Source organism: Streptomyces sp. NPDC053541 (assembly GCF_044544705.1).
GTDB lineage: Bacteria > Actinomycetota > Actinomycetes > Streptomycetales > Streptomycetaceae > Streptomyces.
In genome coordinates, this window is sequence record NZ_JBITXM010000011.1 from 1 (window position 1) to 57,671 (window position 57,671).

A 57,671-nucleotide genomic window follows, 5' to 3' on the forward strand; every position below is an offset into this window, starting at 1 on the left:
GGGGAGCGGCTGGACGAGGCGGGCGACCGGGCCGCGGCCGAGCACCGCCACCTGGTGCACTACCGCGAACTCGCCCGCCGCACCGACCCCGAACTCCGCGGCCCGCGCCAGGCGTTCGCCCTCGCCCGGCTGGAGACCGAGCACGACAACATCCGCGGGGCGCTGCGGACCGCCGTACGGACCGGCGCCGAGCAGGAGGCCCTGTGCCTCGTGCACGCCATGAGCTGGTTCTGGCAGCTGCGCAACCACCACCACGACGCCCGGACCTGGACCGCGGCCGCCGTCACGCTCGGCCCCGACCCCTTCGCCCCGCCCGTCCGGGCCGCGTCGGCCCTCGACGGGCGGTGCGGGGACGTCCCGCCGCCGTGGACCGGGGAGCGCCTGTGGGAGGCCCGGCGCGGCGGACGGCTCCTCGCCCTCGCCACCGAGGGCGGCTCCGGCGCCACCGCCCTGGAACAGCCGGAGACCCGGGCGCGCCTCGACGCGGTGATCGCCGCCTACCGCCCCGGGCTGCCGCAGGTGGCCCGGCACCCCGGCACCATGTGGTTCTTCGCCCAGCTCATGACCGGCCGCTACGCCGGGCTCGACGCCACCCTGTCCGCCCTCGTCGCCGCCGCCCGCGCCCACGGCGACGCCTGGGACCTCGCCTACGCCCTGCTGCTGCGCGCCAAGCTGCTCGGCGAACAGGGCAGGGACGCGGCGGAGGCCCTCGCCCTGTTCGAGGCCGCCGAGGACTCCTGGGGCATCGCCGAGGCGCTCGCCGCGCGCGGCGAGACCCACGAGCGCGCCGGGCGGACCGCCGAGGCCGCCGCCGACTTCGCGCGCGCGATCGACGCCGTCGCCCGGCTCGGCGCCCGCTCGCAGATCCCCGTCTTCCGCGCCCTGCTCGCCGCCGTGCGGCTGCGCACCCCCGAGGTGGCCGGCGACCCGCGGGCCCGCGCCGACGCCGAGCGGATGCTCGTCGACGCCGCCGCCGAGTCCGGCGAGTCCGGCGTCGAAGCCGTCAGCACCGCCCGGCTGCTGCTCGCCCAGCACTACGGCAACACCGGCCGCACCGGCCAGGCGCGCGAACAACTCGACCTGATGCAGGCCGAGTTCAGCGACATCACGCCCGGACTCTTCCAGGGCATGCTGGACGGCCTCGGCGGCTGGCTGGACTGCGTGGACGGACGCCACGAGGAGGCCGTCGCCCGACTCGCCGGGGCCGTACGGGAGATGGAGGCGCTCGCCTACCTGGTGGCGCCCTACCTGGTCGTCACCCAGTTCGCCACCGCCGCCTGGGCCCTCGCCGGCACCGGCGCCGCCGAGGAGGGCGCCCGGCTCCTCGGCGCGTACGACGCCCACTGCGGCACCCCCGGCGGCGCCGGCATCCGCCCGCTCACCACCACCACCGAGGCCGGCGTCCGCGCCGAGGCCGAGCGGGCCCTGCGCGCCGCCCTCGCGCCCGATCTCCTCGCCGCGCGGTACGAGGAGGGCGCGGCGCTCACCGTGCGGGAGGCGGCGCGGCGGGTCCGGGAGTCCGCTCCGTGAGCAGCGCCAGACGCTCCCGGGCCTCCGCCAGGTCCTCCGGGGTCGGCGCGTCGTCCTGGGTGAGCCGGCGGCGCCAGTACCCCGCGAAGTCGATCGCCCGCCGGTCCGCCCCGCACTCCTCCACCAGGTGCCGCCGCAGCTCCCGTACGACCCCGGCCTCCCCGGCCAGCCACACGTACGGCACGCCCTCCGGCAGGGCCGCGGCCCGCACCGCCGGCACCACGAGCTCGGGCCGCTCCCCGTACACCCAGTGCACGGTCAGCTCACCGGCCGTCGGCAGCGGCTGCCGCTCCTCCGGGCCGGCGACCCGCACGAAGGCGACCGCCCGGTGCCCGGGCGGCAGCGCCCGGACGACGGTGGCCAGCGCGGGCAGCGCGCACGCGTCGGCGACGAGCAGCGCCCAGTCGCCGGCCCCGGGATCGACGGGCGCGGCGAACTCCTCGGACGGCCCGAACATCCCCAGCACGTCCCCGGCCCGCGCGCCCCGCGCCCAGCGCGTGGCCGGCCCCTCCGCGCCCGGGGCGCCGGCCGGGCCGCCGTGGAGATGGAAGTCGACGTCGACGGTCCCGGCCGCCGCGTCGTACGCCCGGACCGTGTAGCTCCGCATGACCGGGCGGCGCGCCTCAGGCATCGCCGCCCACGCTCCGTACCAGCGCATCACGTCCCCGTCCGGGTCCGGCGCCGGCAGCTCCGGCTCGCGCTGCCCGGGGCGCGGGAAGTACAGCTTCACCTGTGCGTCGGGCCGGTCGAACGGCGCGCCCGCCGGCGAGGGCACACCCAGGGTGACCCGGACCATGCGCGGGGTGAGCGCGCGGATCCCGGTGACGTGCACCCGGCACAGGGGGAAGGCACTGGTGGAGGGCTGGTTCGGCGGCTGTTCCGGCATGGCGGCTCCCGTGGTGGACCGGCGGACCCCGCGGGTTCGCGGGGGCGTGCCCCCACCCTCCCCGCCGGCTCCGACACGCCTCCGACGCGCCACCGACACGGCCCGCGCGGCCGGGCCGGGGCCGGGGCGCGGGCGGGCCCGGATGCGGGCCGGTGAGCGGCACACGAGAATGGCGAGTGCCTGCAGAATCTGCAGAACAGGAGGCTCGCGGCATGAACGGTGACACCGACAAGACGTCCCGGGGGGTCGGGGGGGACCAGCCCACGCCCGACCGGCTGCTCCACGCCGGGTCCGAGGGCGAGTACACGGCCGAGGACGTCGTCCTCGCCTCCGGCCGTGACGTGAATCCGAAGAACCTCGCCTGGGCCGAGCGGCGCATGGCGGAGAAGGGGCGCGCCTGCCTGGACGAGCTGCTCCCCTGACCGGCGCACGCGCGACGCGGCGCCCCCGCCCGCCGGGGGCGGCGCGAAGGCCCGTACGGGATCGGCACCCGCACGGGCCTTCCGCATGTGTGGAACACGTTCTACCGTGGCGCACCACCGCGCGGAGCCACCGGCCACGGGAGACGCCATGCACCTCGACTACACCCCCGCCCAGCACCGTCTGCGTGCCGAACTGCGCGCCTACTTCGCCGAGTTGGTGCCCGAGGACGTGCACGCCCGTTACGCCGACCCGGCCGCCCAGAAGCGCTTCTACCGCGAGACCGTGCGCCGCCTCGGTGCCGACGGCTGGCTGGGTGTGGGCTGGCCCGTCGAGTACGGCGGCCGCGGCCTGACCCCGATGGAGCAGTTCATCTTCTTCGACGAGGCCGCCCAGGCCGGCGTGCCGCTGCCGCTGATGGCCCTGAACACCGTCGGGCCGACGCTCATGCGGTTCGGCACGGAGGAACAGAAGGAGTACTTCCTGCCGGGGATCCTCTCCGGCGAGATCGACTTCGCGATCGGCTACAGCGAGCCGGACGCCGGCACCGACCTCGCCGCGCTGAAGACCCGGGCCGTCCGCGAGGGCGACGAGACCACCGGCCACTACACCGTCAACGGGCAGAAGATCTGGACCACCAACGGCGACACCGCCGACTGGGTCTGGCTCGCCGTCCGCACCGACCCGGCGGCCCCGCCGCACAAGGGCATCACCATGGTCCTCGTGCCGACCTCCGACCCCGGCTACTCGTGCACCGTGATCAACACCCTGGCCTCGCACGACACCACCGCGAGCTACTACGAGAACGTGCGCGTCCCCTGCTCGCGCCGGGTCGGCGAGGAGAACGCGGGCTGGCGCCTGATCACCAACCAGCTCAACCACGAGCGGGTCACCCTCGCCGCCCACGGCACCATGGCCATCCGCGCCCTCCACGACGTGCGCCGCTGGGCCGCCGACACCAAGCTCGCCGACGGGCGCCGGGTCCTCGACCTCGGCTGGGTCCGCCGCACCCTGGCCCGCACCCACGCCCGGCTCGACGCGATGAAGCTGCTCAACTGGCAGATGGTGAACGCCGTCCAGAACGGCACCCTCACCCCTCAGGACGCCTCCGCCGTCAAGGTCTACGGCTCCGAGGCCCGCCGCGACGCCTACGCCGCCCTCATGGAGGTCACCGGCGCGGCCGGCGCCCTCAAGGAGGGCTCGGCCGGCGCGGTCCTCCACGGCGAACTCGAACGCGGCTACCGCTCCGCCGTCATCTTCACCTTCGGCGGCGGCAACAACGAGATCCAGCGGGAGATCATCTCCTGGATCGGCCTGGGCATGCCGAGGGTCCGCCGCTGAGCGAGGACGTGCCGAGGCGTCTTGGTCGGCGTAAGGACGGGATGGTCGGCACTGACTGCCGCCGACGGCCCCGGAGGTCTTCCGAGGGCTCTGTACCAACGGCTCGTTGATGGTCAGGTCAACTGGGTGCGTGGGTCGACGACCCAGTGATGGGTGTCCAGAACGCGACCGGCGAATTCCAGGCTCTGTTCTCCGACGAACGTGAAGCCGACGGCGCGGCAGATACCGTTGGAAGGCAGGTTGCCGGTTGCGGGAAAGGCGTGGATGAGTCCCCAGCGGCCGTCCTCCGCGGCCATCTCCAGCAGGGCCCGCACGGCTCGCTTGCCGTAGCCCTGGCCTTGGAAGGCGGGCAGGACCATCCAGCCGATTTCGGATATGTACTGGCCGTCGACTTCGTGAGACCACAGGGAGACGGTTCCGGCGACCACCGAGGGGTCAGCCGCTTCGGGGATGATCATTTTGGTCCAGGCGGTGTCCTCGGCAGCCCGCCGGACATCGCGCCGCACCTTCTCGTCCATGCCTTCGCGCGGCAGTGGACCCCCGAGATCCTTCATCATGTCGGGATCGCATCGCATCCGGATGTAAGCATCGACGTCCTCAAGCACCACATTGCGCAACAGCACTTCGGTCCTCCTGGTTGGCGGCGACTGTCCCATGTGATCACGCAGCCCGCACTGCCGGGGTCCGCACTGCCGGTGTCGGGGTGGACAAGGCCTGGTCGTGCACTTAATCTCCGATGCACCTAATCAACTTATTGAATACAGGTGATTCTCGTGCATCCCTTCCGCCAGGCCGTCGAGAACCGCGACGCGACCGCCATCGAGGCCCTCCTCGCCGAGGACGTCGTCTTCACCAGCCCCATCGCCTTCAAGCCGTACCCCGGGAAGGCCGTCACCGCCGCCATCCTGCGCGGTGTGATGCGGGTCCTCGAGGACTTCACGTACGTCCGCGAGATCGCCGACCCCGCCGACCGCGACCACGCCCTCGTCTTCACCGCCACCGTGGGCGGGCGGCGGATCCAGGGCTGCGACTTCCTCCACTTCGACGAGGAGGGCAGGATCGACGACTTCACCGTCATGGTCCGGCCGCTCTCCGCCGCGCAGGCGCTCGCCGAGGCGATGGGCGCCCAGTTCGACCGGATCGCCGCCGAGGCCGCGGAGGCCTCCGGTGCGGCGAGTGCCGGCGCGGCGAGCGCCGGGAACGGGGCCGGGGCCTGACGTCCGCCCGCGCCCGAACGGCCCGGATGGCGGGGCCTGCGCGGCCGACTTAGTCTGCACGAAGGTGGAGGTCGGCCCCCGGGCCTCCGTGCGCCCCCGCCGGGAAGGGTTGAGTGTCGTGACCGTCGAGAAGGACGCGCCGGAAACCGCCCCCGAGACCGAGCCCAGGGTCGGCCCCGTCCCCCAGGGGGACCCCGAGTTCCACCCGTACCACCACCCCGCCGCGGGCTGGGGTGCGGCCAAGAGCGTCACCCGGTTCATGCTGCGCGAGCGCGCCCTGCCCGTGGACGGGCCGCGGGCGATCATGAAGATGAACCACGAGAACAGCGGCTTCGACTGCCCCGGCTGCGCCTGGCCCGACGACACCAAGGGCCTCCACCTGGACATCTGCGAGAACGGCATCAAGCACGTCACGTGGGAGATGACCGCCAAGCGGGTCGGCCGCGCGTTCTTCGCCGCGCACAGCGTGACCGAGCTGGAGGGGTGGACCGACTTCGACCTGGAGGACCAGGGCCGGCTCACCGAGCCCATGGTCTACGACCCGGACACCGACCACTACGTGCCGATCAGCTGGAAGGACGCCTTCGAGCTGGTCGGGCGCACCCTGCGCGGCCTCGCGGACCCGAACGAGGCCTCGTACTACACCTCCGGGCGGCTCGGCAACGAGGCCACCTTCCTCTACCAGCTGATGGCCCGGGAGCTGGGCACGAACAACCTGCCCGACTGCTCCAACATGTGCCACGAGGCCAGCGGCCGGGCCCTGCAGGCCGCGCTCGGCACCGGAAAGGGAACGGTCGACCTGAAGGACTGGGAGACCGCCGACGCCCTCTTCGTCTTCGGCGTCAACGCGGCCTCCAACGCGCCCCGGATGCTGACCGCGCTCGCCGAGGCGTACCACCGCGGCGCACAGATCGTGCACGTCAACCCGCTGATCGAGGCGGCCGCCACCCGCACCATCATCCCGCACGACTTCCGGGACATGGCCACCTTCCACTCCACGCGCACCAGCACCCTCAACCTCCAGCCGCGGATCGGCGGGGACATGGCGCTGCTGCGCGGCATGGCGAAGGCCATCATCGAACAGTCGGCCACCGACCCCAAGGCGCTGGACGAGCTGTTCGTCGAACGGCACACCCACGGCTTCGCCGAGTACCGCGCGCTGTGCGAGGCCACGCCGTGGGAGGAGATCGAGCGCCAGTCGGGACTGAGCCGCGAGGACGTCCTCAAGGCGGCCCGCGTCTACGGCGAGGCCGACCGCAGCATCATCAGCTGGTGCCTCGGGCTCACCCAGCACGAGCACGGCGTGGACACCGTCCGCGAGATCGTCAACCTGCTCCTGCTCCGCGGCAACCTCGGCCGCGAGGGCGCCGGCCCCTCCCCGGTGCGCGGCCACAGCAACGTCCAGGGCAACCGGACCTGCGGCATCGACCACCGGCCCACCCCCGAGTTCCTGGACCGGCTTGCGGAGGCCTGCGGCATCGACCCGCCGCGCGAGCACGGCCTGGACACCGTCGGCACCATCCAGGCCATGCTGGACGGGCGCGTCAAGGTCTTCGTCGCCATGGGCGGCAACTTCGCGCTGGCCGCGCCCGATTCCCCGCTCACCTACGAGGCGCTGCGCAGGTGCGAGCTCACCGTGCAGGTCAGCACCAAACTGAACCGCAGTCACATCGTGCACGGGCGGCAGGCGTTGATCCTGCCCTGCCTCGGCCGCACCGAGAAGGACCGCCAGCGCAAGGGCGTCCAGAGCACCTCCGTCGAGGACTCGATGAGCATGGTGCACCTGTCGCTCGGCATGAAGCGTCCCGCCTCCCCGCACCTGCTCTCCGAGCCCGCGATCGTCGCCGGCATGGCACGGGCCGCGCTGCCCGACAGCGAGACGCCCTGGGAGTGGTACGTCGAGGACTACGACCGCATCCGCGACACCATGGCCAAGGCCCTCGACGGCTTCGAGGACTTCAACCGCCGCGTCCGCCTCCCGCTGGGCTTCCGCATCAAGCAGCCGGCCCGCGAACTGGTCTTCCTCACGCCGTCCGGCAAGGCCGAGTTCTCCACCGCCCCGCTGCCCGACGTGGTGCCCGAGCCCGGCACCCTGGCCCTCGGCACCATGCGCTCGCACGACCAGTGGAACACCACGATCTACTCCGACAACGACCGCTACCGCGGCATCAGGAACCTGCGCACCCTGATCTTCATGAACCGCGCCGACATGCGCGAGCGCGGCATCGCGGACATGGCGCCGGTCGACATCACGAGCACCGCCCGCGACGGCAGCCGCCGCCACCTCAAGGGCTACCTCGCGATCCCGTACGACATCCCGCGCGGCTGCGCCGCCGGCTACATGCCGGAGATGAACGTGCTGTGCGCGCTCGCCGACTACAGCACCCAGAGCGACCAGCCGATCATGAAGCACCTGAAGGTGACGGTCAGCCCGGCGAGTTGAGCGGCGGGCGGGGACAGGCAGGCCGGGGGAGGGCAGGCGGGCCGGGGGACCTCGGGCGGGCCGGGGCAGGCGGGCCGGGCGCTCGTCGGCTCAGTGGCCGCGGACCAGCCGGTCCAGGAGGGCGTACGCGCGCTGTTCCGCGGCGGCCAGTTCGGTGGGGTCGAGTTCCGCGGGCCAGAGTTCGCCCGCCGCCGCGTCGTCCGCCTCGCGCAGCTCCACCACCGCGGCCGCGAGCCGCGACTGGACGTGCGGGAAGGAAGCCGGGTCGCCGGCCGCGAGGGACCGCTCCGCCGCGTCGGCGGCCTCGGCGCACGCCGCCAGCGCGCGCTCCGCGCGCCGCGCCGCGCGGTCGTGCACCACGAGCAGCGCGCAGACCAGCGCGACGCCGATGCCGAGGAGACTGCCCAGGGCCCGGTCCTGGACCAGGGCGTCGGCCGGGGCGGGTGCGGCGAGATCGCTGAGGAGCAGCGCCAGCGGGGTCAGGAAGACCACGCCGAGCCCGTAGTTGCGCGCGACCACGTACTCCATCAGGAACTCCAGGAGCACCACCAGCAGGACGAGCACCGGCGGATCCGGGCGCGCCGCCAGGATGCCGAGCGCGAGCACCAGGCCGGCGCCCGTGCCCAGGGTGCGCTGCACGGCCCGCTGGGCCGCCGTGCGCACGGTGACCGAGTGCAGCACGGCCGCCGCCGAGACCGACGCCCAGTACCCGTGGCCGAGCCCGAGGGCCAGGGCCGCCAGACCCGCCGCGCCCGTGCCGAGGACCATCCGCAGGGCGGGCACGAGGAGCACCGCCGTACGGGTGTGGGCGCGGCCCGCGAACAGCTCCCAGGTCCGCAGCTCGGCGGCGGGACGGGCGGGCGCCGGTCCGTCGTCGGATCCGCCGGGCGCCGCGCCCCGGAGCGCCGCGACCGCTCGCGCGAGGCCCGCCGGGTCCGGATCGCCGCCCCGGCGGCTCACCAGGACCCGCACCTGGACGCGCAGGTCTTCGGCGAGGCGGGCCGGGTCGGCCGGGACGCGGCGGGCCGAGCCGATGAGCAGGGACCAGGACAGGTCGGCGAGCCGGACGCAGACGTCGCCCCGGCCGTCGGCGTTGTCGCGGCGGCCGATGCCGCCGCCGTTCGGTCCGGTCGCCGTCGGAGGCAGCAGCCCCAGCGTCCGGTACGCCTGGAGCACCGTGGCGGTCGCCCGGTGCCGGGCGGTCCGGAGCCCCCGGCCCGTGGCCATCGCTCCGAGCAGGTCGGCGAGTTCGCGCAGCGCGGCGGCGACCGCGAGGCACCGTGGATGGTCCGGGTGCACGAGACGGCCGGACACCCCGAGCAGCCAGGCCACGGCCGCGCCCGCGGCGGCCAGGCCGGTGTGCGGCAGGACGTCCTCCCAGGCGGGCGCGCCGTTGGCCGTGACCGCGAAGGAGAACAGCAGCAGCACGGCGCCGAGGCCCCGCAGCCGGGCCGCGTCGCACGCGAACTTGGCCGCCCCGGCCACCAGCGCCGTCACGGTGACCACAAGGGCGGCGCCGGCCCCGCCGTCCTGGGGCCGGGCCCAGGCGCCGAGCGCGCCGCCGCCCGCCACGCAGGCCGTCATCGCCACGGCGACCAGCGCGAGCACCCGCGCCCGGGGCCCGTACGGCAGATTGCGGCCGAAGGTGGTGGTGAAGGCCCCGAGCATCGCGTACACGGCCTCGTCGGCCCGGCCCGCCATGGCGAGCGGCACCGCGGGGAGGGCCATCGCGGCCGCCGCGCGGAGCGCGAAGGCGAGGGCGCCGTCGACCCCCTGGAGGGCGAGTGCGCCCCGCGGTGACAGGGCGCGTCCCAGGCGGGCGGCGGGCCGACGGGTCACGGTGCTGCCCTTCCGCTCTTCCGGGAAATCCTCGCTCGATCACTCACGGAAAACCCTCGGACGATTTCTGGCGAAAGTCAAAGAGGGGCCGCCGATGACGGCATCGGTGACGCCTATCCGTCGCGCGTTCCCGCAGGTCACAGTCCTGTTTCGTCGAGTGATCGGTGCCGCCTATCTCGTCATCGGAGCCACCTCTTTGACAAGGCGAGGCCGACTCTCGTGAAATCCCATCCGGCGGTTTCGCCATTCCGTCGAACGATTCGGAAAAGAGGCAGGCGGACATGAGCAGCGGAGTCGAGGACCCCACCGACGATCTCAAGGTCACCCCGCCCAAGACCTGGGCGACCGGACTGCCGGCGGTGACACACGCCCTCGAGTACTCCCTCGGCCAGACCTCGCCCCGCCGCACCGCCCTGACGCTCCTCAACATCAACCAGGCCCGGGGCATCGACTGCCCCGGCTGCGCCTGGCCCGAGCCCGCGCCCGGCAAGCGACACAGGAACGAGTACTGCGAGAACGGCGCCAAGCACATCAACGACGAGGCCACCTCGCGCCGCGTCACCCGGGAGTTCTTCCGCGAGCACTCCGTCGCCGAGCTCGACGGCAAGTCCGACTACTGGCTCAACCAGCAGGGCCGGCTCACCGAACCCATGGTCAAGCGCCCCGGCGCCACCCACTACGAGCCGATCGGCTGGGACGAGGCCCTCGGTCTGCTGGCCGCCGAGCTCAAGGCGCTCGACTCGCCCGACGAGGCACTCTTCTACGTCTCCGGCCGCCTCAACAACGAGGCCGCCTTCCTCCTCCAGCTCTTCGCCCGCGCCTTCGGCACCAACAACCTGCCCGACTGCTCCAACATGTGCCACGAGTCCAGCGGCTCCGCGCTCGGTGAGACGCTCGGCATCGGCAAGGGGAGCGTCTCCCTCGACGACCTCCACCACGCCGACCTGGTCTTCGTCGTGGGCCAGAACCCCGGCACCAACCACCCGCGCATGCTGTCCGCGCTGGAGGAGACCAAGCGCAACGGCGGCCAGGTCGTCGCCGTCAACACGCTGCCCGAGGCCGGGCTCATGCGCTTCAAGCACCCGCAGAAGGCCCGCGGCATCCTCGGCCGCGGCACCCCCATCGCCGACCTCTTCCTGCACATCCGGGCCGGCGGCGACCTCGCCCTCTTCCAGGCCCTCAACCGGCTGCTCCTGGAGGCCGAGGACGAGGCGCCCGGCACCGTGCTCGACCACGCCTTCATCGAGCGCAGCACCACCGGCTTCCAGGAGTTCGCCGAGCACGCGCGCACGGTCTCCTGGGACGACATCCTGGCGGCCACCGGACTGGACCGCGCGGAGATTCACAGCGTGTTCGAGCGGGTCCTGCGCAGCCGCAGCGTCATCGTGTGCTGGGCCATGGGCGTCACCCAGCACAAGCACGGCGTGCCCACCATCCGGGAGATCGTCAACTTCCTCCTCGCCCGCGGCAACATCGGGCGCCCCGGCGCCGGCGTGTGCCCCGTCCGCGGCCACAGCAACGTCCAGGGCGACCGCACCATGGGCGTGTGGGAACGCATGCCGCAGTCCTTCCTCGACGCCCTCGGCCGCGAGTTCGGCTTCACCCCGCCCTCGCACCACGGCCTCGACGCCGTGAACGCGATCCGCGCCATGCACGAGGGCCGCGCCAAGGTCTTCCTCGGCGTCGCCGGCAACTTCGTCCGGGCCACCCCCGACAGCGCCGTCACCGAGGAGGCGATGCGCCGCTGCCGGCTCACCGCGCACGTCTCCACCAAGCTCAACCGCTCCCACACCGTCTGCGGCGAGACCGCCCTGATCCTGCCCACCCTCGGCCGCAGCGACCGGGACGTGCAGGACGGCGTCGAGCAGTTCGTCACCGTGGAGGACTCCATGAGCGACGTGCACGCCTCCCGGGGCAAGCTGCCGCCCGCCTCCCCGCACCTGCTCAGCGAGGTGGCCATCGTCAGCCGGCTCGCCCGCGCCGTCCTCGGCGACGAACCCGCGATCCCCTGGGAGGAGTTCGAGCGCGACTACGGCGCCATCCGCGACCGCGTCTCGCGCGTCGTGCCCGGCTTCGAGGACTTCAACGCCCGGGTCGCCGTGCCCGGCGGCTTCACCCTCCCCAACCCGGTGAACCAGGGCGTCTTCCCCACCCCCAGCGGCAAGGCCGTCTTCACCCGCAACGACTTCACCATGCCGGAGATCCCGCCCGGCACCCTGCTCCTCCAGACGCTGCGCTCGCACGACCAGTGGAACACCGTCTGGTACGCCCCCAACGACCGCTACCGGGGCATCCACAACGCCCGCCGGGTCGTCCTCGTCCACCCCGACGACCTGGCCGAACTCGGCCTCGCCGACCGGGACCTGGTCGACCTGGTCACCGTCTGGCACGACGGCCGGGAGCGCCGCGCCGAGGCCTTCCGCACCGTCGCCTACCCCACCAGCCGGGGCTCGGCCGCCGCGTACTACCCCGAGACCAATGTGCTCGTGCCGCTGGACAGCGTCGCCGACGTCAGCAACTGCCCGACCTCCAAGGGCGTCCTCGTCCGCCTGGAACCCTCCCGCGCCACCCCCTGAGCCCGGACCCGGCCCCGGCCCCGTCGAGGAGGCCAAGCCGAGGAAGCCAAGCCGAGGTAGCCAAACCGAGGAAGCGAAGAGGAGCGAACCATGGGACGGAAGACCGCACGCCGCCGCGTGCTGCGCGTGCGCGAGGGCACGTCCGCGTACCGCCCGGACACCCTGGCCGTCGAGGAACCGATGGAGATCCGGGTCGGCGGCCGGCCGCTGACCGTGACCATGCGCACCCCCGGCGACGACTTCGACCTGGCCGCCGGGTTCCTGGTCGGCGAGGGGGTCGCCCACACCACCCGGGACGTCGCCGGCATCCGGTACTGCGCCGGCGCCACCACCGACGGCGGCAACACCTACAACGTGGTGGACGTCCTGCTCGCCCCCGGCACGCCCGCCCCCGACGCCTCCCTGGAGCGCAACTTCTACACCACCTCCTCCTGCGGACTGTGCGGCAAGGCCAGCCTGGACGCGGTGCGCACCACGGCCGCCTGGCCGGTCGCCGACGACCCGGCGCGCGTCACGCCGGAGGTGCTCAGCGTGCTGCCGGACCGGCTGCGGGCGGCCCAGCGGGTCTTCGACACCACCGGCGGACTGCACGCCGCAGGACTGTTCACCAGCGACGGCGAACTGCTCTGCCTGCGCGAGGACGTCGGCCGGCACAACGCCGTGGACAAGGTCGTCGGACACGCCCTGCGGGAGGGACTGCTGCCGTTGCGCGGCACGGTCCTGATGGTGAGCGGCCGGGCCTCGTTCGAACTGGTGCAGAAGGCGGTGATGGCCGGCATCCCGGTGCTCGCCGCCGTCTCCGCGCCGTCCTCGCTCGCCGTGGACCTGGCCGCGGAGAGCGGCCTGACCCTGGTCGGCTTCCTGCGGGGCACCTCCATGAACGTGTACGCGGGCGACCGGCGGGTGCCGGCCCGGGGCACGCCGACCGCCCCGGACGCGCCGACTGGCGTTCCCACCGGAGCTCGGGTAGACCCGTGACGTGCTGTTCCGCCAACTCGAGTACCTGGTCGCGCTGTCCCGCGAGCGTCACTTCGCCCGCGCCGCACAGGCCTGCCACGTCTCCCAGCCCGCCCTGTCCGAGGCCATCCGCAAGCTGGAGGACGAACTCGACGTGCCGCTGGTCCGGCGCGGCCGCACCTACGAGGGCCTGACCCCGGAGGGCGAGCGCATCGTCCTGCGGGCACAGCGGATCCTCGCCGACCGCGACGCCCTGCGCACCGAGGTGACCGCCCTGCGCAGCGGGCTCAGCGGCCGGCTGCGGATCGGCGCGATCCCGACCGCGTCCGGCGCCGTCGCCCAGCTGACCGGCCCCTTCTGCGCCGAGCACCCGCTGGTCACCGTGGAGGTGGCGGCCGACCTGCAGGCGGAGGACATCCTGCGCCGGCTGCGCGACTTCGAGCTCGACGCCGGCATCACGTACCTGCGCGGGGATCTCCCGGCGGGCTTCCGCTCGGTGCCGCTGTACGAGGAGCGGTACGTGCTCCTCACCGACGCCTCCGACGGCCTCGCCCCCGCCGGCGCGGCGACCTGGGCGGAGGCCGCGCGGCTGCCGCTCTGTCTGCTGTCCGGGACCATGCAGGGGCGCCGGGTGCTCGACGAACTGTTCGCCGAGGCGGGCGTCAGCCCCTCGCCGCGGGTGGAGACGGACTCGGTGGCGGGCCTCTTCGCCCATGTCCGCACCGGCCGTTGGGCGAGCGTCGTGCCGCACACCTGGCTGCACGTCTTCGGCGTGCCGCGCGGCATGCGCGCGGTGCCCATGACGGAGCCCGCCCGCACGGTCCCGGTCGGCCTGGTCACCGCCGCCCGGGAACCCGACTCCGTGATGGCCCGCGCCCTGACGGAGGTCGCCCGCCGCACGGACGTGGCCGCGGCGACGGAGCGCCTCCCCGAGGAGTAGGGCCGGTCCGGCGGACCACGGCCGGGCCCGCGCCTCCCCCCGGAGCTTCGCCTGGGCGGGGGTGCCCTCGGCGGAGCCTGGGTGGGGCTGCCCCCGGCACGGCGCCTCGCCGCGTTGCGGACCTGCCCCGATGGCTCCGCTGCCGAGACGCTCCGGCACCTTGCGATGCCTCCCCTCGGCGCTGGTGGGCCTGGGGAGGCCCCATGCACCAGACGCCGTGGCCTGTGGGCCTGTGGGCCTGATCCGCCGGACAGCCCCAGGGCCGGTCCGGTGGATCAGGGCCGGTCCGGTGGATCAGGGTCGGGCCCGCTCAGACCGTGTGGCGCACCCGGAAGCGGCCGGGGGCCGCCGGGTCGCGGTCGGCGATTCGGACCGGCGGCCAGGCCCACTGCCAGACGCCGATGCCCGGTACCCGGGAGAAGCGGATCGGGCCCCGGGTGCCCTCGACGGACAGGTGTGGCCAGGCCCCGGCGAGCTTCTCGGGCGTCGTGCCGCGGGTGCGCAGCGCCTCGGCGAGCACGGTGAGCGTGTCGTACCCCTCGTGGGCGACGAAGGACGGCTCCTCGCCCAGCCGCTCGCGCAGCTCCGCCGCGACCCGCTCGCCGAGCGGGGTGAGGCGCTCGGGCAGATAGCTGAGGAAGGGCACGCCGGCGCCGTCCGTGCCCAGCAGGGCGCCCCAGGAAGGCAGTTCGGGCTGCCCGGCCGGGGCGCCGAGCAGGAGGCCGGAGAGCCGGGGGTCGCGGCGCACGGCCCGGACGAGGGGCACCACCGGCTCCGGGTGGCCGAGCAGGAGCAGCAGGGTCGTCGCCCCGGCGGCGGCCAGCGCGTCGCACGTGCCCTCGGGGCCGAGGGCGCGCGCGTCCAGGACGAGGACCTCGCCGCCGTGCGCGGTGACGTGCTCGCGCAGGATCCGGGTGCCGGACTCCCAGTAGAGGCCGGGGTCGGCCGCCACGGCGATCCGGTGGCTGCCCGGTCCGAGCCGGCCGAGCAGGAAGTCCGCGTAGCCGCGCCAGCCGAGGGACTGGGCCGGCGCGATCCGGGCGACCAGGTCGGTGGGGTGGTCGGTGAGCGCGTCCAGCACCGCCGAGGAGCAGAGGAAGGGCAGACCGAGGGCGTCGGCCCGGCCGGCCGCGGCCCGCGCGACGACGCTGTGGTACTCGCCGGCGAGCGCGGCGACCCCGAGCCCGGCCAGTTCGCCCACGGCCGCCTCGGCCCGCGCCGGGTCGCCCGCGGTGTCGCGGACGAGGAGCTCGACGGGGCGCCCGTCGATGCCGCCGGCCGCGTTGGTCTCGTGCACGGCGAGTTCGAGACCGGCCAGCAGGTGCCGGCCCGCCTCGGCCCAACCGGGCGGGGTCAGCGGGGCGAGGGCGCCGATCCGGACGGCGGGGGGCGTGGTCATGCGGTCTCTCCCGGAGGTGGTTTCAGGGGTCAGGGGCGCGTGGCCGGGGCGGCGAGCGGGGCCAGGGCGGCGCGTACGGAGTCGGTGAGCGCGGCGGCGTCGGCGCCGGCCCGCGAGCGCAGGTTGACGCCGTACGCGAGGAGGGCGAGCACCCCGGCGGCCGAGGCCGGATCGACGCCCGGCACGAGCTGTCCGCGCTCGGCGGCCCCGCGCAGGGCCGCTTCCAGTGCGGCGCGCAGCCACTCGTGGTGCGCGTCGAGCAGGGCCCGCACCTCCGGGTCGGCGTCCGCGGCGCCCGCTCCGGCGTGGGCGTTGGCGATCAGGCAGCCCCAGCCGGCGTACGGCCCCGAGCAGCGCGCCGCGATCAGCCCGTCGAAGAAGGCGGCGACCGCCGGCAGCCCCCGGCCGTCCTCGGCGAGGTTCCGGAAGGCGGGCCGGGAGTGCAGCTCCGTGTAGCGGAGTAGGGCGGCACGGTAGAGGGCCTGCTTGTCGCCGAAGGTGGCGTAGAGGCTGGAGCGGTTGACGCCGGTGGCGGTGACGATGTCCTGGACGCCGGTCGACGCCACGCCCCGCTGCCAGAAGAGCCGCACCACGGTCTCCAGGGCCGCGTCCGGATCGAAGTGCTTGACGTCCGCCATGCCCCGCCCTCCCGCGTCCCGCCGGTCCTCCGCCCGGCCCGGCCGGAGGGCGTCAACAAGGAATCCTGAAACAGAGGTTCCAAGATACAACCTGGCGCCGGACCCCCTCCGCGACTATCTTGAAACGGTCGTTCCAAGTTCCTGCCGCGACGCGGATGCTCCGTCAATCCCGCACACCCATCGAGGAGTTGCGCCCATGACCTCCCTCCATGCCGAACTGCGCGCCCTGCACGCCTCGCGCGGCGAGCGCATCCCCGCCGAACTGCTGGCCGTGATGGACCGGGCCGCCGCCGAGCTCGCCGCCTCCGGGCAGACCGACCGCGCCCTGGCCGTCGGCGAGCAGGCCCCCGCCTTCGCGCTCCCCTCCGCGACCGGCGCGACCGTCTCCCTGGACGTCCTGCTCGCGGCCGGCCCCGTCGTGCTCACCTTCTACCGCGGTGCCTGGTGCCCCTTCTGCAACCTCGCCCTGCGCGCCCTCCAGCAGCACCACGACGGGATCACCGCACGCGGCGCGCGCCTGGTCGCCGTCTCCCCGCAGGTGCCCGACGCCTCGCTGTCCCTCACCGAGAAGCACGCCCTCGCCTTCGACGTGCTCAGCGACCTCGGCTCGGACACCGCCAAGGCGTACGGCCTCGCCTTCGACCTCTCCGACGAACTCGCCGCCGTCTACGAGCGCCTCGGCTTCGACCTCCAGCACGTCAACGGCGGCCACCCGCGCACCCTCCCGCTGCCCGCCACCTACGTCCTCGACCCCGAGGGCACCGTCCGCTGGTCCTTCGTGCGCACCGACTACACGCTCCGAGCCGAACCCGCCGACATCCTCACCGCGCTCGACGCCCTGTCCTGAACCACCGTCAACTCGTGCGCCCGCACCGGGCATCGGCGGTCCGCCCACCCCGGCTCCCGACGGCGGGGGAAGCGTGCGGCACACTGACGCGGTTCGATCACGCACGCGCGCCACGACGGGCGTTCGCACGCCGTCACCCCAGCCCCAGCCCCCCCCCCGCACCCGAGGAGCCGCGCCCTTGAGCGTCACCGTCCCAGGACAGATCGACATCGCGGGCCCGGTGGGCAAACTGCTCCACCGGCGCCCGCTGCACAACGGCACCGTCATGCAGTCCTTCGGCATCGACCCGGTCTCCGGAGACGTCTTCGTCCTCCAGATCATGGACGGCGGCATCCGGCTCCCCGACGAGCCCGCCGCCCTCGACTACCCGACCCGCAAGGCCCGCGGCGACCTGTGCCTCACGCGGCTCCGCCCCACCGGCGCCCTCGCCGGCCACATGTACCTGCGCGGATTCGGCCACGGCGTCAACCTCGGCGTCGAGAACCGCGCCGGGCAGATCTGGCTGTGGACCGAGGCCGCCTCCATGCCCAACAGCAAGAACGAGGGCTACGGCACCGCCGTCGTCTCCTTCTCCTACGCCGACGGCGACGTCGTCGACTCCGGCACCGCCCGCCACACCCCGGCCCACACCCCCGACCCGGCCGCCCGGTTCCTCACCCCCACCATCGACCACGGCGCCGGCGAACTCGTCCTGCGCTACACCCTCGACGGCGCCACCGTCTTCGCCCGCTACGACCTCGCCCGGGCGACGGCCGGGGAGTGGCAGGAGCTCGGGCGGATCGTCCCGGCCGTGCCCGCCGACGGCACCGACTTCCAGGGCTACACCTCCCACGCCGGCGTGCTCTACACCCTCAAGGGCCAGAGCCTCGACACCGTGCCGCTGCCCGGCAACACCCACCTCACCGCCTTCGCCTGGGACACCGGCGCCCAGCTCGACCACCAGCACGTCACCGCCGGGCCGGGCCTCGTCTGGCGCGAGGCCGAGGGCATGGCCGTCTCCGTCCGCGACGGCGTCGCGCACCTGCACTTCGGCTTCGCCTGCGAGGACCCCGGCCCGCGCACCTGCACGATCATGTCGCTCTCCGGAGCCCCCGAGACCGACGGCGTCAAGGTCCTCACCGACTGGCAGCCGCTCGCCCTCGCCGCCGGCGTGAGCGCCGACCAGCAGCCGCCGCGGGCCCGCCTGATCAGCCTCGCCGGCACCACCACCCTGCAGTTCTCCGGCGGCGTCCGCGGCCCCTTCACCACCGACACCGTGCTCGGCACCCTGCCCGACGCGCTCGTCCCCAGCGTCACCGCCCGGGCGAACGTGCCCACCGGCGACACCCCCGCCGGCCCCGCCGTCGCCCGGGTCGAGGTGGGCAGCGACCGCGCCGTCCGCCTCTACGGCGCCCGCTCCACCGCCCCGATCGCCTGGGCCCAGCTCGACGCCTTCCAGGCCGTCTGGCGCTGACCCGCCCCCCACACCGCTTCCCTCGCAAGGAGTCCCGTGCCCCAGAGCCCCGTGTCCCGGAAGTCCGCGTCCCACAACCGCCGCAGCGTCCTCGGCGCCGCCCTCGCCCTGCCCGCCGCCCTCACCGCCGGCGGCCTCGCCACCGCCACCCCGGCCGCCGCCGAACCCGGCACCGTCGACGCCGGCGCCTGGACCCCGCTCGTCCTGGAACCCGGCATCACCCCCAACCCCGCCGCCGTCCCCGAGGTCCGGCTCGTCACCCTCGCCGGCACCGTCTTCCTCCAGGCCCGCGGTCTCGTCACCTGCAACCTCACCGCCGACACCCGCATCGGCCGGCTCCCCGACGGCTTCGCCCTCCCCACCGGGTACGTGCGCGCCACCGCGCCCCGCAACAACAGCCAGGGCGTCAACGCCTGCCGCTTCGAGATCAACCCGTCCGGCTCCGTCACGATCTTCGGCGCGAACACCGGAAACCCCGTCACCTGGGTGCAGTTCGACTCGGTCCAGACGATCTGGCGCTGACCCTGTCCGCCACGCCGGGCCCGTCCTAGCCTGGACGCATGGAACCCGGCCCGAGCACGCCGCCCGCGCCCGACCCGGCCCTCGACCCCGACCCGGCCCTCGACCCCGACCCCGACCCGGCTCCGGACCACCGACCGGACCCCGACCCCGGGCTCTTCGGACCCCGGTCCGTCACCTGGCAGATCCACGGCGACCCGGTCATGTGGATCGGCGGGGTGCGCGCCCTCTACCTCCAGGCGCTGCACCCCGCCGCCGTCCGCGGCGTCATGATCAACAGCGACTTCCGCAAGGACGCCTGGGGCCGCCTGCTGCGCACCGCGAGCTTCGTCGGCACGCTGACCTACGGCACCACCGCAGCCGCCGAGGCGGCCGGCGCCCGGGTGCGGAAGATCCACCGGCTGCTCGGCGTCGACGACCCCGAGCTGCTGCTCTGGGTGCACTGCGCCGAGATCGACTCGTACCTCCACGTCGTCCGCCGCTCCGGCATCCCGCTCACCGACGCCCTCGCCGACCGCTACGTCGACGAACAGCGCACCGCCGCCCGGCTCGTCGGCCTCGACCCCGAGCGGGTGCCCGACGGCACCGCCGCGCTCGACGCGTACTTCGCCGGGATCCGGCCACGGCTCGCCGCCGGCCGGGACGCCCGCACCGTGGACGCGTTCCTGCGCCGGCCCCCGGTCCCGGCCGCCCTCGCCCCCGCGCGCGAGGTGTTCTGGCGGCGCGTGTCCGCCCTCGCGTACGACACCCTGCCCCCGTACGCCCACGCCCTCTACGGCCGGCCCGCGCCGCCCGCCGGGACCGTCACCCGGCGGCTCACCGCCACGGCCAATCTGCTGCGCTGCGTCCCCGGCCGGCTCCGCTGGCGGCTCCCGCCCCGCCACATCCTGCGCGCGATGGAGCGGCTGGGACCGGAGACCCGACCCGCGCCGTACGCACTGTCCGAGGCGGCAGCCATACTGGACGGGCCGGGGAAGGGGCGGCATCACTGACGGGGACGACGGGGGCGGCGGCACGCGATGGCGGACACGGACACCAGGCTGGTCCAGGGCCGGTACCGGCTGCACGAGGTGATCGGCCGCGGCGGCATGGGCGAGGTCTGGCGCGCCACCGACGAGGCGCTCGGCCGGCACGTCGCCGTGAAGTGCCTGCGCCCGCTCGGCCAGCAGCGCGACCCGGCCAACCTCGCCGTGCTGCGCGAGCGCTTCCGCCGCGAGGCGCGGGTGGCCGCCGCCCTCCAGCACCGCGGCATCACCGTCGTGCACGACTTCGGCGAGCACGACGGCGTGCTCTTCCTCGTCATGGAGCTGCTGGAGGGGCGCAATCTCAGCCAACTGCTCAGCGACAACCGCAAGCGGCCGCTGCCCGTGCCGGAGGTCGTCGACATCGCCGAGCAGGTCGCCGAGGCCCTCGCCTACACCCACCGCCAGGGCGTGGTGCACCGCGACCTCAAGCCGGCGAACATCGTGCGCCTCGGCGACGGCGGCACCGTCAAGATCTGCGACTTCGGGATAGCGCGCCTCGGCGCCGACATCGGCTTCACCTCCCGCCTCACCGGCACCGGCATCGCCATGGGCACACCGCACTACATGAGCCCCGAGCAGATCGGCGGCGGCGAGGTCGACCACCGCAGCGACCTGTACTCGCTGGGCTGCGTGCTCTACGAGATCGCCACCGGCGCGCCGCCCTTCGACCTGGACGACACCTGGGCCATCCTCATCGGCCACCGCGACACCGTGCCCGCCCCGCTGCGCAGCCACCGCGCCGAACTGCCCGGCTATCTCGACACCCTCGTCCTCGACCTGCTCGCCAAGACGCCCGACGGCCGCCCCTCCGACGCCGCCGAGCTGCGCGACCGGCTCGCCTCCGGGCGCAGCAGCGGCGCCTGGACCCTGCCGCCGCCGGCGCCGCCCGCGCTGCCGCCGTGGGCCCGCGCGCTGGGCACCGGCCGCCCCGCCGCGTCCGCCCGCCCGGCCCGGGCCGCCGTCCCCGGCCAGGACGACGCCGCCGCGCTCACCCTCGCCTGGACCCGCCCTGCCGGGTCCGGCGGGCCCGACCGCACCGCCGGCGCGAGCCCCGAGCTGGTCGCGGTCCTCGCCGGCCGGCACCGCGCCGGTCTCGGCCTCGGGCGGCTCGGCCGCTGGCAGGAGGCCGCCGACCTGCTGCGCACCGTCGAGCACGACCGCGCCCACGTCCTGGGCGCCGACCACCCCGACACCCTCGCCAGCGGCTACGAGCTGGGCTTCGCGCTCGCCCGCCTCGGCCGCCCCGCCGAGGCGCTGCGCCGCTTCGAGGACGTCGCCGCGGGCCGCGCCCGCACGCTCGGCCCCGACCACGCCGACACCCTCGCCGCGCGCCAGGAGACCGCCTACGTGCTCGGCGGCCTCGGCCGGCACGCCGAGGCGCACGCGGTGTACGAGGCGGTGCTCGCCGTCCGCGAGCGCACCATGGGCCCCGAGCACCCCGACACCCTGCGCTGCCGGCACAACCTGGCCCACACCCTCGGCCGGATCGGCCGGGTGCCCGAGGCCTACGCGACGGCCCGCGAGGTCGCCGACGCCCGCGCCCGGCTGCTCGGCCCCGACCACCCCGACACCCTCGCCACCCGCTACGAGGTGGGGCACGCGCTCGGCGGGCTCGGCCGCTGGTCCGACGCCCTCGCGGAGTACCGGCAGGTGGCCGCGGCCCGGGCCGCCGTCCTCGGCCCGCTGCACCCCGACACCCTCAACGCCCGCTACGAGGCCGGGATCTGCCTCGGCCGGCTCGGCCGCGCCGCCGAGGCCGAGGAGCTGTACCGCGAGCTGGTCGCCGCCCGTGCGAGCACCGGCGGCCCCGAGCACCCGGAGACCCTGCGCGCCCGGCACGGCCTGGGGGTCAACCTGGGGCGCCTCGGGCGCTGGGCGGAGGCCCTGGACGAGGCCCGGGAGGTCGCCGCGGTCCGGGCCCGGGTGCTCGGCCCCGACCACGCCGACACCCTCGCCAGCCACCGGGAAGCCGCCATCGCGCTCGGCTGGCTGGGCCGCTGGGAGGAGGCCCTCGTCCTGCACCGCCGGGTGACGGAGGCCCGCACCCGCACGCTCGGCCCGGACCACCCCGCGACCCTCACGGCCCGGGCGGACGAGGCGCACTGCCAGGAGCACATCCCGCTGTAGGCCCCGGCAGGCCCCCTGGTGGGCGCGACGGGGAGGTGCTAGCAAGAGGCATGACAGCATCCGCTTCCGCACCCGCACCCGTACCCGCGTTCGCGTCCGGGCCCGCGCGGGCCTCGTACGACGTCGTCGTCGTGGGCGGCGGCCACAACGGCCTGGTCGCCGCCGCCTACCTCGCCCGCGCCGGGCGCAGCGTGCTCGTCCTGGAACGGCTCGGGCACACCGGCGGCGCCGCCGTCTCCACCCGGCCCTTCGCCGGCGTCGACGTCCGCCTGTCCCGCTACTCGTACCTGGTCTCGCTGCTGCCCCGGAAGATCGTGCGGGAGCTGGGACTGCGGTTCGCCGTGCGGAAGCGTTCCGTCTCCTCGTACACCCCCTACGGCGACTCCGGCCTCCTCGTCGGCGGCGACCGCGCGCGCACCCGCGCCTCCTTCGCCGCCCGCACCGGCTCCGACCGCGAGCACGAGGCCTGGGAGGCCTTCTACGGGCGCACCGCGCGCGCCGCCCGCCGGATCTTCCCCACCCTCACTGAACCGCTGCCGACCCGCGAGGCGCTGCGCGCCCTGGTCGACGACCCCGAGACCTGGGAGATGCTCTTCGAGGAGCCCCTCGGCGCCGCCGTCGAGCGGCACTTCGCCGACGACCTGGTGCGCGGAGTCGTCCTCACCGACGGACTCATCGGCACCTTCGCCGACGCCCACGACCCCTCCCTGGTGCAGAACCGCTGTTTCCTCTACCACGTGATCGGCGGCGGCACCGGAGACTGGGACGTCCCCGTCGGCGGCATGGGCGCCCTCACCGACGCCCTCGCGGACGCGGCCCGCGCCGCCGGCGCGACCCTGCTCACCGGTCACGAGGCCACCCGGATCGACACCGACGGCCGGCACGCCGAGATCCGCTTCCGCACCGCCGACGGCGAGGGCGTCGTGGCCGCCCGGCACGTCCTGGTCAACGCCTCCCCGCAGGCGCTCGCCGCCCTCCTCGGCGAACCGGCGCCCGCCCCCGCCGAGGGCGCCCAGCTCAAGGTCAACATGGTGCTCACCCGGCTGCCCCGGCTCCGCGACCGCTCCGTCGACCCCCGCGAGGCCTTCTCCGGCACCTTCCACATCGCCGAGGGGTACGAGGAGCTGGGCGCCGCGCACGCCGAGGCCGCCGCCGGCCGGCTGCCCGCCGCGCCGCCCTCGGAGATCTACTGCCACAGCCTCACCGACCCGAGCATCCTCGGCCCCGAGGCCGCCGCCCGCGGCTACCACACCCTCACCCTGTTCGGCCTGCACGCCCCCGCCCGGCTGTTCGCCGACGACCCCGACGGCTCCCGCGAGGCCCTCCTGAAGGCCACCCTCGACCAGCTGGACGCCCGCCTCGACGAGCCGATCGCCGACTGCCTGGCCCGGGACGCCGACGGCCGGCCCTGCGTCGAGGCCAAGACCCCGCTCGACCTCGAACGCGAACTCCGGCTGCCCGGCGGCCACATCTTCCACCGCGACCTGTCCTTCCCGTACGCGGAGTCCGGCGGCGGGCGCTGGGGCGTGGCGACCGGCCGGGCCAACGTCCTCCTGTGCGGCGCCGGCGCCGTCCGCGGCGGCGGAGTGAGCGGGCTGCCCGGCCACAACGCGGCCATGGCGGTGCTCGAAGAAGCGGCCGGTTGACGCCGGAACGGCCCGGGGCAGCGGCGTGAAGCTGATCTGCGCGTGCGCTTAAGAAAACCTCGATGGACCATGGCTCCCGACGGACGGAAGATTTCCTCCCAGGGATCTTGGGCGCTTCGCCGCGCCCGGACCCGGCACATCACAGGACACGCACGTCGGGAGCCGTGACATTGAAGGCACTGGTCAAGCAGAAGGCGGAGCCGGGACTCTGGCTCACGGACGTGCCCGAGCCGGAGTACGGCCCCGGTGACGTCCTCATCAAGGTCAAGCGGACCGGCATCTGCGGCACCGACCTGCACATCCGCTCCTGGGACGGCTGGGCGCAGAAGACCATCGCGACCCCGCTGACCCTCGGCCACGAGTTCGTCGGCGAGGTCGTCGACACCGGCCGCGACGTCGCCGACATCAACGTCGGCGACCTGGTCAGCGGCGAGGGCCACCTGGTCTGCGGCAAGTGCCGCAACTGTCTGGCCGGCCGCCGCCACCTGTGCCGCGCCACCGTCGGCCTCGGCGTCGGCCGCGACGGCGCCTTCGCCGAGTACGTCGTGCTGCCCGCCTCCAACGTCTGGGTGCACCGGGTCCCCGTCGACCTCGACGTCGCCGCGATCTTCGACCCCTTCGGCAACGCCGTGCACACCGCGCTGTCCTTCCCGCTCGTCGGCGAGGACGTCCTCGTCACCGGCGCCGGCCCGATCGGCATCATGGCCGCCGCCGTCGCCAAGCACGCCGGCGCCCGCAACGTCGTCATCACCGACGTCAGCGAGGAGCGCCTGGCCCTCGCCCGCAAGACCGGCGTCTCGCTCGCCCTCAACGTCGCCGAGCAGACCATCGCCGACGGCCAGCGCACCCTCGGCCTCAAGGAGGGCTTCGACGTCGGCCTGGAGATGTCCGGCAACCCGCGCGCGATGCGCGACATGGTCGCCAACATGACCCACGGCGGCAAGATCGCCATGCTCGGCCTGCCCAGCGAGGACTTCTCCGTCGACTGGGCGCGGATCGTCACCTCGATGATCACGATCAAGGGCATCTACGGCCGTGAGATGTTCGAGACCTGGTACGCCATGTCGGTGCTCCTGGAGGGCGGGCTCGACCTGTCCCCGGTGATCACCGGCCGCTACGACTACCGCGACTTCGAGGCCGCCTTCGACGACGCCGCGTCCGGCAAGGGCGGCAAGATCATCCTCGACTGGACCGTCTGATCCCCAGGAGCGCCTGAACCATGTTTGATTCCGTACGCGACGACGTCCGCGCCACCCTCGACGAGATCCGGCAGGCCGGTCTGCACAAGCCCGAGCGGGTCATCGGCACCCCCCAGTCCGCGACCGTCGAGGTCACGGCCGGCGGCCGCCCCGGCGAGGTGCTGAACTTCTGCGCCAACAACTACCTGGGCCTCGCCGACCACCCCGACGTGATCGCCGCCGCCCACGCCGCCCTGGACCGCTGGGGCTACGGCATGGCCTCCGTCCGCTTCATCTGCGGCACCCAGGAGGTCCACAAGGAGCTGGAGGCCCGCCTGTCGCGGTTCCTCGGCCAGGAGGACACGATCCTCTACTCCTCCTGTTTCGATGCCAATGGCGGCGTCTTCGAGACCCTGCTCGGGCCTGAGGACGCGGTCATCTCCGACGCCCTGAACCACGCCTCCATCATCGACGGCATCCGCCTCTCCAAGGCCCGCCGCTTCCGCTACGCCAACCGCGACATGGCCGACCTGGAGCAGCAGCTCAAGGAGGCGACCGAGGGCGGCGCCCGGCGCAAGCTGATCGTCACCGACGGCGTCTTCTCCATGGACGGCTACGTCGCCCCGCTCGACGAGATCTGCGACCTGGCCGAGCGCTACGACGCCATGGTCATGGTCGACGACTCGCACGCCGTCGGCTTCGTCGGCCCCGGCGGCCGCGGCACCCCCGAGCTGCACGGCGTCATGGACCGGGTCGACATCATCACCGGCACCCTCGGCAAGGCCCTCGGCGGTGCCTCCGGCGGCTACGTCGCCGCCCGCGCCGAGATCGTCGCCCTGCTGCGCCAGCGCTCGCGCCCGTACCTCTTCTCCAACACCCTCGCCCCGGTGATCGCCGCCGCCTCCCTGAAGGTCCTCGACCTGCTGGAGTCGGCCGGCGACCTGCGCGAGCGGCTCAACGCCAACACCGAGCTGTTCCGCCGCCGGATGACCGAGGAGGGCTTCGACATCCTCCCTGGCGACCACGCCATCGCCCCCGTCATGATCGGTGACGCCGCCGAGGCCGGCCGCATGGCCGAGCTGCTCCTGGAGCGCGGGGTGTACGTGATCGGCTTCTCGTACCCGGTCGTGCCGCAGGGCCAGGCGCGCATCCGCGTGCAGCTGTCCGCCGCGCACTCCACCGAGGACGTGAACCGGGCGGTGGACGCGTTCGTCGACGCCCGCGCCGCCCTGCGAGACTAGGGGCATGATCGAAGCGCGGCGGCTGCACATCCTCCGGGCGGTGGCCGACCACCGCACCGTCACCGCGGCGGCCGCCGCGCTCTACCTCACCCCCTCCGCGGTCTCCCAGCAGCTCGCCGCCCTGGAGCAGGAGACCGGCCACCGGCTGGTCGAGCGCGGCGCCCGGGGCGCCCGGCTGACCCCGGCGGGTGAGATCCTGCTGAGCCACGCCAACGCCGTCCTGGCCCAGCTGGAACGGGCCGAGGCCGAGCTGGCGGCGTACGGCTCGGGCGAGGCCGGCACCGTCACGGTGGCGGCCTTCGCCACCGGCATCGGCCTGGTCGTCGCCCCCGCCATCGGCTCCCTGGCCCGCACCGCGCCGGGCATCCGGGTGCGGGTCCAGGACGCCGAGGGCGACGAGAGCCTGCTCATGGTCCTGGACCGGCAGGTCGACGTCGCCGTCGCCGTCGAGTACCGGGGCGCCCCCGGCGAGGACGACGCCCGTCTCACCCGCGTCCCGCTGTACGCGGAGCCCTTCGACGCCGTCCTGCCCCCGGATCACGCCCTGGCCGACCGCGAGCGGGTCGCGCTCGCCGATCTCGCCAAGGACCCCTGGATCGGGCAGTCCGCCGGCAACCCCTGCCACGACGTCACCGTCCTGGCCTGCGAGTACGCGGGCTTCGCCCCGCGCCTGGAACACGTCTCCGACGACTTCCGGGCCGTCGTCGCCCTCGCCGCCGCCGGCGCGGGCGTCGCCCTGGTGCCCCGCTCCGCGCTGAGCGGCACAGACCTCAGCGGCGTCGTCGTCCGTCCGGTCGACGGCGTGGCCCCCACCCGCCGCGTCTTCGCCGCCGTCCGCCGCGGCGCCGCCGACCACCCCCTGATCCGCCCGGTCCTGGACGCCCTGCGCGAGGCCGCCGACACCCCCTAGGGGGTGTCTCGCCGATCGTGCCGGGCTCTCGACTCCCCCAGAGCTTCGCCTGGGTGGGGGTGCCCCCGGCGGAGCCTGGGGGAGTGCCCCCGGCACCGCGCCTCGCCGCGTTGTCGTCGGTCGCCGATGGCCCCCTGGGCTTCGCCCGGGTGGGGGCGCCCCCCCCGGCGGAGCCCAGGGGGAGTACCCCCACCGCATCGCTTCCGCCCCCACGGCCCGGCGCCCGGGGAGGTGCCCCCACCTCCGCCTTGCGGTCCTTCCCCTGGGCCCTGGCGGGCCCGGGGAGACCCCAACCCTCGGCCCTGACGGGCCTGGGGAGACTCCAACCCTCGGCCCTGACGGGCCTGGGGAGACCCCATGCACCGGACGCCGCTCTCCCCCGTAGCCCTCCGGGCACGGGAGGTGCCCCGAGATCCGGCCTGATCGACAGGACACCCCTAGGCGGTCGCCGCGTCCAGCCACTCCGCGTACCAGGCGCGGAAGTCCGCCGTGAGCGGCACGAAACCGGACCAGTCCGGGTCGAGCAGCCAGATCTCCCCGGCCCGGGGGCCGTTGAGGACCAGACGCACGTAGGTCCCGCAGCCCTCCTCGGCGAGCGTCAGCGTGCCGGGCACCAGCTCCTCGGCCCGCGCGGTGCCGATCCGGCCCGGGGCGGGGGCGTCGAGGACGAAGGGGGCGGCGAGCCGGCCAGGGCGGCGGTCCTCCCGCCACTCCTCGTCGACGGCCCAGTCGTCACAGGCCTCGGGCCGCGGGACGGTGAGCGGGAGCAGACCGTGGGCGGGACCGGCCGGACCGTCCCCGACCGTGGCGACGAACGAGCGGTACGGCTCGGGGAGCACGATGCCGTGCGTCTCCTCGAAGCGGCGGATCTCCGCCTCGGGCAGCGGCGGCCGGAGCGCGTACCGGTGCGTGGCAGCCCCGAACCGCTCGCGGTTCGCGTCCCGCTCCGCCATCCGCCCCAGGCGCCCGCGCACCGCCACCGCGTCCCACTCGTCCATCCGGCGACCGTAGCGCAGGGCCGCGCGCGCTCAGTCCGCCGAGGCCGTCCATCCCGCCGCCTCGATCCGGACCCGGTCCGCCGGGCGGGCCTCGTCGAAGAGGGGGCGGCCCTCGGGGTCCAGGAGGCGCAGCGCGTCCACGTAGACGCCGCGGCCCACGTAGCGGCGGTCCGTCGTGCACCGCCAGCGGAGGCGCGGGGGCGTCGCGGCCCAGGCGGTCAGGTCGGCGGTGAGGGCGTGCCAGCGGCGGCCGGACCAGCCGGTGAGGGCGCCGGTGGGGTGCTCCTCGGCGGGGGTCGTGGTGGTGAAGGGGACGGGGGCCCAGGTGGCGCCGCCGTCGGTGGAGGCCTCCAGGACGGCGAAGTCCGCGCCCGGTTCGGTGTCCCACCACACGGCGCACTCCAGGCGCGCCGCTCCGGGGACCTCGGGAAGCGTGAGGGTCGCCGTGGTGGCGCTCGCCATGCCGGAGAACCATGCGGTACGGCCCCGGGCCGGGCGGACCGGGACGGCGCGGGCGAGCGCGTCGGCGGCGGCCACCCGGGGCGCGGAGCCGGAGCGCCAGCTGCGCACCGGGTGGACCGAGTTGCCGAGGACGACGAGGAAGGAGTCGGTGGTCGGGTCCAGGACCAGGCTGGTGCCGGTGAACCCGGTGTGGCCGGCGGTGCGCGGCGTGGCCATCGCGCCCATGTACCAGTGCTGGTAGAGCTCGAAGCCGAGCCCGTGCTCGTCGCCGGGGAAGGCGGTGTTGAAGTCGGTGAACATCAGCTCGACGGAGGCGGGGGAGAGGATCCGGGCGTCGCCGTAGGCCCCGCCGTTGAGGAGGGTGCGGGCGAGGACGGCGAGGTCCCAGGCCGTGGAGAACACACCCGCGTGGCCCGCCACCCCGCCCATCGCGAAGGCGTTCTCGTCGTGCACCTCGCCCCGGACCATGCCCCGGTCGAGCCCCGACCAGGGCGTGCGGGCGTCCTCGGTCGCGGCGATGTCGGGCCGCCAGGAGAGCGGGGGATTGAACCGCGTGCGGTGCATCCCGAGCGGAGCGGTGATCTCGGTCCGGAGCAGCTGATCCAGAGGGCGACCGGTGATCTCCTCCAGGACCAGTTGCAGCGTGATCAGGTTCAGATCGGAGTAGAGGTAGACCGTGCCGGGCGGGTTGGCCGGCTTCTCGTTCCACAGCAGCCGCAGCCGCCCCTGGCGGGTCGGCTCCTTGTAGAGCGGGATCCAGGCCCGGAACCCCGAGGTGTGGGTGAGCAGCTGACGGACCGTGACGTCCTGCTTCCCGCCGCCCCCGAACTCGGGCAGGTACGCCGTCACCCGCTCCTCCAGGGCCAGCGCCCCGCGCTCGATCTGCTGCACCGCGAGCAGCGAGGTGAACAGCTTGGACACCGAGGCCAGGTCGAAGACGGTGTCCTCGCGCATCGGGACGCGCTCGGCCTCCGGCAGCTCGACGCCCGTGTCGGTCTTCTCGTCGTACGCCGCGTAGCGCACGGCGAAGCCGATCGGGCGGTGCAGGGCCACCGTCCCGCCGCGCCCGGCGAGCAGCACCGCGCCCGCGTACCACGGGTGGACGGGGGAGGGGCGCAGGAAGGCCTCCGCCTCGGTGACCAGCCGGTCGAGGTGCTCCGGCAGCAGCCCGGCCCGCTCGGCGGAGCCGTGCCGCAGCGTGGTGCGGCGCGCCCCGCCGCCCTCGCCGCCCGCACCGGCACCCGTCCCCGCCCCCGCCCCGGCGTCCGGATCGGGAGCCGCCGCGGCCCCCGGCACCGTACCGATCATCAGCGCACCTCCCAGGGCGAGGACCCCGCCGCCGAACGCGCGGCGGCTCGGACCCCGGTTCGCCCCGCTCGACTCGTCCCTCGTGCCGTCGGTCATGCCGTCCGTCATGCCCACCCTCTCCCACCGCTCCCTGAAAGAAAACTTCGGCCACTCCGGCAAGATCTGAAACTTTCCTACCGGAGTCGCCCGGACGGCGGAAGCGGGCGGCGCGGCAAAGAATCTGACACTGCATCAGAAAATCTCTTCCCTCGCCACGGGAGCTGCGGCATCCTGCCGCCCATGAAGACGGAGCTGAGTCGCACCCTGGGGATCGAGCACGCCATCTTCGGCTTCACGCCCTTCCCCGCGGTGGCCGCCGCCATCACCAGAGCGGGCGGGTTCGGCGTCCTGGGCGCCGTCCGCTACACCGCCCCCGACGAACTCGCCCGCGACCTCGACTGGATGCAGGAGCACACCGACGGGCTGCCCTACGGCCTCGACGTCGTCATGCCCGCCAAGAAGGTCGAGGGCGTCACCGAGGCCGACGTCGAGGCGATGATCCCCGAGGAGCACCGGGCCTTCGTCCGCGAGACCCTCGCCAAGCACGGCGTCCCCGAACTCGCCGAGGGCGAGGCCTCCGGCTGGCGCATCACCGGCTGGATGGAACAGGTCGCCCGCAGCCAGCTCGACGTCGCCTTCGACTACCCCATCAAGCTGCTCGCCAACGCCCTCGGCTCCCCGCCGCCCGACGTCGTCGCCCGCGCCCACGAGCACGGCGTCCTCGTCGCCGCCCTCGCCGGCAGCGCCCGGCACGCCCGCCACCACGCCGAGGCCGGCATCGACGTCGTCGTCGCCCAGGGCTACGAGGCCGGCGGCCACACCGGCGAGATCGCCTCCATGGTCCTCACCCCCGAGGTCGTCGACGCCGTCTCCCCGCTGCCCGTGCTCGCCGCCGGCGGCATCGGCAGCGGCGAGCAGATCGCCGCCGGTCTCGCCCTCGGCGCCCAGGGCGTCTGGCTCGGCTCGCTCTGGCTCACCACCACCGAGGCCGAACTCCACTCCCGCGCGCTGACCGAGAAGCTGCTCGCCGCCGGCTCCGGCGACACCGTCCGCTCCCGCGCCCTGACCGGCAAGCCCGCCCGGCAGCTGCGCACCGAGTGGACCGACGCCTGGGACGACCCGGCGGGCCCCGGCCCGCTGCCCATGCCGCTCCAGGGCCTGCTCGTCGCCGAGGCCGTCTCCCGCATCCAGAAGTACGAGGTCGCGCCGCTGCTCGGCACCCCGGTCGGCCAGATCGTCGGCCGGATGAACTCCGAGCGCAGCGTCCGGCAGGTCTTCGACGAGCTCACCCGAGGCTTCGAGAAGGCCGTCGACCGGATCAACCGCATCGCCGGAAGGAGCACGCCGTGACCGAGATCCCCAACGGCTTCTGGGCACAGGCCGGCGCCGACCCCGACCGGACCGTGATCACCGCTCCGGACGGAGAGCGGTGGTCCGCCGGCCGCCTCCACACGGCCGCCAACCAACTCGTCCACGGCCTGCGCGCGGCCGGCCTGGAGCGCGGCGACGCCTTCGCCGTCGTGCTCCCCAACGGCGTCGAGTTCTTCACCGCCTACCTCGCCGCCGCCCAGGCCGGCTTCTACCTCGTCCCCGTCAACCATCACCTCGTCGGCCCCGAGATCGCCTGGATCGTCGCCGACTCCGGCGCCAAGGTCCTCCTCGCCCACGAACGCTTCGCCGAGGCCGCCACCGCCGCCGCCGAGGAGGCGGGCCTCCCGGCCGGGCAGCGCTACGCCGTCGGCACCGTCCCCGGCTTCCGCCCGTACGCCGAACTCCTCGACGGCCGGCCCGGCCACCCGCCCGCCGACCGCACCCTCGGCTGGGTCATGAACTACACCTCCGGCACCACCGGCCGGCCCCGCGGCATCCGCCGCCCGCTGCCCGGCAGGACGCCCGAGGAGTCGCATCTCGGCGGCTTCCTCGGCATCTTCGGCATCAGGCCCTTCGACGGCAACGTGCACCTGGTCTGCTCGCCGCTCTACCACACGGCCGTGCTCCAGTTCGCCGCCGCGGCCCTGCACATCGGCCACCCGCTCGTCCTCATGGACAAGTGGACCCCCGAGGAGATGCTCCGGCTCATCGACACCCACCGCTGCACCCACACCCACATGGTGCCCACCCAGTTCCACCGGCTGCTCGCCCTGCCCGAGGAGATCCGCCGCCGCTACGACGTCTCCGCCATGCGCCACGCCATCCACGGCGCCGCGCCCTGCCCCGAGCACGTGAAGCGCGCCATGATCGACTGGTGGGGCAGCTGCGTCGAGGAGTACTACGCGGCCAGCGAGGGCGGCGGTGCCTTCGCCACCGCCGAGGACTGGCTGAAGAAGCCCGGCACCGTCGGCCGCGCCTGGCCGATCAGTGAACTCGCCGTCTTCGACGACGACGGCAGACGGCTCGGCCCCGGCGAACTCGGCACCGTCTACATGAAGATGAACACCGGCGGCTTCCGCTACCACAAGGACGAGGCCAAGACCGCGTCGAACCGCATCGGCGACTTCTTCACCGTCGGCGACCTCGGCCTCCTCGACGAGGACGGCTACCTCTTCCTCCGCGACCGCAAGATCGACATGATCATCTCCGGCGGGGTCAACATCTACCCCGCCGAGATCGAGGCCGCGCTGCTCGCCCACCCCGCCGTCGCCGACGCCGCGGCCTTCGGCATCCCGCACGCCGACTGGGGCGAGGAGGTCAAGGCCGTCGTCGAACCCGCCGAGGGCCACGAGCCCGGCCCGGCGCTCGCCGCCGCCCTCCTCGACCACTGCGCCGCACGGCTCGCCGGCTACAAACGCCCCAGGTCCGTGGACTTCACCGCCCACATGCCCCGCGACCCCAACGGCAAGCTCTACAAACGCCGCCTCCGCGACCCCTACTGGGAGGGCCGCGGACACATCTAGGGTCGTCCGCGGCCCCGCCCGCCGGCCGCGTCAGCCCTTCAGGGGCAGCACGATCAGGCGCATGGTGTCCGTACCGGCGTACGTGACGAACACGCCCGCACGCCCCGCCCCGCCGGGGTGCCTGCCCGCGGCGCGGAGCAGGCATATCAGCCCGTTGTGGCAGGATTCGGGGCATGAGTTCGAGCACCGCAGGACGGACAGCAGCGGCACGTCAGTGGACCACCTGGGGGCCGGTCGTCGCCGCCGTCGGCCTCGCCCTCGGCTGGGGGCGTCACGACCTACCCGGCTTCGCGGTGGTGCTCATCGTGATCTGCCTCTTCGCCGCCGTCCTCTCGGCGGTCCACCACGCCGAGGTCATCGCGCACCGGGTCGGCGAACCCTACGGCTCGCTCGTCCTCGCCGTCGCCGTCACCGTCATCGAGGTCGGACTCATCGTCATGCTGATGACCGGCGGCGGCGACAAGGCCTCCAGCTACGCCCGGGACACCGTCTTCGCCGCCGTGATGATCACCTGCAACGGCATCGTCGGACTGTCCCTGCTGGTCGGCGCGTTGCGCAACCGCACCGCCGTCTTCAACGCCGAGGGCTCCGGCGGCGGGCTCGCCCTCGTCTGCACCCTGGCCACCATGACCCTGGTGCTGCCGACCTTCACCACCAGCCACCCCGGGCCCGAGTTCTCCACCGCCCAGCTGGCCTTCGCGGCCGTCTCCTCGCTGCTCCTGTACGGCGTGTTCGTCGCCGTCCAGACCGTCCGGCACCGCGACTACTTCCTGCCCGTGCTCCGCCCCGGCCAGAGCGGCCACCAGTCCGAGGAGGAGCACGCCGAGCCGCCGACGGCCGGCGCCGCCTGGTTCAGCCTCGGCCTGCTGCTCGTCGCGCTCGTGGCCGTCGTCGGCAACGCCAAGCTCATCTCGCCCACCATCGAGGACGGCGTCGAGTCCGCGGGCCTCCCCAAGGCGGTCGTCGGCGTCGTCATCGCCCTCATGGTGCTGCTGCCCGAGACCCTCGCCGCGGTCCGCGCCGCCCGCCGGGACCGCGTGCAGACCAGCATGAACCTGGCCTACGGCTCCGCCATCGCCAGCATCGGCCTCACCATCCCGTCCATCGCGCTCGCCTCCGTCTGGCTCGACGGGCCGCTCGTCCTCGGCCTCGGCCCGCTCCACATGGTGCTGCTCGTGCTCACCGCCGTGGTGAGCGCCCTGACCGTGGTGCCAGGGCGCGCCACCCTCCTCCAGGGCAGCGTCCACCTCTCGATCTTCGCCGCCTTCGTGTTCCTGTCGTTCAGCCCCTGACCCGCACCACCCGCAGCGCGGGCGAGCGCAGCACGTCCTTCTCGCAGAACCGGGCGGTGACCCAGCGCTCGCCCGAGAACAGCCGGGTCTGGTCGCTGAAGTGGGCGGAACCCGGGTCGGAGGACTGGGAGTACGACAACAGGGTGCGGGCCACCGGACAGCCGCTGCCGTCCCAGCCGACCGCCTGCACATGGCTCGTGCCGTGCGCGACCTCCGTGTAGCCGCCGCCCGCCGGGTTCCACACCGGCTCGGTCTTGTTCCAGACGCCCAGCGACTCGGTGCCGCCGCTCACCGGGATCCGCTCCCCGTTCCGCACCACGAACTGGTGCGCGCCCAGCGGTGCGTCCAGCGCGATCCCCGCCGCGCGCAGCTCCGCCACCGCGCCCCGGAGCGCCTGCGCGAAGGCCGGGGAGCCGGTGTTGAGGGTGTGCGGGGTGCGCACCGGGTCGGCCGCCGAGAACGGCACCAGCCACTGGTCGGCCGGCTTCGCCGTCCCCGTGAACCGGCGCCAGAAGCGGTCGAAGAGCAGCGCGCCCCGGCTGTCGGTGTTCACCGTGCGGTCCCAGGCGCCGATCACCCGGCACGCCTCCGGGTCGTCCGCGAGCACGGCCGCGCAGGCCTTCGCGGCGTCCGCCGCCGCCAGGTCGCCGGCCGGCGCCCGGTTCGCGAACTGCTGCCGCTGGAGGTCCGCCACCGTGAGCCCGCCGCGGCCGGCCATCGCCGCCACGTCCTCGATCGCGCCCCGGGTGCGCAGCGAGCGCTGCGTCCCGACGGTGCCGAAGATCCGCTCGTACCCGGTGAGCGGCCGGTCGGCATGGGCCAGCCAGGCGCTGTCGTTGGAGTTCTCCACGTACGGGGCGTCCCGCAGCACCGGCATCCGGGCCGGCCCGAACACGCCCGGCTGCACCGCGTCCGGGTCCGCGCCGAGCGCGCAGTCACCGCGCGAGCCGTCGAGCACCGCGACGCCCGAGGCCGGATAGGTGACCCGGCCCAGCGGGGTCGAGCAGCGCCGCGCCAGCTCGTCGGTGATCCGGGGCAGCACCTGCGCCTGGGTGAAGAGGGTGTGCCCGCCCGCGTCGGCGGCGATCGTGTTCACCCACGGCAGGCCCTGGGTGCGGGCCAGGGCCCGCTCCACGTCCCGGGTCGAGCGGGACTTCGCGAAGCCGAGCGCGGTGTCGGAGGCGCGCAGGTTCGCCGCGTTGGGGTCGTTGAGCGCGTACGCGGTGCTCGTCGTCCACGGCAGCGGCAGCCCCGCACCGAGGTTCGCCAGCACCGGTCCGTAGCGCGTCCACCACTGGGTGCGGGTCACCGGCGCGCCGTCCCGGACCGGCACCGTGACCGTCCGCCGGGTCATCGGCTCGGACCTGCCGTCCACCAGGTAGGCGGTGGGGTCGGCCGGGTCGAGCGTCAGCTGGTGGAGGTTCAGCGGTACGCCCGTGGCGACCGTGTGGCTCCAGGCCACCTTGTCGGTGAAGCCGATGTTCACCACGGTGGTGCCCAGGAGCGAGGCGCCGGAGACGTTCAGCTCGCCGGGGATGGTCTGCTGCGACTGCCAGAAGCGGCGCCCGCCCTGCCACGGATAGTGGGGGTTCCCCAGCAGCAGCCCGCGCCCGCCGGCCGTGACCGAGCCCTGGAACGCGACGGCGTTGGAGCCCATCGTGGCGTTCTCGGCGGCGAACAGGGCACGGGCCGCCTCCGCCGTGCGCCCCGGGTCCGGCGCCGCTGCCGGTGCCGCCTCCGCCGTGCCCGGAGCGGGCGGCCGGGCGGCGGTGATGCCGTCGACGCCCCGGCCCTGGCCGCCGAGCACCGACACCGCCCAGCCGCGCCGCGCCACGTCGAGCGCGGTCACCGGCCGCACCCAGGCGGCCCCCGCGCACGCCGGGTCGGTGATCCGGTTCTGGCGCAGCCAGGCGTTGTAGCCCGCGGCCCAGCCGCGCATCAGCTCCTTCAGCTGCCGGCTCGGCCCGGCCGGGGCCGGAGCGGCGAGCAGCGCCTCCACGGTCCCGGCGTCCTTGACCCCGCGGAAGAACAGGTCGCTGGACAGGTTCCCGGTCGCCGAGGACAGCGAGCCGTCGGGCGCGCCGTCCGCGCCGAAGTGCCGGGACCGCTCGCCGTTCACCGTCACGAAGCCGTCGGCGAGCACGCACACCTGGTCGGCCGCCTGCGCCCAGCCGGTGCCGAAGCCCAGGCTCGCGTAGTCCTTGCCGACGATGTGCGGGATGCCGTACTCGGTGTACCGGATCACGGCCGACAGGCCCCGGTCCGAGGGATGCCGCTCCCGGCCGCCGCCGCCCGGGTCGGCGGCGGCCGGCGCGGGCAGCGAGGCGGTCACGGCTGCGAGCGCCGCGCCGAGCACGGCCAGCCGCCGCAGGCGGGCGGGGAAGAGGGTGCGGAGGTGCAAGGTGCCTCCCAACGGACGGACGTGAACTGCCGGTTGGGCCATCCAGGCAGCTAAGCGCTTGCTTTGTCAACAGTCCGTTCGGTACCCGTGGTCCGTGCCCCGCGGGCCGGTCCCGGTACTTGACCGGCCGTCACCGCCGCCGCAGGATCTCCAGCCATGGAACGAGAGCTGCTCACCCGCACCGTCGACGGCGTGCTGCGCGCGAGCGCCCGCCGCGTCCCCGGCCGGACCGCCGTCCGCTACGGCGACCGCGTCTGGACCTACGCCGTGCTGGACGCCGCCGTGTCGACCGCCGCGGCCCGGCTGCGGGAGGGCGCGCTCGGCGCCCGGCTCGCCCCGGGGGACCGGGTCGCGACCTACGGGCACAACTCCGACGCGTACCTCATCGCCTTCCTCGCCTGCGCCCGCGCCGGACTGGTGCACGTCCCGGTCAACCACCACCTCACCGGCGAGGACCTCGACTACCTGCTGCGCCAGTCGGGCAGTTCCCTCGTCCTCGCCGACCCGGCCCTGGCCGACCGGGTGCCGGCCGGCCCGCCGGTCCGCGCGCTGCGCGACACCGGGGACTCGCTCCTCGCGGCGCTCGCCGAGCCCGTGCCGTACGAGCCGGCGGACGACTCCGGCACCCTCGTCCAGCTGCTCTACACCTCCGGCACCACGGCCCTGCCCAAGGGCGCGATGATGACCCACCGGGCCCTGGTGCACGAGTACGCGAGCGCGATCGAGGCGCTCGACCTGCACGAGGACGACCGGCCGGTGCACTCGCTGCCGCTCTACCACTCGGCGCAGATGCACGTCTTCCTGCTGCCCTATCTCGCCGTCGGCGCCGAGAGCACCATCGTCGACGCCCCCGACCCGGCCGTCCTCTTCGACCTGGTCGAATCCGGCCGCTGCGACAGCCTCTTCGCGCCCCCGACCGTCTGGATCGGCCTCGCCCACCACCCGGAGTTCGCCACCCGCGACCTCTCCGCCCTCCGCAAGGCCTACTACGGCGCCTCGATCATGCCCGTCCCGGTCCTGGAGGGCCTGCGCGCCCGGCTGCCCGGCCTGCGCTTCCACAACTGCTTCGGGCAGTCCGAGATCGGCCCGCTCGCCACCGTCCTCGGCCCCGACGAGCACGAGGGCCGGATGGACTCCTGCGGCCGCCCGGTCCGCCACGTCGAGGCGCGGGTCGTGGACGAGCACGGGAAGGACGTCCCCGACGGCACCCCCGGCGAAGTCGTCTACCGCTCCCCGCAGTTGTGCACCGGCTACTGGGACAAGCCGGAGGAGACCGCGGCCGCCTTCCGCGACGGCTGGTTCCGCTCCGGCGACCTCGCGGTCCGCGACGCCGAGGGCTACTTCACGGTCGTCGACCGGGTCAAGGACGTCATCAACTCCGGCGGCGTCCTGGTCGCCTCCCGCCAGGTCGAGGACGCCCTCTACACCCACCCGGCCGTCGCAGAGACCGCCGTCGTCGGCCTCCCGGACCCCCGCTGGATCGAGGCCGTCACCGCCTTCGTCGTCCCCCGCGCCGAGGTCACCGAGGCCGAACTCCTCACCCACGCCCGCGAGAAGCTCGCACACTTCAAGGCCCCGAAGCGCATCGTCCTGGTCGACGCCCTGCCCCGCAACGCGAGCGGCAAGATCCTGAAGCGGGAGCTGCGGGACCGGTACGGGGAGGGGCGGGGCACCGTCGGGTCGTAGCCGCCCCGCCCGCCTCAGTGGTCCGGGCGGAGGTCCACGATGCGCTTGATCTTGCCCACCGAGCGTTCCAGGGTCTCCGGGTCGACCACCTCCACCGTCACCGTGACGCCGATGCCGGCCTTCACCGCCGCGGTGATCGCGCGGGCGGCCTCCGCGCGCTGGTCGGGGGAGGCGTCCGGGCGGGCCTCGGCGCGGATCGTGAGGGCGTCGAGGCGGCCCTCACGGGTGAGGCGGAGCTGGAAGTGCGGGGCCACGGCCGGGGTGCGCAGGACGATCTCCTCGATCTGGGTGGGGAAGAGGTTCACCCCGCGCAGGATGACCATGTCGTCGCTGCGCCCGGTGACCTTCTCCATGCGGCGGAAGACCCGCGCGGTGCCCGGCAGCAGCCGGGTGAGGTCCCGGGTGCGGTAGCGCACCACCGGCATGGCCTCCTTGGTGAGCGAGGTGAACACCAGCTCCCCCTCCGCGCCGTCCGGCAGCACCTCGCCGGTGACCGGGTCCACGATCTCCGGGTAGAAGTGGTCCTCCCAGACGTGCAGTCCGTCCTTGGTCTCCACGCACTCCTGGGCCACGCCCGGCCCCATCACCTCGGACAGGCCGTAGATGTCCACCGCGTCGATCCCGAAGCGCTCCTCGATCTCGCGGCGCATCGCCTCGGTCCACGGCTCGGCGCCGAAGATGCCCGTCCGCAGCGAGGTGGACCGCGGGTCCACGCCCTGCCGTTCGAACTCGTCGAGCAGGGTCAGCATGTACGAGGGCGTGATCATGATGATCTCGGGCCGCAGGTCCTGGATCAGCTGGACCTGGCGGGCCGTCATGCCGCCGGAGGCCGGGATCACCGTGCAGCCGAGCCGCTCGGCACCGTAGTGCGCGCCCAGGCCGCCGGTGAAGAGCCCGTATCCGTAGGCCACGTGCACGGTCTGGCCCGGGCGGCCGCCGGCCGCGCGGATCGAGCGGGCCACCACGTCCGCCCAGGTGTCCAGATCGCGCTGGGTGTAGCCGACCACGGTGGGCCGCCCGGTGGTGCCGCTGGAGGCGTGCAGCCGGCGGATCTCGGACCGGTCGACGGCGAACAGCCCGTACGGGTACTGCTCGCGCAGATCGGCCTTCACGGTGAAGGGGAAGCGCGCCAGATCGGCCAGCGAGCCGCAGTCCTCGGGCCGCACCCCCGCCTTGTCGAAGGCCTGCCGGTAGAAGGGCACCCGGGTGTAGACGTGGTGCAGGGTCGCGCGCAGCCGCTCCAGCTGGAGCGCCGCCAGCTCCTCGCGTCCGAGCCGCTCGCCCGCGTCCAGCAGATCACTCATGCGCCACTCCCTCGCCTCGGGCCGCGCGCTCGCGCCACCTTGCGTAAAACGGGCGACCGATCATTCGGTCGTTGCGTCCGGGATCAGTAAAACCGGCCACACCCCGGACTTGGCAAGGGGTCGGCCCGGATTTTCCGCGCTCGCCCGTCCGGCGGCCCGCCCGACCTCGCACCCGGAGGCCTTTCCGCAGGTCACGCCTCTCCGGGGAAGATCACACATTCGGGTGCGATTGCCCCCGGGAGTGCAGGAACGGTGCTGCGCGGGGCACAACGGACCCGAAGATGATGCCCGTCCGGCTTCCCCTCCCACCCCCGGACGAAATGGAACCACCACCACCATGCCTGTCCTGTGCCGTCCCGCCGTCGCCGTGCCCGAACACGTCATCACCCAGGAGGAGACCCTCGACCTGGCCCGCAGGCTCCACGCGGACCACCCGTCGCTCCCGCTCGTCCTCCGGCTGATCCGCAACACGGGCGTGGCCCGACGGCACCTGGTGCGGCCCATCGAGGAGACCCTCGCCCACCCCGGCTTCGAGGCCCGCAACGCGCGCTACGAGGCCGAGGCCAAGGCCCGGGTGCCCGCCGTCGTCGCCGAGGCCCTCGGCCACGCCGGGCTCGGACCGCGCGACATCGACCTCATCGTCTACGTCTCCTGCACGGGCTTCATGATGCCCTCGCTCACCGCCTGGATGATCAACAACCTGGGCTTCCGCGCGGACACCCGCCAGCTCCCCGTCGCCCAGCTCGGCTGCGCCGCCGGCGGCGCGGCGATCAACCGCGCCCACGACTTCTGCCTCGCCTACCCCGGCGCCAACGTCCTCGTCGTCGCCTGCGAGTTCTGCTCGCTGTGCTACCAGCCCACCGACCTCGGCGTCGGCAACCTGCTCTCCAACGGGCTCTTCGGCGACGCCGTCGCCGCCGCCGTCGTCCGCGGCTCCGGCGACGGCGCGTGCGACGGCGACGCGCACGGTACCGGCGCCGCCACCGGCATCCGCCTGGAGCGCAACGGCTCCCACCTCGTCCCCGGCACCGAGGACTGGATCGCCTACCGGGTCCGCGAGACCGGCTTCCACTTCATGCTCGACAAGCGCGTCCCCGGCACCATGGAACAGCTCGGCCCCGCCCTCGTCGACCTCGCCGCCCGGCACGGCCGCGACGCCGCGCGCCAGGACTTCTACCTCGTGCACGCCGGCGGGCCCCGCATCCTCGACGACCTCGGCAAGCAACTGGGCCTGCCCCCCGAGGTCTTCCGCTTCAGCCGGGCCACCCTCACCGAGTACGGCAACATCGCCAGCGCCGTCGTCCTCGACGCGCTGCGCCGGCTCTTCGAGGAGGGCGGGCCCGCCCCCGGCGCCACCGGGATCCTGGCCGGCTTCGGCCCCGGCATCACCGCCGAGATCTCCCTCGGCAGCTGGACCGGCCCGCGGCACGACGACCCGGCCCGGCACACCGCCGGCGCCCACCACACCCCGGCCGCCGGCCCCACGGGCCCCGACCCCGACCCCGCCGGACCCGGCCCCCTCGGTGCCGGCCCGCTCGACCCCGTACCCCAGGAGCCCCCGGTGCACCCGGCTTCCCCGGCGTCCCCCCTGCTCCCCGCGCCCTCCTGTCCCGACCACGACATCCCTGTCCCCACGACCGCGGCGGTGGCCCGATGACGACGACCACGACCCCCCACACCAGCGACGAGCCCCACGTGCACTTCTGGGCCGTCCCCGACCTCACCGGACTCGAATTCGACCCGCTCCTCGCCAAACTGCTCCACGAGGACCCCGTCAGCCGGGTGCGCCTCCCGCACGGCGAGGGCCACGCCTGGCTCGTCACCCGCTACGAGGACGTCAAATTCGTCTCCGTCGACCCCAGGTTCAGCCGCCAGGCCGTCTACGGACGTTCCATCACCCGGCTCGCCCCCCACTTCATCCCCATGGAGGGCGCCGTCGGCTTCGCCGACCCGCCGGACCACACCCGGATGCGCCGGGTCGTCGCCCGCGCCTTCAGCGCCCGCGCCCTGCGCTCCCTGCGCGACCACGCCCAGGAGGTCATGGACCGGCTCCTCGACCGGCTCGAACGGCACGGCCCGCCCGCCGACCTCATGGAACTGGTCAACCGGCCCTTCCCGCTCGCCATGGTCAGCGAGCTCATGGGCGTCCCCGAGGGCGACCAGCCGCTCATGGCCCAGTGGTCCGACACCATCATCTCCGCCGGCGCCGGCCGCGAGGCCAGCGAACGCGCCAAGGCCGAGATGGCCCGCTACTTCACCGAACTCATCGGCCGCAGCCACGGCACCGGCCAGGAGTTCCTCGCCGCCGTCCTCGCCGACGCGATCGACGAGGGCACCCTCGACGAGCAGGAGGCCGTCGGCCTCGCCGTCCTCATCCAGATCGGCGGCGCCCACGCCGTCCGCAACAACAGCGCCAACATGGTCTACGCGCTGCTCACCCACCCCGAGCACCTCGCCCGGCTGCGCGCCGAGCCCGCCCTGCTCCCGCAGGCCGTCGACGAACTCCTGCGCTACATCCCGCACCGCAACGCCGTCGGACTCTCCCGGATCGCCCTGGAGGACGTCGAGGTCGGCGGCGTCACCATCCCCGCCGGCGACCCCGTCTACGTCTCCTACCTCACCGCCAACCGCGACCCCGACGTCTTCCCCGAGCCCGAACGGCTCGACTTCGACCGCGGCTACAACCCGCACGTCGCCTTCGGCCACGGCCCGCACTACTGCCCCGGCTCCGCGCTCGCCCGCATCGAGTCCGAGATCCTCCTCGACACCCTGTGGACCCGCTTCCCCGACCTGCGGCTCGCCGTCCCCGAGGAGGACATCCGCTGGCAGCGCGGCGCCCTCATCCGCGGCCCCGAGACCCTGCCCGTCACCTGGTGAGAGGAAGCCTCCCGCGATGACCCCCAGCGGCCTCGTCGTGCCCCCCGGAGAGGGCCGGACCCTCGCCACCCCGGCCCAGCACGTCACCTTCAAGGTCACCGGCGAACACACCCGCACCGCCTCCACCTTCGAGGTGGTCGTCCCGCCCGGCTTCGACGTCGGCGCCCACACCCACGGGCGCGCCGAGGAGCTCTTCTACCTCCTCGACGGAGAACTGGAGGTGCTCGCCTTCGAACCCGAGGTGCGCACCGCCGACAGCTGGCGCGGCTGGCGCTCCGCCGACGGCCGGCGCGCCGTCCGGGCCACCCCCGGCACCCTCATGCTGGTGCCGCCCGGCTGCCCGCACGCCTTCGCCAACGTCGGCGACCGCCCCGCCCGGATGCTCTTCCAGGTGGCCCCGCCCACCTACCACGAGACCTACTTCGAGGAGCTCATGGAGATCCTCGCCGCCGCCGACGGCGGCGAGGTCGACCACGCCGCCATCGCGGCACTCCGCGTCCGCTACGACATCGAGCAGATCACCCCGCTCCGGCACGACGCCGGAGCCCGGCCGGAGGCCGCGCCCGCGCCATGACCCACGACCCGCACCACGGCCCGGTCGTCCACGACTGGGCCGTGGTCCCGCTGCGCGGCACCGACTTCGACCCGCTGCCGCACCGCCTGCTCCACCAGGAACCCGTCGCCCGCGTCCGCCTCCCGTACGGCGAGGGCCACGCCTGGCTCGTCACCCGCTACGAGGACGTCAAACTGGTCGCCGCCGACCCCCGGATGAGCCGCGCGCTCACCGTCGGACGGCCGCTGCCCAGCACCACCCCGCACACCCTCGCCCCGGCCGGCGGCGTCGGCCGCGCCGACCCGCCCGAGCACACCCGGCTGCGCAAGCTCGTCGCCCCCGCCTTCGGCCGCCGCCGCGTCGCCGCCCTGCGCGAGCACACCGCACGGCGCGCCGAGCGCGCCGTCCGCGACCTCCTGGAGAGCGGCCCGCCCGCCGACGTCGCCGAGCGGTACGTCGGCCCGCTGTCCGCCGCGGTCGTCGCCGAACTCCTCGGCGTGCCCGCCGCCGACCTCGACCGCGTCCAGGCCTGGCGCGCCGGACTGCTCTCCCACGACACCACGGCCGACGCCGGCGAGGCCGTCAAGAAGGAGATCGCCGGCTACTTCGCCGACCTCGCCCGGCATCGCGCCGAGCACCCCGCCGACGACCTGATCAGCGAACTCGCCGCGGCCCGCGCCGCCGGCGGGGTCAGCACCGCCGAACTCGTCTCCCTCGCCGTGATGCTCACCCTCAACGGCCTCGACGCCGTCCGCAACATCGTCTCCACCATGGTGTACGTGCTGCTCACCCACCCCGAGCAGACCGCCAAGCTGCGCGCCGAACCCGCCGGACTGCCCCGGGCCGTCGACGAACTCCTGCGCTACGTCCCCCAGCGCAACGGCGCCGGCCTGCCCCGGATCGCCACCGCCGACCTGGAGGTCGGCGGGGTCACCATCCGGGCCGGCGAGGCCGTCCACGTCTTCTACCCGGCCGCCAACCGCGACCCCGCCGTCTTCCCCGACCCCGATCGGCTCGACCTCACCCGCGAGGGCGCCCCGCACCTCGCCTTCGGGCACGGCGCCCACTACTGCGCCGGCGCCCAGCTCGCCCGCATGGAGGCCGAGGTCATGCTCGGCACCCTGCTCGCCGCACTGCCGGGCCTCGCGCTCGCCGTGCCGCCCGAGCGGATCGCCTGGCGCACCGGCACCGTCAACCGCGGCCCGCAGGCCCTGCCGGTCACCTGGTAAACCGGTGGCGCCCCACCCCCGCCCGGTGCTGGGGTGGGGCCATGGACCTCGACCTCACCGCCCTGCGCACCCTGCACGACCAGCAGCTCCGCCGCGACGCCCGGCCCGACGGGCCCGGCGCCCGGGTGGAGCGGGACGGCCCCGTCGTCCGCCAGACCGGACCCGCGCACGGCTGGAACGGCGTGCTCTGGTCCGCGCTCCGTGCCGAGGACGCCGACGCCGCCGTCGCCGCGCAGATCCGGCACTTCCGCGCCGCCGGCCACGGCTTCGAATGGAAGCTCTACGCCCACGACACGCCCGCCGACCTCGGCGACCGGCTCCTCGCCGCCGGTTTCGTCCCCGACGAGCCGGAGACCGTCATGGTCGCCGAGGCCGCCGCCGTCTCCGCGCCCGTGCCCCTGCCCGAGGGCGTGGAACTGCGCGAGGTCACCGACGAGGAAGGGGTGCGGATGGTGGTCCAGGTGCACGACCGGGCCTTCGGCGGCGACTCCTCCCACCTCGGCCGGCGCCTGCTCGACCAGCTCGCCGGCGCCCCCGGCACCGTCGCCGCCGTCCTCGCCCTCGCCCACGGCGAACCGGTCAGCGCCGCCCGCCTGGAACTCCCGCCCGGCAGTGACTTCGCCGGACTGTACGGCGGCGGCACCGTCGTACCCTGGCGCGGCAAGGGCCTCTACCGCGCCCTGGTCGCCCACCGCGCGCGCGTCGCCGCCGCCCACGGCCGCCGCTGGGTCCAGGTCGACGCCGCCGACACCAGCCGCCCGATCCTCGCCCGCCTCGGCTTCGCCGAACTCACGCGGACCACCCCGTACGCGTACGAGATCTGAGTCCCGTACGGGATCCGGGCTCCGTACGGGACTCAGCGCGTCCAGTGCGCGGGGCGCTCGAAGCCCTCCGGCAGGCGGGTAGCGGCGTCGCCGCGCGCCGCGTTCAGCTGGGGCTGGGTGAGGAACAGCGCCCCCGTGAGGTCCGCGCCCGACAGGTCGGCGTCCCGCAGGTCCGCACCGATCAGATCGGCCAGCGACAGGTCCGCGCCGGTCAGGTCGGCCGCGATCAGCAGCGCCCCGCGCAGGTCCGCGCCGCGCAGCCGCGCCCCGCGCAGTCGCTTGCCGATCAGGTCCGCGCCCCGCCGGTCCTGGGGCTTCCCGCCGGCCGCGGCGCGCACCAGGGCGCTGCTCTTCAGGAGCAGCGGGTTCACCTCGGCGCGCACGGGGCCGACGTCCAGCTTCTCCAGGTCGGCCGCTTCCGCCCCGGTCAGGGCGGTGACCCGGGCCAGCGCCCGGTCCAGCTCGGCGTGCAGCGGGCGGGTGGCGGCCAGGGCGCGGGCCTCGGTGAGGTAGCGCAGCAGCTCGTACAGTTGGCGCACCACCGGGAACACCTCGTACATCTGCCGCGCGGTCTCCGGCGCCTCGCGCCAGGACACGCCGCCGTACACCACCTGGGAGACGTGCTGGCCGGCGCCGAAGCAGTCGTAGACCGTGCAGCCGGGGAAGCCGGAGTCGCGCAGCCGGGTGTGGATCCCGCAGCGGAAGTCGTCCCTCAGGTTGCGGCAGGGCTCGCCGGAGGCCTTGTTCACGGCGAAGTCGTTCGACCGGGCGAAGGGCAGGGCCACGCAGCACAGCCCGAAGCAGTTCGCGCAGTCACCGCGCAGCTCGTCGTGGTGGAGTGCGGCCGGGCGGGTCTGGGACACGGTGGGAACGGTTCCTTCGCAGGTGGGACGGACGACCCCCCACGGTATCGCGCCCTCGGCGAAACCCGGTTGTCGCACCCGGCGCCCGCCGACCATGATCGGCGCCATGCCGCACTTCACGACGTACGACGGAACCCGCCTCGCCTACCGGACCCTGGGCACGGGGGAACCCCTCCTCGTGCTGCCCGGCGGGCCGATGCGCGACGCGGACTACCTCGGCGACCTCGGCGGGCTGTCCGCCCACCGCGCCCTGATCGTCCTCGACCAGCGCGGCGTCGGCGCCAGTGAGGCGCCGGCCGACCCGGCGAGCTACCGCTGCGACCGGCAGGTCGCCGACGTCGAGGCGCTCCGCGCCCACCTGGGCCTCGACCGGATCGACCTGCTCGGGCACTCGGCCGGCGCCGCCCTCGCCACCCTCTACGCCGCCGCGCACCCCGACCGGATCCGCTCCCTGACCCTCGTCACCGGCGGCACCCGGGCCGTCGGCATCGAGATCTCCGACGCCGAGTGGGACGCCGCCGCCGAGGTCTTCGCGGACCGGGACTGGTACCCGGCGGCGCGGGCCGCCCTGGAGACCATCGGCCCCGACACCCCGCTGCCCGAGCAGGCGGAGATCACGATGCCCTTCGCGTACGGACGCTGGGACGGGGCCGCCCGCGCCCACGCGGCCGGCGCCGCCACCCAGATGAACTGGGCGGCGGCGAGCGCCTACTACGCCCCCGGCGCCTTCGACCCCGAGGCCACCCGGGCCGCGCTGCGCGGCCTCACCGCGCCCGTCCTCGTCCTCGCCGGCGGGTACGACCCGGGCCCGAGCCCGGCCAGGGCCGCCGAGCTCGCCGCCTGCTTCCCGCACGCCGAGCTCGTCGTCCAGCCCGGCGCCGGCCACTTCCCGTGGGTCGACGACGCGGGCGCCTTCGTCCGCGCGGTCGCCGCCTTCCTCGACCCGGACGTGCGCACCGTCACCGTCGACGGGGTGCGGCTCGCCTACCGGGTCAGCGGCCCCGAGGACGCCCCTCCGGTGGTCCTGGTGCACGGCCGCGGCGAGAACAGCACCGACTGGAGCGGGATCGCGGCCGAGCTGTCCGCCGACCGGCGGGTGTACGCCGTCGACCTGCGCGGCCACGGACTCAGCGACCACCCGGGGCACTACGGCTTCGACGTCTTCCGGGACGAGCTGAGCGGCTTCGTCAAGGCGCTCGGCCTGGTCCGCCCCGCCGTCGTCGGGCACTCGATGGGCGGTGCGGCGGTCTGTCTGCTCGCCCAGAGCGAGCCGGAGCTGATGGACCGGATCGTCCTGGAGGAGCCCCCGGTCTTCTTCCCGCTCGACCCGCCGCGCGGCCCCGCGGAGCGCCCGGACGGGCCGCTCGGCTTCGACTGGGCGGTGGTCCCGGCGACCGACGCCCAGCTGAACGAGCCCGACCCGGCCTGGCGCGCCGGCCTGCCGGAGATCTCCCGCCCCACCCTGATCGTCGGCGGCGGCCGGAGCAGCCATCTGCCGCAGGAGCACCTGAGCTGGATGGCCGAGGAGATCCAGGACGCCTGGCTGGTCACCATCAAGGCCGGGCACCTCGTGCACGCGCAGCGGCCGCAGCGGTTCCTGGCGGAGCTGCGGGAGTTCGGCGTCTGATCAGCCGCCGGAGCCCGGTGCCGCCTGGGTGCCGGGGGCCCCGGCACCGGACCCGGCCGCCTCCGTCGCCACCGAGCGGGCCCAGCGGTAGTCCGCCTTGCCGCTGGGGGAGCGCTGGATCGTGTCGGTGAGCACCAGCTGGCGCGGCACCTTGTAGCCGGCGAGCCGGGTGCGGCAGTGGTCCTGGACGGCCGCCAGGTCCAGCGGCGCGGCGCCGTCGCGGAGCTGGACGACGGCCGCCACGTGGTGGCCCCAGGTCGCGTCGGGCACGCCGGCGACCAGCGCGTCGTACACGTCGGGGTGGGACTTCAGCGCCTGCTCGACCTCCTCCGGATAGACCTTCTCGCCGCCGGTGTTGATGCACTGCGAGCCGCGCCCGAGGACGGTGACGACGCCCTCCTCGTCCACCGTGGCCATGTCGCCGAGCAGCACCCAGCGCTCCCCGCCCTTGTGGAAGAAGGTCTCGGCGGTCTTCGCGGGGTCGTTGTAGTAGCCGAGCGGGACGTGGCCGCGCTGCGCGAGCCGGCCGACCGCGCCGACCGGGACCGGTTCGTGGGTGGCCGGGTCGACCACCCGGGTGCGCTCGTTGACGTGCAGCCGGAAGCCCCGGTCCGGGCCGGAGTCGTCGGTGGCCCGTCCGTTCGAACCGGACTCGGAGGAGCCGAAGTTGTTGAGCAGCAGCACGTGCGGCGCGAGCGCCCGGAACTGGTCGCGGACGGTGTCCGACATGATCGCGCCGGAGGAGGAGAGGCTGAACAGCGAGGACAGGTCGGTGCCCCGGAGCGGTCCGTGCAGCGCGTCGACCAGGGGGCGCAGCATCGCGTCGCCGACCAGGGAGACGCTGGACACCTTCTCCTTCTCGATGGTGCGCAGCACCTCCTCGGGCACGTACTTGCGGTGCACCACCACCCGCTGCCCGTAGTGGAAGGCGATGAAGGAGGTGAGCGTGGAGGTGCCGTGCATCAGCGGGGGAGTGGGGAAGAAGGTGAGCCCCGCGCCGCCCGCCGCGACCCGCTCGGCCAGCTCCTCGGGCCGCTTGACCGGCTCGCCGCTCGGGTCACCGCCGAACAGGCCCGCGAAGAACAGGTCCTCCTGGCGCCACATCACGCCCTTGGGCATGCCGGTGGTGCCGCCGGTGTAGATGATGAAGAGGTCGTCGGGCGAGCGCGGCGGGAAGCCGCGGTCCGGCGAGCCGGCCGCCTCCGCCGCGGTGAACTCCACGCAGTCCAGGGCGGGCGCGTCCGCGGCGGGGGTCCCCACCCGCACGAGGTGCCGCAGCTTCTCCGTCTGCGGCAGCGCGTCCGCGACCCGTCCGGTGAACTCGGCGTCGAAGACGAGCGCGGCCAGGTCGGCGTCGCGGTAGAGGTAGACCAGTTCCTCCGCCACGTAACGGTAGTTGACGTTGACCGGCACCAGCCGGGCCTTGAGGCAGGCGATGACGGTCTGGAGGTACTCGACGCCGTTGTACAGGTGCAGCCCGAGGTGCTCGCCGGGCCGCAGCCCGGAGTCGATCAGGTGGTGGGCCAGCCGGTTGGCGGCGGCGTCCAGTCCGGCGTAGGTGAGCCGGCGCTCGGCGCCGGTGCCGGGGTGGTCGACGTACACCAGCGCCTCGCGGTCCGGAACCACGTCGACGACCGATTCGAACAGGTCGGCAAGGTTGTACTCCACCGTTCCTCCTGATCCTGGCGCGCCAGCGACTGGTCGGTCATTAGAGCGCCGATGGGAAGAGGTGGGAAGGGCCCGCGCAGAAGAATCTGACTAGGTGTCAGAAAACTATTGAAGTGGTCCGGCGACTCCTGCAACCTGTTCCGGAAACGGAGACGGGAGACGTCCATGGCTGGCACCGAACACCTCACCGTGCGGCGCGAGGGCGCCACACTCGTCCTCACCCTCAACCGGCCCGAGGCGAAGAACGCGCTCTCGCTTCCGATGCTCGTCGGCCTCCACGACGGCTGGCTGGAGGCCGACGCCGACGACACCGTCCGCTCCGTCGTCCTCACCGGCGCCGGCGGCAGCTTCTGCGCCGGCATGGACCTCAAGGCCCTCGCCGGCGACGGCATGGCGGGCGGCGAGCACTACCGCGAGCGCCTGAAGGCCGACCCCGACCTGCACTGGAAGGCCATGCTCCGCCACCACCGCCCGCGCAAGCCGGTCATCGCCGCCGTCGAGGGCCCCTGCGTCGCCGGCGGCACCGAGATCCTCCAGGGCACCGACATCCGGGTGGCCGGCGCCTCCGCCACCTTCGGCCTCTTCGAGGTCCGCCGCGGCCTCTTCCCGATCGGCGGCTCCACCGTCCGGCTGCCCCGCCAGATCCCCCGCACCCACGCCCTCGAAATGCTCCTCACCGGCCGCCCGTACACGGCCGAGGAAGCCGCCCGCATCGGACTCGTCGGCCGCGTCGTGCCCGACGGCACGGCACTGGAGGCGGCGCTGGAGACCGCGGAACGCATCAACGCCTGCGGGCCGCTCGCCGTCGAGGCCGTCAAGGCCTCCGTCTACGAGACCGCCGGGATGACCGAGGAGGACGGCCTCGCGGCCGAACTGAAGCGCGGCTGGCCCGTCTTCGCGACGGCGGACGCGAAGGAGGGCGCTAAGGCCTTCGCCGAGAAGCGGACCCCGGTCTACCGGCGGCAGTGACCGGACCCGCCCGGAAGCCCCCCTCCACCCACGAAGGAGCCGCCCCATGACCACCACCCCGGAAACCCTCCGCGCCCCCCTGGTCGTCGAGTTCCCCTTCACCCGGTCCCTCGGCCCCGTCCAGTCCGCCTTCCTCACCGGACTGCGCGAGCGCACCCTGCTCGGCGTGCGCACCGAGGCCGGCCGCGTCCTCGTGCCCCCCGTCGAGTACGACCCCGAGACCGCCGCCGAACTGCGCGAGCTCGTCGCGCTCGAACCCACCGGCACCGTGACCACCTGGGCCTGGAACCCCGAACCCCGCCCCGGCCAGCCGCTCGACACCCCCTTCGCCTGGGTCCTGGTCCGCCCCGACGGCGCCGACACCGCCCTGCTCCACGCCCTCGACGCACCCGGCCCCGGGGCCGTCCGCACCGGCATGCGGGTCCGGATCCGCTGGGCCGCGGAGCGGCACGGCGCCATCACCGACATCGCCTGCTTCGAACCGGACGACGGCACGCCCCGGGAGCGCCCGCCCCGCCCCCACGACGGCGTCTTCGAGGACCCCGTCACCGGCATCGTCGCCCCGGCCCGGCTCGACTACACCTACACGCCCGGGCGCGCCCAGAGCGCCTGGCTCCGGTCCCTCACCGAACGCCGCACCGTCGGCGAACGCTGTCCCTCCTGCGCCAAGGTGTACGTGCCGCCCCGCGGCGCCTGCCCCACCTGCGGGGTCGCCACCACCGAACGCGTCGAGGTCGGCCCGCGCGGCACGGTCACCACCTTCTGCATCGTCAACATCAAGGCCGCGCACACGGCGAATCTCGACATCGAGGTCCCCTACGTCTACGCCCACATCGCCCTCGACGGCGCCGGCCTCGCCCTGCACGGCCGGATCGGCGGCATCCCCTACGACCAGGTCCGGATGGGCCTGCGGGTCGAACCCGTCTGGACCGCCGGCGGCCGCTACCCCGACCACTACCGGCCCAGCGGCGAGCCGGACGCCGACTACGACACGTACAAGGAGCTGTTGTGAGCGCTGCCCGCCCCGGCCGGGAGGTGGCGATCGTCGCCTTCGCCCAGACCGCCCACACCCGGCGCACCGACGAACTCTCCGAGGTCGAACTGCTCATGCCCGTCCTCCACGACGTGCTGCGGCAGACCGGCCTGAGGACCTCCGACATCGGCTTCACCTGCTCCGGCTCCTCCGACTACCTCGCCGGCCGCCCCTTCTCCTTCACCATGGCCCTCGACGGCGTCGGCGCCTGGCCCCCGATCTCCGAGTCCCACGTCGAGACGGACGGCGCCTGGGCGCTGTACGAGGCCTGGGTGAAGCTGCTCACCGGCCAGGCCGACACGGCCCTCGTCTACGGCTACGGCAAGTCCTCGCCCGGCTCCGTGCGCGACGTCCTCACCCGCCAGCTCGACCCCTACTACCTCGCCCCGCTCTGGCCCGACTCCGTCTCCCTCGCCGCGCTCCAGGCCCAGGCCCTCGTCGACGCCGGCCACACCGACGAACCCGCGCTCGCCGCCATCGCCGCCCGCAGCCGCGAGGACGCCCGGGCCAACCCGCACGCCCAGCTGCGCGGCGCCCGCCCCCAGGGCGACTACACCGTCCGGCCGCTGCGCACCGGCGACTGCCCGCCGATCGGCGACGGCGCCGCCGCCGTGATCCTCGCCGCCGGCGACCGGGCCCGCGAACTGTGCGCCCGGCCCGCCTGGATCACCGGCATGGACCACCGCGTCGAGGCCCACGCGCTCGGCGTCCGCGACCTCACCGACTCGCCGTCCACCCGGCTCGCCGCCGAACGCGCCGGCGCCTTCGACCCGGCCGCCCGCCCCGTCGACACCGCCGAACTCCACGCCCCCTTCAGCTCCCAGGAGGTCGTGCTGCGCAGGGCCCTCCGCCTCGGCGACGACGTCCGGGTCAACCCCTCCGGCGGCGCGCTCGCCGCCAACCCCGTGATGGCCGCCGGCCTGATCCGGCTCGGCGAGGCCGCCGCCCGGATCCACCGCGGCGAGTCCGACCGCGCCCTCGCCCACGCGACCTCCGGCCCCTGCCTCCAGCAGAACCTGGTCGCCGTCCTGGAAGGAGAAGCCCGTGGCTGAGGAGCCCGTGGCGGTCGTCGGCATCGGCCAGACCAAGCACGTCGCCGCCCGCAGGGACGTCTCGATCGCCGGACTCGTCCGCGAGGCCGCCGTCCGCGCCCTGGCGGACGCCGAGCTCACCTGGGCCGACGTCGACGCCGTCGTCATCGGCAAGGCCCCCGACTTCTTCGAGGGCGTCATGATGCCGGAGCTCTACCTCGCCGACGCCCTCGGCGCGGTCGGCAAACCCATGCTCCGGGTCCACACCGCCGGCTCCGTCGGCGGCTCCACCGCCCTGGTCGCCGCCAACCTGGTCGCCGCCCGGGTGCACCGCACCGTCCTCACCCTCGCCTTCGAGAAGCAGTCCGAGTCCAACGCCATGTGGGGGCTCTCGCTGCCCGTGCCCTTCCAGCAGCCGCTGCTCGCCGGCGCCGGCGGCTTCTTCGCCCCGCACGTGCGCGCCTACATGCGCCGCACCGGCGCCCCCGACACCATCGGCTCCCTCGTCGCGTACAAGGACCGCCGCAACGCCCTGAAGAACCCCTACGCCCACCTCCACGAGCACGACATCACCCTGGAGAAGGTGCTGGCGTCCCCGATGCTGTGGGACCCCATCCGCTACTCCGAGACCTGCCCGTCCTCCGACGGCGCCTGCGCCATGGTCCTCACCGACCGGGCGGGCGCGGCCCGTTCGCCCCGCCCGCCGGCCTGGGTGCTCGGCGGGGCGATGCGCAGCGAACCGACCCTCTTCGCCGGCAAGGACTTCGTCTCCCCGCGGGCCGGCCGGGACTGCGCCGCCGACGTCTACCGGCAGGCCGGGATCACCGACCCGCGCCGCCAGATCGACGCCGTCGAGATGTACGTGCCCTTCTCCTGGTACGAGCCGATGTGGCTGGAGAACCTGGGCTTCGCCGAGGAGAGCGAGGGCTGGAAGCTGACCGAGGCCGGCGTCACCGAACTCACCGGCGACCTGCCGGTGAACCCCTCGGGCGGGGTGCTGTCCACCAACCCCATCGGCGCCTCCGGCATGATCCGCTTCGCCGAGGCCGCCCTCCAGGTGCGCGGCCTGGCCGGCGAGCACCAGGTCGACGGCGCCCGCACGGCCCTCGGCCACGCGTACGGCGGCGGCGCGCAGTTCTTCTCCATGTGGCTGGTCGGCGACCGGCCGCCCGGCGTCTGAGGGGTGTCGGCGGTCAGGGCCGCTCGCTACGCTGAGCCCCGGACCCGCCGCACGGAGTGACGTGCGACGGAGGCGAGAGGAGCACGGACGTGGCGGACAGCACCCTCACCGGCCCCGGCCCCGGCCCCGGCACCCAGCCCGGCCGCACCCCGCACGGCCCGGCCCGGCGCGGGCTGACGGGGCAGGACCTGCCGGAGCTCGATCTGGCCGGGGCGGAGTGGCGCTCCGGCAGCGACGGGGTGGGCGACGTGCAGATCGCGTTCGTCGAGGGCTTCATCGCCATGCGCAACGGGCGCCGGCCCGAGGCGCCGTCGATCGTGTTCACCCCGGCCGAGTGGCGGGCGTTCGTGGTGAACGCGCGCGAGGGCGAGTTCGATCTGACGTGACGTGACGTCACCGGACCTGACCTGACCGAGTCGTACGAAAGCGGCCGGAAGCGGAGGCGCTCGGCCGTGTGGTGGCCGGATTCGCGCATCCGCCACAATCCGGCCCCCTGACGGCGCATCCCCGCGTACGCTGGGGCTTTGACGGGGCCACGGCCTCCGACGCACCCCCTGTGCGCCGGGCGTGCGCCCCCGGCGTGGGGGTGGACGATGGCAGCACACACCGGCGGACCGGCCGGCCGGGGCTTCGGCCTCTTCGAGCGCGACGCGGAACTCGCGGCGGCGGAGGAGGCGTTGAACCTGCTCGTCGGGTACGACGCCGAACCCGGGGCGCCCGGGCCCGCGGTGCCCGGCTTCCTGCCCGGCGTGCCCGGAACCGGCGGCGTGGTGCGCCCCGTCGAGCGTCCCGACCGCGTCCCCCGGCCCCGGCACGCCTTCCCGCCCATGCTCCGCCTGGTCAAGGGCGCGCACGGCACCGACCCCGCCGCCCTCGGCCCGGCCGGTTCCGCCGCCGACCGGGAACCCGGCCTCCCGCCCGGCCCGGCCACCCGCGCCGTGCGCCGCGGCGGCGTCCTCGCCTACGCCGCGCCCGCCGGACTCGGCAAGACCACCCTGCTCGCCGAGATCCGCCGGCGCGCCGCCGCCAAGGGCTGCACCGTGCTCTCCGCCCGCGGCGGCGACCAGGAGCAGCGGGTCGCCTTCCACGTCGCCCGCCAGCTCCTCCAGCCCCAACTGGCCGCCGCCTCGCCCTTCGAGCTCCGTGAACGTCTCGGCAGCTGGTACGACATCGTCGGCCCGGCCCTCGGCCTGTGCACCGCCGCCGACGGCGCCCCGCCGGACCCGCAGGGCCTGCGCGACGGACTCGACTGGGTGCTCACCCACCTCGCCGTGCGCCGCGCCCCGCTCGTCGTCTTCCTCGACGACGCGCACTGGGCCGACCCCGAGTCCCTGAGCTGGCTCTCCGCGTTCTCGCCGCGTGCCGAGGAACTGCCCATGCTCCTCGTCGTCGCCTACCGGCCCGACGAACTCCCCGAGACCGGCGAGGAGTTCACCGGCCGCCGGTCCGGGCAGCGCCCGCTCGGCCTGGAACCGCTCACCTCCGAGGCCATCGCCCGCCTGGTCCGCGACCGGGTCGGCGCCCACGCCGACGACGCCTTCTGCCAGGAGTTCTGGGAGGTCACCGCCGGCAACCCCTTCGAGGCCGTCGAGCTCGCCGCCCGCATCCGCGACCACGGCGTCGAGCCCACCGCCGACCGGGCCCACGCCGTGCGCGACCTCGCCGCCGCCGTCAAGGGCAGCGGGCTGATCGCCCAGATCGAGCGCCTCGGCCCCGCCACCGTCCGCCTCGCCTGGGCCTGCGCCGTCCTCGGCACCGAGATCTCCCCGCAGCTCGCCGGGGCCGTCGCCGGACTCGGCGGCGAGGACGTCGCCCGCGGCGCCGGCCTGCTGCGCGCCGCCCGCGTGCTCGCCGAACCGGTGGACGAGGAGTCCGACACCCTCGAATTCGTCCACCCGCTGATCGCCTCCGCCGTCTACGACGCCATCCCGGCCGCCACCCGCGTCGCCCTGCACGGCCAGGCCGCCTGGTGCGTCGTCGACGCCGGCCTCGGCTCCACCGCCGCGGCCCGCCACCTCGTCGAGACCCACCCCGAGGGCGACCCGTGGGTCGTGCAGCACCTGCGCGCCGCCGCCCAGGAGACCCTGCGGGCCGGCGCGCCCGACACCGCCCGCCGCTATCTCGCACGCGCGCTGCGCGAACCCCCGGACTACGACGAGCGCGCCGCCGTGCTGTACGAACTCGGCTGCGCCTCGCTGCTCACCGAACCCGCCACCACCGTCAACCACCTGCGCGCCGCCCTGGAGGAGCCGGTCTCGGACCCCGCCCTGCGGCACGGCATCGTCTACCGCCTGGCCCAGGTCCTCGCCCACAGCGACCGCCTCGTCGAGGCCTCCGAGCTGCTGGAACGCGAGTCCCGGCAGCCCACCACCGACGCCCGCAGCCGGCTGCGGATGCAGGCCGAGAAGTTCCTGTGGGACGCCCTGCGCGCCGACGAACCGGAGGCGCCCGCCCGCTCCCGGCGCCTCGCCACCCTCGCCGACCGGCTCTCCGGCCGCGACCTCACCGAGCGCTACATCATCGGCCTGCGCGCCTGGGACGCCACCCTGCGCGCCGAACCGGCCACCGTGGCCCTCCGGCACGCCGAGCGCGCCCTCGAAGGCGGCCTCACCTGGGCCGACGAGAGCCGCAACTTCGAGGTCCCGGTCCTCGTCGCCCTGCTGCACCTCTACGCCGACCGGCCCGGCCGGGCCGAGGAGCTGTTCGCCGCCGGCACCGCCGAGTTCGAGCGGCAGGGCTGGCGCGGTGCCCACCTCGCCTTCGCGTACACCCTCATCGGCTACATCCGCTTCCGGCGCGGCCGGCTCATGGAGGCCGAGGACTTCGCCCGCGCCGGACTCCGCCTCGCCGAGCGCGTCGGCGCCCGCACCCCGGCGCTCTGGTACGCCACCGGCGTCATGATCGAGATCCTGCTGGCCCGCGGCCGCACGGACGAGGCCGAGCGGGTGGCCCGCGACCACGACTTCGGCGACCCCTTCCCCAACGCCGTCACCATCCCCGACTGCGAGACCGTGCACGCCGAGCTGCTGCTCGCCACCGGCCGCACCGAGGAGGCCCTCGGCGCGCTGTCCGCCGTCGGCCAGCGGCTCGACCCGCGCGGCAAGCGCAACCCGTCCTGCTGCCCCTGGCAGCTCCACCTCGCCCTCGCCCAGGCGCCGACCTCCCCGGCCCGGGCGCTGGCCACCGCCCAGGAGGCCGTCACCCGCGCCCGGCAGTACGGCGCGCCCTCCGCGATCGGCCAGGCGCTCCGGGTGACCGCCGAGGTCTCCCAGGGCGCCGAGCGGATCAAGCTCCTGGAGGAGTCCGTCGACTGGCTCGACCAGTCACCGGCCGCCTACGAGCTGGCCCGCTCCCTGGTCGCCCTCGGCGCGGCGCTGCGCCGCACCGAGCGCCACGCGGAGGCGGCCGAGCACCTCTACCGGGGCCTGGAGACCGCACAGACGTGCGGCGCCGACGGCCTCGTCGAGGAGGCCAGGGCCGAGCTCGCCGCCGCCGGACTGCGCCCCCGCGCGCTGCACACCACGGACACCGACACGCTCACCGCCCGTGAGCGGGCCGCCGCCGAGGCCACCCTCGCCGGCCGGGACCCGGCCGTGGCCCTCGGCGTCGACCGCACCACCGCCGTGCGGCTGCTGTCCGCCGTCTATCGCAAGCTCGGCACCGACCGGGCCGGACTGGAGGGCGCGCTGAGCGCCCGGGCCACCACCACCCCGTGAACCCGGCCCCTGGAGCCCGGCCCCGGCGCGCCGCACGGTGCGCCGGGGCACGTACCATGGCGGTATGTCCTTCCTCCGCCGCCGCAGCGCCGCCACACCCGCGGGCCCGGACTTCGACGTCCTGGCCATGGACCCCGGGGACTGGCCCGGCAATCTCGGCGCCGGTCTGCTCCCGGCCCCCGACGGCAGCTGCCAGGGCGTGTTCCTGCGCTACGACCTGTTCGGCGGCCGCGGCCCCGCGATGATCATCGGCAATCTGCCGGAGGGCTCGCCGGCCCGCGAGCTCGCCGAGGGCCAGATCCCCTTCGAGGTCGCCCAGCTCCTCGCCGCCCTCGAGAACGACGAGCCGGTCGAGGTCCTCGACACCGAGGACGTCCCGGTCATGCAGGGCGACAACCTGCTGATCGTGCGCCGCCTCAAGCTCTCCGAGAGCCGCATCTCCTGCGTGCAGTTCGACCGCAGCGACAACGTCCTGGTCACCATCGCCAGTTGGGACCGGCCCATCACCGACGACCTGTACGCGCTGCTCAAGCCGCTGCCCGCCGAGCTGTTCCAGCAGGGCTGACCGGGAGGGCGGGGGCCGAT

45 protein-coding genes and 1 pseudogene (1 of these 46 running past the window's edge) are annotated in these 57,671 nt (G+C 74.6%); 35 read left to right on the forward strand and 11 right to left on the reverse strand.

Annotated features, from left to right (window positions below; translation table 11 throughout):
- Positions 1–1,530 (forward strand): annotated as a pseudogene (locus tag ACIGW2_RS26695) (AfsR family transcriptional regulator); the annotation flags it as partial.
- On the opposite strand, the gene ACIGW2_RS26700 reads toward ACIGW2_RS26695, so the two are convergent.
- Positions 1,484–2,416, reverse strand: a complete 933-nt coding sequence (locus tag ACIGW2_RS26700) for a siderophore-interacting protein (protein WP_399846540.1) — start codon at positions 2,414–2,416, stop codon at positions 1,484–1,486. The pseudogene ACIGW2_RS26695 and the gene ACIGW2_RS26700 sit on opposite strands and share 47 nt — an antisense overlap.
- 212 nt (positions 2,417–2,628) lie before the next feature.
- On the opposite strand from ACIGW2_RS26700, the gene ACIGW2_RS26705 reads away from it, so the two are divergent.
- Both ACIGW2_RS26705 and ACIGW2_RS26710 read left to right on the forward strand, forming a co-directional pair.
- Complete coding sequence (locus tag ACIGW2_RS26705; RefSeq protein ID WP_356075043.1) at positions 2,629–2,838, forward strand: hypothetical protein; 210 nt, start codon at positions 2,629–2,631, stop codon at positions 2,836–2,838.
- A gap of 148 nt (positions 2,839–2,986) precedes the next feature.
- Positions 2,987–4,177 carry an acyl-CoA dehydrogenase family protein gene (locus ACIGW2_RS26710; protein WP_399846542.1) on the forward strand — a complete coding sequence of 397 codons (1,191 nt, stop codon included), beginning with the start codon at positions 2,987–2,989 and terminating at the stop codon, positions 4,175–4,177.
- A gap of 113 nt (positions 4,178–4,290) precedes the next feature.
- On the opposite strand, the gene ACIGW2_RS26715 is transcribed toward ACIGW2_RS26710, so the two are convergent.
- Positions 4,291–4,800, reverse strand: a complete 510-nt coding sequence (locus ACIGW2_RS26715; protein WP_391655350.1) for a GNAT family N-acetyltransferase — start codon at positions 4,798–4,800, stop codon at positions 4,291–4,293.
- 150 nt (positions 4,801–4,950) lie between these two features.
- On the opposite strand from ACIGW2_RS26715, the gene ACIGW2_RS26720 reads away from it, so the two are divergent.
- A complete protein-coding gene (locus tag ACIGW2_RS26720) occupies positions 4,951–5,394 on the forward strand; it encodes a nuclear transport factor 2 family protein (protein WP_399846545.1) in 444 nt (147 codons plus the stop codon).
- Between the two features lie 109 nt (positions 5,395–5,503).
- On the forward strand, positions 5,504–7,837 hold the full coding sequence (locus ACIGW2_RS26725) for an FdhF/YdeP family oxidoreductase (RefSeq protein ID WP_399846548.1): 2,334 nt from the start codon (positions 5,504–5,506) through the stop codon (positions 7,835–7,837).
- A gap of 90 nt (positions 7,838–7,927) precedes the next feature.
- Here ACIGW2_RS26725 and ACIGW2_RS26730 read toward each other — a convergent pair whose 3' ends face one another.
- Entirely contained in the window at positions 7,928–9,565 is a 1,638-nt protein-coding gene (locus tag ACIGW2_RS26730) for an FUSC family protein (RefSeq protein ID WP_399846853.1), read from the reverse strand.
- A 392-nt stretch (positions 9,566–9,957) separates the two neighbouring features.
- Here ACIGW2_RS26730 and ACIGW2_RS26735 point away from each other — a divergent pair, with 392 nt between their 5' ends.
- The 3 genes from ACIGW2_RS26735 to ACIGW2_RS26745 all read left to right on the forward strand — a co-directional run bounded on the left by ACIGW2_RS26735 (position 9,958) and on the right by ACIGW2_RS26745 (position 14,149).
- Positions 9,958–12,252 carry an FdhF/YdeP family oxidoreductase gene (locus ACIGW2_RS26735; protein WP_391655352.1) on the forward strand — a complete coding sequence of 765 codons (2,295 nt, stop codon included), beginning with the start codon at positions 9,958–9,960 and terminating at the stop codon, positions 12,250–12,252.
- 90 nt (positions 12,253–12,342) lie between these two features.
- On the forward strand, positions 12,343–13,230 hold the full coding sequence (gene fdhD, locus ACIGW2_RS26740; RefSeq protein WP_399846552.1) for a formate dehydrogenase accessory sulfurtransferase FdhD: 888 nt from the start codon (positions 12,343–12,345) through the stop codon (positions 13,228–13,230).
- A 1-nt stretch (position 13,231) separates the two neighbouring features.
- Positions 13,232–14,149 (forward strand): LysR family transcriptional regulator, encoded by a 918-nt coding sequence (locus tag ACIGW2_RS26745; protein ID WP_361582208.1) that lies wholly within the window; start codon positions 13,232–13,234, stop codon positions 14,147–14,149.
- 310 nt (positions 14,150–14,459) lie between these two features.
- On the opposite strand, the gene ACIGW2_RS26750 is transcribed toward ACIGW2_RS26745, so the two are convergent.
- Together ACIGW2_RS26750 and ACIGW2_RS26755 are read right to left on the reverse strand one after the other, a co-directional pair.
- Positions 14,460–15,548, reverse strand: a complete 1,089-nt coding sequence (locus tag ACIGW2_RS26750) for an ABC transporter substrate-binding protein (RefSeq protein ID WP_399846554.1) — start codon at positions 15,546–15,548, stop codon at positions 14,460–14,462.
- A 29-nt stretch (positions 15,549–15,577) separates the two neighbouring features.
- Entirely contained in the window at positions 15,578–16,186 is a 609-nt protein-coding gene (locus tag ACIGW2_RS26755) for a TetR/AcrR family transcriptional regulator (RefSeq protein ID WP_399846556.1), read from the reverse strand.
- A gap of 196 nt (positions 16,187–16,382) precedes the next feature.
- On the opposite strand from ACIGW2_RS26755, the gene ACIGW2_RS26760 reads away from it, so the two are divergent.
- The 9 genes from ACIGW2_RS26760 to ACIGW2_RS26800 all read left to right on the forward strand — a co-directional run bounded on the left by ACIGW2_RS26760 (position 16,383) and on the right by ACIGW2_RS26800 (position 27,132).
- On the forward strand, positions 16,383–17,033 hold the full coding sequence (locus ACIGW2_RS26760; protein WP_391655355.1) for a peroxiredoxin-like family protein: 651 nt from the start codon (positions 16,383–16,385) through the stop codon (positions 17,031–17,033).
- Positions 17,034–17,211: 178 nt separating this feature from the next.
- Positions 17,212–18,486, forward strand: a complete 1,275-nt coding sequence (locus ACIGW2_RS26765) for a hypothetical protein (RefSeq protein WP_399846557.1) — start codon at positions 17,212–17,214, stop codon at positions 18,484–18,486.
- 36 nt (positions 18,487–18,522) lie between these two features.
- Complete coding sequence (locus ACIGW2_RS26770; protein ID WP_399846559.1) at positions 18,523–19,008, forward strand: hypothetical protein; 486 nt, start codon at positions 18,523–18,525, stop codon at positions 19,006–19,008.
- 38 nt (positions 19,009–19,046) lie between these two features.
- Positions 19,047–19,997, forward strand: coding sequence for an oxygenase MpaB family protein (locus tag ACIGW2_RS26775; protein WP_399846561.1), 951 nt, complete (start codon positions 19,047–19,049; stop codon positions 19,995–19,997).
- A gap of 27 nt (positions 19,998–20,024) precedes the next feature.
- Positions 20,025–22,157: a tetratricopeptide repeat protein gene (locus ACIGW2_RS26780; RefSeq protein ID WP_391655359.1), complete on the forward strand. Its 2,133-nt coding sequence runs from the start codon at positions 20,025–20,027 to the stop codon at positions 22,155–22,157.
- A gap of 50 nt (positions 22,158–22,207) precedes the next feature.
- Entirely contained in the window at positions 22,208–23,803 is a 1,596-nt protein-coding gene (locus ACIGW2_RS26785; RefSeq protein WP_399846564.1) for a phytoene desaturase family protein, read from the forward strand.
- A 170-nt stretch (positions 23,804–23,973) separates the two neighbouring features.
- Complete coding sequence (gene tdh / locus ACIGW2_RS26790) at positions 23,974–25,002, forward strand: L-threonine 3-dehydrogenase (RefSeq protein WP_361582851.1); 1,029 nt, start codon at positions 23,974–23,976, stop codon at positions 25,000–25,002.
- 20 nt (positions 25,003–25,022) lie between these two features.
- A complete protein-coding gene (locus ACIGW2_RS26795) occupies positions 25,023–26,222 on the forward strand; it encodes a glycine C-acetyltransferase (RefSeq protein WP_361582181.1) in 1,200 nt (399 codons plus the stop codon).
- Between the two features lie 4 nt (positions 26,223–26,226).
- Entirely contained in the window at positions 26,227–27,132 is a 906-nt protein-coding gene (locus ACIGW2_RS26800; RefSeq protein WP_361582178.1) for a LysR family transcriptional regulator, read from the forward strand.
- Positions 27,133–27,569: 437 nt separating this feature from the next.
- On the opposite strand, the gene ACIGW2_RS26805 is transcribed toward ACIGW2_RS26800, so the two are convergent.
- Both ACIGW2_RS26805 and ACIGW2_RS26810 read right to left on the reverse strand, forming a co-directional pair.
- The gene (locus tag ACIGW2_RS26805) at positions 27,570–28,130 is read right to left on the reverse strand and encodes an SMI1/KNR4 family protein (RefSeq protein ID WP_399846567.1); all 561 of its coding nucleotides are present in this window, start codon (positions 28,128–28,130) and stop codon (positions 27,570–27,572) included.
- A gap of 30 nt (positions 28,131–28,160) precedes the next feature.
- Positions 28,161–30,008 carry a serine hydrolase gene (locus ACIGW2_RS26810; protein WP_399846569.1) on the reverse strand — a complete coding sequence of 616 codons (1,848 nt, stop codon included), beginning with the start codon at positions 30,006–30,008 and terminating at the stop codon, positions 28,161–28,163.
- 171 nt (positions 30,009–30,179) lie between these two features.
- On the opposite strand from ACIGW2_RS26810, the gene ACIGW2_RS26815 reads away from it, so the two are divergent.
- From ACIGW2_RS26815 to ACIGW2_RS26825, 3 genes are all read left to right on the forward strand, one after another.
- Complete coding sequence (locus ACIGW2_RS26815; protein WP_361582124.1) at positions 30,180–31,289, forward strand: nitronate monooxygenase; 1,110 nt, start codon at positions 30,180–30,182, stop codon at positions 31,287–31,289.
- On the forward strand, positions 31,286–32,833 hold the full coding sequence (locus tag ACIGW2_RS26820; RefSeq protein ID WP_399846572.1) for an acyl-CoA synthetase: 1,548 nt from the start codon (positions 31,286–31,288) through the stop codon (positions 32,831–32,833). The genes ACIGW2_RS26815 and ACIGW2_RS26820 overlap by 4 nt, the downstream gene beginning before the upstream one ends.
- Before the next feature lie 173 nt (positions 32,834–33,006).
- The gene (locus ACIGW2_RS26825) at positions 33,007–34,125 is read left to right on the forward strand and encodes a calcium:proton antiporter (RefSeq protein WP_391655365.1); all 1,119 of its coding nucleotides are present in this window, start codon (positions 33,007–33,009) and stop codon (positions 34,123–34,125) included.
- Here the strand turns inward: ACIGW2_RS26825 and ACIGW2_RS26830 are convergent.
- Positions 34,115–36,526, reverse strand: a complete 2,412-nt coding sequence (locus tag ACIGW2_RS26830) for a penicillin acylase family protein (RefSeq protein ID WP_391655366.1) — start codon at positions 36,524–36,526, stop codon at positions 34,115–34,117. The two genes, ACIGW2_RS26825 and ACIGW2_RS26830, sit on opposite strands and share 11 nt — an antisense overlap.
- A gap of 156 nt (positions 36,527–36,682) precedes the next feature.
- On the opposite strand from ACIGW2_RS26830, the gene ACIGW2_RS26835 reads away from it, so the two are divergent.
- A complete protein-coding gene (locus ACIGW2_RS26835; RefSeq protein ID WP_399846574.1) occupies positions 36,683–38,212 on the forward strand; it encodes a fatty acyl-CoA synthetase in 1,530 nt (509 codons plus the stop codon).
- Positions 38,213–38,226: 14 nt separating this feature from the next.
- Here ACIGW2_RS26835 and paaK read toward each other — a convergent pair whose 3' ends face one another.
- Positions 38,227–39,516, reverse strand: coding sequence for a phenylacetate--CoA ligase PaaK (gene paaK, locus ACIGW2_RS26840; RefSeq protein WP_391655368.1), 1,290 nt, complete (start codon positions 39,514–39,516; stop codon positions 38,227–38,229).
- Positions 39,517–39,853: 337 nt separating this feature from the next.
- Between paaK and ACIGW2_RS26845 the strand changes: the two genes are divergently transcribed.
- The 5 genes from ACIGW2_RS26845 to ACIGW2_RS26865 are packed head-to-tail and all read left to right on the forward strand — an operon-like array spanning position 39,854 to position 44,999.
- Positions 39,854–41,173 (forward strand): type III polyketide synthase, encoded by a 1,320-nt coding sequence (locus ACIGW2_RS26845; RefSeq protein ID WP_399846576.1) that lies wholly within the window; start codon positions 39,854–39,856, stop codon positions 41,171–41,173.
- Positions 41,170–42,393 (forward strand): cytochrome P450, encoded by a 1,224-nt coding sequence (locus tag ACIGW2_RS26850; RefSeq protein WP_361582097.1) that lies wholly within the window; start codon positions 41,170–41,172, stop codon positions 42,391–42,393. Before ACIGW2_RS26845 ends, ACIGW2_RS26850 begins: the two co-directional genes overlap by 4 nt.
- 16 nt (positions 42,394–42,409) lie before the next feature.
- The gene (locus ACIGW2_RS26855; protein WP_391655370.1) at positions 42,410–42,967 is read left to right on the forward strand and encodes a cupin domain-containing protein; all 558 of its coding nucleotides are present in this window, start codon (positions 42,410–42,412) and stop codon (positions 42,965–42,967) included.
- Complete coding sequence (locus tag ACIGW2_RS26860) at positions 42,964–44,175, forward strand: cytochrome P450 (protein WP_399846579.1); 1,212 nt, start codon at positions 42,964–42,966, stop codon at positions 44,173–44,175. The genes ACIGW2_RS26855 and ACIGW2_RS26860 overlap by 4 nt, the downstream gene beginning before the upstream one ends.
- 41 nt (positions 44,176–44,216) lie before the next feature.
- Entirely contained in the window at positions 44,217–44,999 is a 783-nt protein-coding gene (locus ACIGW2_RS26865) for a GNAT family N-acetyltransferase (RefSeq protein WP_391655372.1), read from the forward strand.
- A 32-nt stretch (positions 45,000–45,031) separates the two neighbouring features.
- On the opposite strand, the gene ACIGW2_RS26870 is transcribed toward ACIGW2_RS26865, so the two are convergent.
- A complete protein-coding gene (locus ACIGW2_RS26870) occupies positions 45,032–45,862 on the reverse strand; it encodes a pentapeptide repeat-containing protein (RefSeq protein ID WP_361582085.1) in 831 nt (276 codons plus the stop codon).
- A gap of 106 nt (positions 45,863–45,968) precedes the next feature.
- Between ACIGW2_RS26870 and ACIGW2_RS26875 the strand changes: the two genes are divergently transcribed.
- Positions 45,969–47,489, forward strand: a complete 1,521-nt coding sequence (locus ACIGW2_RS26875; protein WP_391655373.1) for an alpha/beta fold hydrolase — start codon at positions 45,969–45,971, stop codon at positions 47,487–47,489.
- On the opposite strand, the gene ACIGW2_RS26880 is transcribed toward ACIGW2_RS26875, so the two are convergent.
- On the reverse strand, positions 47,490–49,157 hold the full coding sequence (locus ACIGW2_RS26880; RefSeq protein ID WP_391655374.1) for an acyl-CoA synthetase: 1,668 nt from the start codon (positions 49,155–49,157) through the stop codon (positions 47,490–47,492).
- Positions 49,158–49,322: 165 nt separating this feature from the next.
- Here ACIGW2_RS26880 and ACIGW2_RS26885 point away from each other — a divergent pair, with 165 nt between their 5' ends.
- From ACIGW2_RS26885 to ACIGW2_RS26920, 8 genes are all read left to right on the forward strand, one after another.
- The gene (locus tag ACIGW2_RS26885) at positions 49,323–50,126 is read left to right on the forward strand and encodes a crotonase/enoyl-CoA hydratase family protein (RefSeq protein WP_399846581.1); all 804 of its coding nucleotides are present in this window, start codon (positions 49,323–49,325) and stop codon (positions 50,124–50,126) included.
- 46 nt (positions 50,127–50,172) lie between these two features.
- Positions 50,173–51,138, forward strand: coding sequence for a Zn-ribbon domain-containing OB-fold protein (locus ACIGW2_RS26890; protein ID WP_399846582.1), 966 nt, complete (start codon positions 50,173–50,175; stop codon positions 51,136–51,138).
- A complete protein-coding gene (locus ACIGW2_RS26895; protein ID WP_399846584.1) occupies positions 51,135–52,211 on the forward strand; it encodes a thiolase domain-containing protein in 1,077 nt (358 codons plus the stop codon). The genes ACIGW2_RS26890 and ACIGW2_RS26895 overlap by 4 nt, the downstream gene beginning before the upstream one ends.
- Positions 52,204–53,370: a thiolase domain-containing protein gene (locus ACIGW2_RS26900; RefSeq protein ID WP_399846585.1), complete on the forward strand. Its 1,167-nt coding sequence runs from the start codon at positions 52,204–52,206 to the stop codon at positions 53,368–53,370. Before ACIGW2_RS26895 ends, ACIGW2_RS26900 begins: the two co-directional genes overlap by 8 nt.
- A 173-nt stretch (positions 53,371–53,543) precedes the next feature.
- Positions 53,544–53,756, forward strand: coding sequence for a DUF397 domain-containing protein (locus ACIGW2_RS26905; RefSeq protein ID WP_391655585.1), 213 nt, complete (start codon positions 53,544–53,546; stop codon positions 53,754–53,756).
- 207 nt (positions 53,757–53,963) lie between these two features.
- Entirely contained in the window at positions 53,964–57,086 is a 3,123-nt protein-coding gene (locus tag ACIGW2_RS26910; RefSeq protein WP_391655378.1) for an ATP-binding protein, read from the forward strand.
- Positions 57,087–57,150: 64 nt separating this feature from the next.
- Positions 57,151–57,651 carry a hypothetical protein gene (locus tag ACIGW2_RS26915; protein ID WP_309054113.1) on the forward strand — a complete coding sequence of 167 codons (501 nt, stop codon included), beginning with the start codon at positions 57,151–57,153 and terminating at the stop codon, positions 57,649–57,651.
- Between the two features lie 18 nt (positions 57,652–57,669).
- On the forward strand, positions 57,670–57,671 hold a 2-nt sliver of the coding sequence (locus ACIGW2_RS26920; RefSeq protein ID WP_356070932.1) for an RNA-binding S4 domain-containing protein. It continues 367 nt past the right edge of the window; only 2 of the gene's 369 nt are visible here; its start codon straddles the right edge of the window (only 2 of its three bases are visible, at positions 57,670–57,671); the stop codon falls past the right edge of the window.

What these genes read in the sequence shown, in the direction of transcription:
- ACIGW2_RS26700 (WP_399846540.1), bottom strand. Translation starts at nt 2,416, where the DNA reads ATGCCGGAACAGCCGCCGAACCAGCCCTCCACCAGTGCCTTCCCCCTG.
- ACIGW2_RS26705 (WP_356075043.1), top strand. Translation starts at nt 2,629, where the DNA reads ATGAACGGTGACACCGACAAGACGTCCCGGGGGGTCGGGGGGGACCAG.
- ACIGW2_RS26710 (WP_399846542.1), top strand. Translation starts at nt 2,987, where the DNA reads ATGCACCTCGACTACACCCCCGCCCAGCACCGTCTGCGTGCCGAACTG.
- ACIGW2_RS26730 (WP_399846853.1), bottom strand. Translation starts at nt 9,565, where the DNA reads ATGGCCCTCCCCGCGGTGCCGCTCGCCATGGCGGGCCGGGCCGACGAG.
- ACIGW2_RS26735 (WP_391655352.1), top strand. Translation starts at nt 9,958, where the DNA reads ATGAGCAGCGGAGTCGAGGACCCCACCGACGATCTCAAGGTCACCCCG.
- fdhD (WP_399846552.1), top strand. Translation starts at nt 12,343, where the DNA reads ATGGGACGGAAGACCGCACGCCGCCGCGTGCTGCGCGTGCGCGAGGGC.
- ACIGW2_RS26750 (WP_399846554.1), bottom strand. Translation starts at nt 15,548, where the DNA reads ATGACCACGCCCCCCGCCGTCCGGATCGGCGCCCTCGCCCCGCTGACC.
- ACIGW2_RS26755 (WP_399846556.1), bottom strand. Translation starts at nt 16,186, where the DNA reads ATGGCGGACGTCAAGCACTTCGATCCGGACGCGGCCCTGGAGACCGTG.
- ACIGW2_RS26760 (WP_391655355.1), top strand. Translation starts at nt 16,383, where the DNA reads ATGACCTCCCTCCATGCCGAACTGCGCGCCCTGCACGCCTCGCGCGGC.
- ACIGW2_RS26775 (WP_399846561.1), top strand. Translation starts at nt 19,047, where the DNA reads ATGGAACCCGGCCCGAGCACGCCGCCCGCGCCCGACCCGGCCCTCGAC.
- ACIGW2_RS26780 (WP_391655359.1), top strand. Translation starts at nt 20,025, where the DNA reads ATGGCGGACACGGACACCAGGCTGGTCCAGGGCCGGTACCGGCTGCAC.
- ACIGW2_RS26785 (WP_399846564.1), top strand. Translation starts at nt 22,208, where the DNA reads ATGACAGCATCCGCTTCCGCACCCGCACCCGTACCCGCGTTCGCGTCC.
- ACIGW2_RS26795 (WP_361582181.1), top strand. Translation starts at nt 25,023, where the DNA reads ATGTTTGATTCCGTACGCGACGACGTCCGCGCCACCCTCGACGAGATC.
- ACIGW2_RS26800 (WP_361582178.1), top strand. Translation starts at nt 26,227, where the DNA reads ATGATCGAAGCGCGGCGGCTGCACATCCTCCGGGCGGTGGCCGACCAC.
- ACIGW2_RS26805 (WP_399846567.1), bottom strand. Translation starts at nt 28,130, where the DNA reads ATGGACGAGTGGGACGCGGTGGCGGTGCGCGGGCGCCTGGGGCGGATG.
- ACIGW2_RS26810 (WP_399846569.1), bottom strand. Translation starts at nt 30,008, where the DNA reads ATGACGGACGGCATGACCGACGGCACGAGGGACGAGTCGAGCGGGGCG.
- ACIGW2_RS26815 (WP_361582124.1), top strand. Translation starts at nt 30,180, where the DNA reads ATGAAGACGGAGCTGAGTCGCACCCTGGGGATCGAGCACGCCATCTTC.
- ACIGW2_RS26825 (WP_391655365.1), top strand. Translation starts at nt 33,007, where the DNA reads ATGAGTTCGAGCACCGCAGGACGGACAGCAGCGGCACGTCAGTGGACC.
- ACIGW2_RS26835 (WP_399846574.1), top strand. Translation starts at nt 36,683, where the DNA reads ATGGAACGAGAGCTGCTCACCCGCACCGTCGACGGCGTGCTGCGCGCG.
- paaK (WP_391655368.1), bottom strand. Translation starts at nt 39,516, where the DNA reads ATGAGTGATCTGCTGGACGCGGGCGAGCGGCTCGGACGCGAGGAGCTG.
- ACIGW2_RS26845 (WP_399846576.1), top strand. Translation starts at nt 39,854, where the DNA reads ATGCCTGTCCTGTGCCGTCCCGCCGTCGCCGTGCCCGAACACGTCATC.
- ACIGW2_RS26850 (WP_361582097.1), top strand. Translation starts at nt 41,170, where the DNA reads ATGACGACGACCACGACCCCCCACACCAGCGACGAGCCCCACGTGCAC.
- ACIGW2_RS26855 (WP_391655370.1), top strand. Translation starts at nt 42,410, where the DNA reads ATGACCCCCAGCGGCCTCGTCGTGCCCCCCGGAGAGGGCCGGACCCTC.
- ACIGW2_RS26860 (WP_399846579.1), top strand. Translation starts at nt 42,964, where the DNA reads ATGACCCACGACCCGCACCACGGCCCGGTCGTCCACGACTGGGCCGTG.
- ACIGW2_RS26865 (WP_391655372.1), top strand. Translation starts at nt 44,217, where the DNA reads ATGGACCTCGACCTCACCGCCCTGCGCACCCTGCACGACCAGCAGCTC.
- ACIGW2_RS26875 (WP_391655373.1), top strand. Translation starts at nt 45,969, where the DNA reads ATGCCGCACTTCACGACGTACGACGGAACCCGCCTCGCCTACCGGACC.
- ACIGW2_RS26885 (WP_399846581.1), top strand. Translation starts at nt 49,323, where the DNA reads ATGGCTGGCACCGAACACCTCACCGTGCGGCGCGAGGGCGCCACACTC.
- ACIGW2_RS26890 (WP_399846582.1), top strand. Translation starts at nt 50,173, where the DNA reads ATGACCACCACCCCGGAAACCCTCCGCGCCCCCCTGGTCGTCGAGTTC.
- ACIGW2_RS26910 (WP_391655378.1), top strand. Translation starts at nt 53,964, where the DNA reads ATGGCAGCACACACCGGCGGACCGGCCGGCCGGGGCTTCGGCCTCTTC.
- ACIGW2_RS26915 (WP_309054113.1), top strand. Translation starts at nt 57,151, where the DNA reads ATGTCCTTCCTCCGCCGCCGCAGCGCCGCCACACCCGCGGGCCCGGAC.